General features: G+C 68.6%; 52 protein-coding genes, 1 tRNA gene and 2 pseudogenes (2 of these 55 cut by a window edge). 25 read left to right on the forward strand and 30 right to left on the reverse strand.

All coding sequences use genetic code 11. From position 1 onward, the window contains the following. The 7 genes from DFR50_RS10865 to gatC form a co-directional block, all read right to left on the reverse strand. Positions 1 to 1765, reverse strand: partial view of an adenylate/guanylate cyclase domain-containing protein gene (locus tag DFR50_RS10865; RefSeq protein WP_170153158.1) — the 5' portion only. It extends 1667 nt beyond the left edge of the window; only the first 1765 of its 3432 coding nucleotides appear in the window; the start codon lies at positions 1763 to 1765; its stop codon lies beyond the left edge, outside the window. Positions 1766 to 2240: 475 nt separating this feature from the next. Further along, positions 2241 to 2334 (reverse strand) — tRNA-Ser (locus tag DFR50_RS10870). Positions 2335 to 2595: 261 nt separating this feature from the next. Beyond that, on the reverse strand, positions 2596 to 2970 hold the full coding sequence (locus DFR50_RS10875; RefSeq protein WP_113889222.1) for a histone: 375 nt from the start codon (positions 2968 to 2970) through the stop codon (positions 2596 to 2598). A 459-nt stretch (positions 2971 to 3429) separates the two neighbouring features. Beyond that, positions 3430 to 4917, reverse strand: coding sequence for an Asp-tRNA(Asn)/Glu-tRNA(Gln) amidotransferase subunit GatB (gene gatB, locus DFR50_RS10885; protein ID WP_113889224.1), 1488 nt, complete (start codon positions 4915 to 4917; stop codon positions 3430 to 3432). Between the two features lie 85 nt (positions 4918 to 5002). Further along, entirely contained in the window at positions 5003 to 5455 is a 453-nt protein-coding gene (locus tag DFR50_RS10890) for a hypothetical protein (protein WP_113889225.1), read from the reverse strand. Positions 5456 to 5474: 19 nt separating this feature from the next. Next, a complete protein-coding gene (gatA, locus tag DFR50_RS10895) occupies positions 5475 to 6998 on the reverse strand; it encodes an Asp-tRNA(Asn)/Glu-tRNA(Gln) amidotransferase subunit GatA (protein ID WP_113889226.1) in 1524 nt (507 codons plus the stop codon). A gap of 61 nt (positions 6999 to 7059) precedes the next feature. Continuing rightward, positions 7060 to 7347 carry an Asp-tRNA(Asn)/Glu-tRNA(Gln) amidotransferase subunit GatC gene (gatC, locus tag DFR50_RS10900; protein WP_113889227.1) on the reverse strand — a complete coding sequence of 96 codons (288 nt, stop codon included), beginning with the start codon at positions 7345 to 7347 and terminating at the stop codon, positions 7060 to 7062. Between the two features lie 339 nt (positions 7348 to 7686). Between gatC and dcm the strand changes: the two genes are divergently transcribed. From dcm to DFR50_RS10925, 5 genes are all read left to right on the forward strand, one after another. Further along, positions 7687 to 8790, forward strand: a complete 1104-nt coding sequence (dcm, locus tag DFR50_RS10905) for a DNA (cytosine-5-)-methyltransferase (protein WP_113889228.1) — start codon at positions 7687 to 7689, stop codon at positions 8788 to 8790. Further along, a complete protein-coding gene (locus DFR50_RS10910) occupies positions 8783 to 9238 on the forward strand; it encodes a very short patch repair endonuclease (RefSeq protein WP_113889229.1) in 456 nt (151 codons plus the stop codon). The genes dcm and DFR50_RS10910 overlap by 8 nt, the downstream gene beginning before the upstream one ends. Then, positions 9235 to 10455, forward strand: coding sequence for a type II restriction endonuclease (locus DFR50_RS10915; RefSeq protein WP_210208861.1), 1221 nt, complete (start codon positions 9235 to 9237; stop codon positions 10453 to 10455). Before DFR50_RS10910 ends, DFR50_RS10915 begins: the two co-directional genes overlap by 4 nt. A gap of 121 nt (positions 10456 to 10576) precedes the next feature. After that, positions 10577 to 11068: a Holliday junction resolvase RuvX gene (gene ruvX / locus DFR50_RS10920; RefSeq protein WP_113889230.1), complete on the forward strand. Its 492-nt coding sequence runs from the start codon at positions 10577 to 10579 to the stop codon at positions 11066 to 11068. Between the two features lie 190 nt (positions 11069 to 11258). Next, entirely contained in the window at positions 11259 to 11576 is a 318-nt protein-coding gene (locus DFR50_RS10925; RefSeq protein ID WP_113889231.1) for a hypothetical protein, read from the forward strand. A 16-nt stretch (positions 11577 to 11592) separates the two neighbouring features. On the opposite strand, the gene dprA is transcribed toward DFR50_RS10925, so the two are convergent. The 3 genes from dprA to pyrC are packed head-to-tail and all read right to left on the reverse strand — an operon-like array spanning position 11593 to position 14747. Further along, a complete protein-coding gene (gene dprA / locus DFR50_RS10930) occupies positions 11593 to 12828 on the reverse strand; it encodes a DNA-processing protein DprA (RefSeq protein ID WP_113889232.1) in 1236 nt (411 codons plus the stop codon). Continuing rightward, the gene (plsY, locus tag DFR50_RS10935; protein ID WP_113889233.1) at positions 12828 to 13424 is read right to left on the reverse strand and encodes a glycerol-3-phosphate 1-O-acyltransferase PlsY; all 597 of its coding nucleotides are present in this window, start codon (positions 13422 to 13424) and stop codon (positions 12828 to 12830) included. The genes dprA and plsY overlap by 1 nt, the downstream gene beginning before the upstream one ends. Positions 13425 to 13457: 33 nt before the next feature. Next, the gene (pyrC, locus tag DFR50_RS10940; RefSeq protein WP_113889234.1) at positions 13458 to 14747 is read right to left on the reverse strand and encodes a dihydroorotase; all 1290 of its coding nucleotides are present in this window, start codon (positions 14745 to 14747) and stop codon (positions 13458 to 13460) included. A gap of 235 nt (positions 14748 to 14982) precedes the next feature. Here pyrC and DFR50_RS10945 point away from each other — a divergent pair, with 235 nt between their 5' ends. After that, entirely contained in the window at positions 14983 to 15822 is an 840-nt protein-coding gene (locus DFR50_RS10945; protein ID WP_113889235.1) for a hypothetical protein, read from the forward strand. A 480-nt stretch (positions 15823 to 16302) separates the two neighbouring features. Then, positions 16303 to 16872: a hypothetical protein gene (locus DFR50_RS10950; RefSeq protein WP_113889236.1), complete on the forward strand. Its 570-nt coding sequence runs from the start codon at positions 16303 to 16305 to the stop codon at positions 16870 to 16872. A 175-nt stretch (positions 16873 to 17047) separates the two neighbouring features. On the opposite strand, the gene DFR50_RS10955 is transcribed toward DFR50_RS10950, so the two are convergent. Then, positions 17048 to 17593 carry an Hsp20/alpha crystallin family protein gene (locus DFR50_RS10955; RefSeq protein WP_113889237.1) on the reverse strand — a complete coding sequence of 182 codons (546 nt, stop codon included), beginning with the start codon at positions 17591 to 17593 and terminating at the stop codon, positions 17048 to 17050. 395 nt (positions 17594 to 17988) lie between these two features. Between DFR50_RS10955 and DFR50_RS10960 the strand changes: the two genes are divergently transcribed. Continuing rightward, positions 17989 to 18411, forward strand: a complete 423-nt coding sequence (locus DFR50_RS10960) for an Hsp20/alpha crystallin family protein (protein ID WP_113889238.1) — start codon at positions 17989 to 17991, stop codon at positions 18409 to 18411. A gap of 38 nt (positions 18412 to 18449) precedes the next feature. Beyond that, positions 18450 to 18848, forward strand: coding sequence for an Hsp20/alpha crystallin family protein (locus tag DFR50_RS10965; RefSeq protein WP_170153159.1), 399 nt, complete (start codon positions 18450 to 18452; stop codon positions 18846 to 18848). A 42-nt stretch (positions 18849 to 18890) separates the two neighbouring features. On the opposite strand, the gene sohB is transcribed toward DFR50_RS10965, so the two are convergent. The 4 genes from sohB to DFR50_RS10985 form a co-directional block, all read right to left on the reverse strand. Further along, complete coding sequence (gene sohB, locus DFR50_RS10970; protein ID WP_113889240.1) at positions 18891 to 19910, reverse strand: protease SohB; 1020 nt, start codon at positions 19908 to 19910, stop codon at positions 18891 to 18893. A gap of 84 nt (positions 19911 to 19994) precedes the next feature. Beyond that, entirely contained in the window at positions 19995 to 20474 is a 480-nt protein-coding gene (locus tag DFR50_RS10975) for an NUDIX hydrolase (RefSeq protein WP_113889241.1), read from the reverse strand. An 80-nt stretch (positions 20475 to 20554) separates the two neighbouring features. Next, complete coding sequence (locus tag DFR50_RS10980; protein ID WP_113889242.1) at positions 20555 to 21073, reverse strand: RES family NAD+ phosphorylase; 519 nt, start codon at positions 21071 to 21073, stop codon at positions 20555 to 20557. Further along, positions 21070 to 21411, reverse strand: a complete 342-nt coding sequence (locus tag DFR50_RS10985; protein WP_113889243.1) for an MbcA/ParS/Xre antitoxin family protein — start codon at positions 21409 to 21411, stop codon at positions 21070 to 21072. The genes DFR50_RS10980 and DFR50_RS10985 overlap by 4 nt, the downstream gene beginning before the upstream one ends. 142 nt (positions 21412 to 21553) lie before the next feature. Here DFR50_RS10985 and DFR50_RS10990 point away from each other — a divergent pair, with 142 nt between their 5' ends. Next, positions 21554 to 22105 (forward strand): CBS domain-containing protein, encoded by a 552-nt coding sequence (locus tag DFR50_RS10990; RefSeq protein WP_113889244.1) that lies wholly within the window; start codon positions 21554 to 21556, stop codon positions 22103 to 22105. 215 nt (positions 22106 to 22320) lie between these two features. On the opposite strand, the gene DFR50_RS10995 is transcribed toward DFR50_RS10990, so the two are convergent. The 4 genes from DFR50_RS10995 to DFR50_RS11010 all read right to left on the reverse strand — a co-directional run bounded on the left by DFR50_RS10995 (position 22321) and on the right by DFR50_RS11010 (position 27407). After that, positions 22321 to 23253: an ABC transporter substrate-binding protein gene (locus tag DFR50_RS10995; RefSeq protein ID WP_170153160.1), complete on the reverse strand. Its 933-nt coding sequence runs from the start codon at positions 23251 to 23253 to the stop codon at positions 22321 to 22323. A 47-nt stretch (positions 23254 to 23300) separates the two neighbouring features. Further along, a complete protein-coding gene (locus DFR50_RS11000) occupies positions 23301 to 25403 on the reverse strand; it encodes an alkaline phosphatase family protein (RefSeq protein ID WP_113889246.1) in 2103 nt (700 codons plus the stop codon). Between the two features lie 443 nt (positions 25404 to 25846). Then, positions 25847 to 26110 (reverse strand): hypothetical protein, encoded by a 264-nt coding sequence (locus tag DFR50_RS11005; RefSeq protein ID WP_147262728.1) that lies wholly within the window; start codon positions 26108 to 26110, stop codon positions 25847 to 25849. A gap of 166 nt (positions 26111 to 26276) precedes the next feature. After that, on the reverse strand, positions 26277 to 27407 hold the full coding sequence (locus tag DFR50_RS11010) for a type III PLP-dependent enzyme (protein WP_113889299.1): 1131 nt from the start codon (positions 27405 to 27407) through the stop codon (positions 26277 to 26279). Between the two features lie 960 nt (positions 27408 to 28367). On the opposite strand from DFR50_RS11010, the gene DFR50_RS11015 reads away from it, so the two are divergent. Further along, the gene (locus tag DFR50_RS11015; protein WP_113889248.1) at positions 28368 to 28616 is read left to right on the forward strand and encodes a hypothetical protein; all 249 of its coding nucleotides are present in this window, start codon (positions 28368 to 28370) and stop codon (positions 28614 to 28616) included. A gap of 497 nt (positions 28617 to 29113) precedes the next feature. After that, positions 29114 to 30028, forward strand: coding sequence for a DUF2189 domain-containing protein (locus DFR50_RS11020; protein ID WP_113889249.1), 915 nt, complete (start codon positions 29114 to 29116; stop codon positions 30026 to 30028). Positions 30029 to 30176: 148 nt separating this feature from the next. Here DFR50_RS11020 and DFR50_RS31345 read toward each other — a convergent pair whose 3' ends face one another. The 7 genes and pseudogenes from DFR50_RS31345 to DFR50_RS11050 form a co-directional block, all read right to left on the reverse strand. Beyond that, positions 30177 to 30674: a hypothetical protein gene (locus tag DFR50_RS31345; RefSeq protein ID WP_147262729.1), complete on the reverse strand. Its 498-nt coding sequence runs from the start codon at positions 30672 to 30674 to the stop codon at positions 30177 to 30179. Between the two features lie 326 nt (positions 30675 to 31000). Then, positions 31001 to 31289 (reverse strand): annotated as a pseudogene (locus DFR50_RS33560) (IS1 family transposase); the annotation flags it as partial. A 9-nt stretch (positions 31290 to 31298) separates the two neighbouring features. Continuing rightward, positions 31299 to 32003 (reverse strand): SDR family NAD(P)-dependent oxidoreductase, encoded by a 705-nt coding sequence (locus DFR50_RS11030; RefSeq protein WP_113889250.1) that lies wholly within the window; start codon positions 32001 to 32003, stop codon positions 31299 to 31301. Positions 32004 to 32090: 87 nt separating this feature from the next. Next, positions 32091 to 32789 carry an SDR family NAD(P)-dependent oxidoreductase gene (locus DFR50_RS11035; RefSeq protein WP_113889251.1) on the reverse strand — a complete coding sequence of 233 codons (699 nt, stop codon included), beginning with the start codon at positions 32787 to 32789 and terminating at the stop codon, positions 32091 to 32093. Between the two features lie 208 nt (positions 32790 to 32997). After that, positions 32998 to 33468, reverse strand: coding sequence for a nuclear transport factor 2 family protein (locus DFR50_RS11040; protein WP_147262730.1), 471 nt, complete (start codon positions 33466 to 33468; stop codon positions 32998 to 33000). Positions 33469 to 33533: 65 nt separating this feature from the next. Continuing rightward, positions 33534 to 33770, reverse strand: a complete 237-nt coding sequence (locus tag DFR50_RS11045; protein ID WP_113889253.1) for an FmdB family zinc ribbon protein — start codon at positions 33768 to 33770, stop codon at positions 33534 to 33536. A gap of 74 nt (positions 33771 to 33844) precedes the next feature. Then, the gene (locus tag DFR50_RS11050; RefSeq protein ID WP_113889254.1) at positions 33845 to 35344 is read right to left on the reverse strand and encodes a phosphomannomutase/phosphoglucomutase; all 1500 of its coding nucleotides are present in this window, start codon (positions 35342 to 35344) and stop codon (positions 33845 to 33847) included. Between the two features lie 321 nt (positions 35345 to 35665). Here DFR50_RS11050 and DFR50_RS11055 point away from each other — a divergent pair, with 321 nt between their 5' ends. Continuing rightward, the gene (locus DFR50_RS11055) at positions 35666 to 38083 is read left to right on the forward strand and encodes a hybrid sensor histidine kinase/response regulator (protein ID WP_170153161.1); all 2418 of its coding nucleotides are present in this window, start codon (positions 35666 to 35668) and stop codon (positions 38081 to 38083) included. Here DFR50_RS11055 and dorR read toward each other — a convergent pair. Beyond that, the gene (gene dorR, locus DFR50_RS11060) at positions 38065 to 38766 is read right to left on the reverse strand and encodes a two-component system response regulator DorR (RefSeq protein ID WP_113889256.1); all 702 of its coding nucleotides are present in this window, start codon (positions 38764 to 38766) and stop codon (positions 38065 to 38067) included. The two genes, DFR50_RS11055 and dorR, sit on opposite strands and share 19 nt — an antisense overlap. Positions 38767 to 38902: 136 nt before the next feature. Here dorR and DFR50_RS11065 point away from each other — a divergent pair, with 136 nt between their 5' ends. The 5 genes from DFR50_RS11065 (at position 38903) to moaA (ending at position 44871) form a co-directional block, all read left to right on the forward strand. Then, the gene (locus DFR50_RS11065) at positions 38903 to 40096 is read left to right on the forward strand and encodes a NapC/NirT family cytochrome c (protein WP_113889301.1); all 1194 of its coding nucleotides are present in this window, start codon (positions 38903 to 38905) and stop codon (positions 40094 to 40096) included. Beyond that, positions 40093 to 40749: a TorD/DmsD family molecular chaperone gene (locus DFR50_RS11070; RefSeq protein WP_113889257.1), complete on the forward strand. Its 657-nt coding sequence runs from the start codon at positions 40093 to 40095 to the stop codon at positions 40747 to 40749. Before DFR50_RS11065 ends, DFR50_RS11070 begins: the two co-directional genes overlap by 4 nt. Positions 40750 to 40760: 11 nt before the next feature. Further along, a complete protein-coding gene (gene torA, locus DFR50_RS11075) occupies positions 40761 to 43235 on the forward strand; it encodes a trimethylamine-N-oxide reductase TorA (protein ID WP_113889258.1) in 2475 nt (824 codons plus the stop codon). A gap of 90 nt (positions 43236 to 43325) precedes the next feature. Then, complete coding sequence (gene mobB, locus DFR50_RS11080; RefSeq protein ID WP_113889259.1) at positions 43326 to 43838, forward strand: molybdopterin-guanine dinucleotide biosynthesis protein B; 513 nt, start codon at positions 43326 to 43328, stop codon at positions 43836 to 43838. Between the two features lie 43 nt (positions 43839 to 43881). Continuing rightward, entirely contained in the window at positions 43882 to 44871 is a 990-nt protein-coding gene (gene moaA / locus DFR50_RS11085; protein WP_245427619.1) for a GTP 3',8-cyclase MoaA, read from the forward strand. 153 nt (positions 44872 to 45024) lie between these two features. On the opposite strand, the gene DFR50_RS11090 is transcribed toward moaA, so the two are convergent. After that, positions 45025 to 46122 (reverse strand): alpha/beta hydrolase, encoded by a 1098-nt coding sequence (locus tag DFR50_RS11090; protein WP_113889261.1) that lies wholly within the window; start codon positions 46120 to 46122, stop codon positions 45025 to 45027. A 380-nt stretch (positions 46123 to 46502) separates the two neighbouring features. Between DFR50_RS11090 and DFR50_RS11095 the strand changes: the two genes are divergently transcribed. The 5 genes and pseudogenes from DFR50_RS11095 (at position 46503) to DFR50_RS11110 (ending at position 52778) form a co-directional block, all read left to right on the forward strand. Beyond that, positions 46503 to 47471: an ABC transporter substrate-binding protein gene (locus DFR50_RS11095; RefSeq protein ID WP_113889262.1), complete on the forward strand. Its 969-nt coding sequence runs from the start codon at positions 46503 to 46505 to the stop codon at positions 47469 to 47471. Between the two features lie 122 nt (positions 47472 to 47593). Next, positions 47594 to 49174 (forward strand): annotated as a pseudogene (locus tag DFR50_RS33565) (cache domain-containing protein); the annotation flags it as partial. A gap of 132 nt (positions 49175 to 49306) precedes the next feature. Next, entirely contained in the window at positions 49307 to 51139 is a 1833-nt protein-coding gene (locus DFR50_RS33570) for a GAF domain-containing sensor histidine kinase (RefSeq protein WP_425376073.1), read from the forward strand. Next, positions 51136 to 51531 carry a response regulator gene (locus DFR50_RS11105; protein WP_113889264.1) on the forward strand — a complete coding sequence of 132 codons (396 nt, stop codon included), beginning with the start codon at positions 51136 to 51138 and terminating at the stop codon, positions 51529 to 51531. Before DFR50_RS33570 ends, DFR50_RS11105 begins: the two co-directional genes overlap by 4 nt. Beyond that, a complete protein-coding gene (locus DFR50_RS11110) occupies positions 51528 to 52778 on the forward strand; it encodes an adenylate/guanylate cyclase domain-containing protein (RefSeq protein ID WP_113889265.1) in 1251 nt (416 codons plus the stop codon). The genes DFR50_RS11105 and DFR50_RS11110 overlap by 4 nt, the downstream gene beginning before the upstream one ends. 96 nt (positions 52779 to 52874) lie before the next feature. On the opposite strand, the gene DFR50_RS11115 is transcribed toward DFR50_RS11110, so the two are convergent. Continuing rightward, on the reverse strand, positions 52875 to 53873 hold the full coding sequence (locus DFR50_RS11115) for a UDP-glucuronic acid decarboxylase family protein (protein WP_245427624.1): 999 nt from the start codon (positions 53871 to 53873) through the stop codon (positions 52875 to 52877). A 126-nt stretch (positions 53874 to 53999) separates the two neighbouring features. Between DFR50_RS11115 and DFR50_RS11120 the strand changes: the two genes are divergently transcribed. After that, positions 54000 to 54905 carry a hypothetical protein gene (locus DFR50_RS11120; protein ID WP_113889267.1) on the forward strand — a complete coding sequence of 302 codons (906 nt, stop codon included), beginning with the start codon at positions 54000 to 54002 and terminating at the stop codon, positions 54903 to 54905. 163 nt (positions 54906 to 55068) lie between these two features. Then, positions 55069 to 55689: a sugar transferase gene (locus DFR50_RS11125; protein ID WP_113889268.1), complete on the forward strand. Its 621-nt coding sequence runs from the start codon at positions 55069 to 55071 to the stop codon at positions 55687 to 55689. Here the strand turns inward: DFR50_RS11125 and DFR50_RS11130 are convergent. Beyond that, positions 55683 to 55743: the end of a class I SAM-dependent methyltransferase gene (locus DFR50_RS11130; RefSeq protein WP_170153162.1), read on the reverse strand. The gene runs 716 nt beyond the window's last position; 61 of the gene's 777 nt are visible here — the last part of the coding sequence; its start codon lies beyond the right edge, outside the window — the gene reads right to left on this strand; its stop codon occupies positions 55683 to 55685. The two genes, DFR50_RS11125 and DFR50_RS11130, sit on opposite strands and share 7 nt — an antisense overlap.

Genomic DNA, 55743 nt, shown 5'->3' on the forward strand with positions numbered 1-55743 from the left:
CGATCTGCGCGACCTCGCGCGCTTCGCCGAGGCGATCAAGCCGGGCCGCAAGCGACTGCTGGAGGGTCGGCGGGATCGCCTGGGCGCCGCCCCGTGCGCCGCCTTCGAGCAGGAGGCGCGTCACCTCCTCGACGAACAGCGGCACGCCTCCGGTACGGTCGGTCACGCCGTCCATGACCTCGTTCGACAGCGCATGCCGCTCGGCGATCGTCCCGACCATTTTGCGGATCTCGGCGCGGTCGAGCGGCACGAGCGAGACGACGCCGTGATGCGAACGCGTCGCCCAGGGCGCGCGGAACTCCGGACGGGCCGTGGCCACGATGAACAACGGGGCCGCCGCGCCGCGGTCGACCAGTGTCTTCATGAGATCGAGCGTGGTCGGGTCGGCCCAGTGGAGGTCCTCGAAAGCCAGCACGAGGGGTTGCGCGCGGGCGCCGGAGACAATCCAGGCGGCCAGGGCGGCGAGCTGACGGCGGCGCACTTCCTCCGGCGCCCGTCTTGGCGCGCGGGCCTCGGGAACCGGGATGTCGAGCAGAGGCGCGACGAGGGCCGCGGTCTCGCCCGCGTCCAGCTTCGCGCGCCCGAGCGCCTCCTCGAGGTCGGCGAGGCGCTTGTCCGCCGGAACGTCGGCCCCGCCGAAACGCAGCCGGCCCCATTCGGCGAGCGGATGGAGCGGCGTGTTCTGCAGGAGTTGCGACGTGGCCCACTCGACCCAGGTGCAGGGCGTCTCGCCGAGGCGGGCGCGGAACTCTTCGACGAGTCTCGACTTGCCGAGACCGGGCTCGCCGACGACCTGGACGAACTGGCCCTCGCCGCCCCGCGCGCGCTCCCACCGGCGCAGGAGCAAGGCGAGGTCCTCCTCGCGGCCGACGAACGGGGTGAGCGACCTCGCGCCGCCCCGCCGCGCGCCGCTGCTCGCGCGCACGAGGCGATAGAGGATTGGCCGGCCGGAAACGCCCTTGAGGTCGTGCGGTCCCTTGTCCTCGGCGACGAAGCGGCCCGCGATGTGGCGCTGCACAGCGGCGGTGACGAGCGCAGTTCCGGGCGCCGCAGCGGCCTGGGTCCGCGCAGCGACGTTGGGCGCCTCGCCGAACACCTCGCCGGTGGCGTCGACCACGACGGGCCCCATGTCGAGGCCGATGCGCGCCGAGAGTCTCGGCAGGCCCCTGATCTCATTTCGCGCGTTCAGCGCATCGAGCGCGGCGAGGATCGCGAGTGCGGCGAGCGCGGCGCGCTCGGCGTCGTTCTCCTGCGCGCTCGGGTAGCCGAACAGCGCCATGAGGCCGTCGCCCAGTTTCTTCAGCACATGGCCGCCGAAATGGACGACGGCCTCCGAAGCGGCGTCGAGATAGGCGCCGACGAGGTCGCGCCAGTCCTCGGCGTCGAGCTTCGCCGCCAGCGCCGTCGAGCCGACGAGATCGCAGAACATCACCGTCACAGGGCGGCGCTCGGCGGCGATGTCGGCGGACTTCTGGGGCGGCGAGGGGGGAGAGTGAAGCGAACCGGCCGGCGGCGGCTCGGGCGGGAGGGTCGTGTCGGACGCGGTCTTGGGCTCGGTCCGAAGGGCGGCGATTGCGTCGAGCAATTTGCGCCTGTGGCCGACGGCGGCGACGCCGACCTCCTTCAGGTCCTCGGCCGTCAGGCTCGGCAGGACGTCTCCGTCGATCGCGTTGTCCCTGAATCCAACTTCGTACTGACCGAGACCGAGGTTCTTGAGCCAAGCCCCGACGTCCACGATCGTCCCCACCTTGCGCCAACCGATCATCGCTGGCGTTCCCAAGTCTGTAAAGCGAATGAAGCTGGGACCCCACCCCATGTCCGCTGATGGCGCGATCCTGCGGCGCCCGAGCGAAAGGGAAGAGAGGGGCCTCGATTGGTCACGTTCGCCAGGCCGCACCAGGACCCGAGGAGGCCGCGACATTTGCAGCGGTCTGGGCAAATTCGATTTGCGGACCGATCGTAACCGCCAAGCCTAGGGGCGCCTTGGGAATGACGGGCGGTCGTCGACGCCGAGGCGGGCGATGACGCTTCCCGGCCGTCCTCGCGAGGAGCCCGAAGGGCGACGCGGCGATCCAGGGGCCGCCTGCGCCAACGTCGAAGCGCGGCGACGCGGGGCATACGGCAGATCTTGGCCGCGCCCCCTTGGATCGCCGCGTCGCTTCGCTCCTCGCGATGACGGCGGCTTGGGAGTTACGACCGATTCCGACACCCAGCTTAAGTTCTTGATTTTCTGATCGTAATGGCGGAGACGCAGGGATTCGAACCCTGGATAGGGCTTTACAACCCTATAACGGTTTAGCAAACCGCCGCCTTCAGCCTCTCGGCCACGTCTCCACGAGGTGCGGACATATGCCCGACGCGTTCGCTCATTGCAAGCGGGCCGGGCGAAAATCCTCGCCGCGCGTCCGGCCCCCACGGCGACGGCCGGGGCTTCATCCTCCGCCTGATCATCCTCGGCGACACGGGTTACGCTCCGGCCGGACGAGCGGGGACCGCGGTGAACCAGGAACGGGCGGCGGCGCCGGTCGAACCCGCGCGCGAACGCGGGCTCCGGACGCGGCCGACTCGGAAGCAGCCGGTCGAGGTCGGATCCGCTTATTCGCTGGTCGGCGGCGTGTCGCCGGGCGCGGTCGGCGAAACGACCGGCTCCGCCGTCTTGCGCCGCGCCGGGGCGCGCTTTGCGACGTCGGTCTTCTTGGCCCCCGCCTTTTTTGTCGCGGTCTTGGCTGCGGCGGTCTTCGCTGCGGTCGTCTTGGCGGCGGTGTTCGTGGCCGGCGGCTTGCGCGCCGTCGTCTTGGCGGCAGTTGTCGAGGCGTCGGTCTTCTTGGCCGCGGTCTCCTTCACCGCACTCTTGCGCGCGGTCTGCTTGGCGGCGGCCTTGCGCACAGTCTTCTTCGCCGCGGCTTCCTTGGCGGGCTTCTTCGTAGCGGCGGTCTTCTTCGACGGCTTCGTGCCTGCTGCTTTCGCCATGGTTCGCGTTCCTTGTCGATCGTCCCATTTTCCCGCTTTTGAAAGCTCCGCACGAACGCGAGCCTTGTCAAGTCCCTATCGACAGGCGCGCGCGTTCGGAGCGCTGCGGCGAGCGGTCTCGCGACGGATTCGGCGTTCGATTTCGCGCGCCCGACGGCGGCCGCCGCAACGCAGGCTCGGCGCCGCCGTCGAACGGCCGTCGACGTCGTCGATCCGCGCTCAGCCCTTGCTTTCAGCCGGATTCGGGACCCTGCGCCGCGCGAAACGCAGCCGCACGCCGTTCGAACAGGCGCTTCCCTTCAGGACGTCCGCCGGCTTTCCGTCGCGCGGGCGAGCGTCCATCGCCTTGTCTTTGCGCCACCGTCGCAAAACCGCCGCGCCAGCCCGGAGGAGCGGCGCGGCGAGCCAGCGCGTCGACAGCGAAAGCGGCGAATCGCAGCCTGCGATTCGCGGGCGCCGCTAAAGTCCCAGCCGCGTCTTCAGCGCGTCGCTGACCGCCTGCGGATTGGCCTTGCCGCCGGTCGCCTTCATCACCTGGCCGACGAACCAGCCGAGCATGCCGGGCTTGGCTCGCGCCTGCTCGGCCTTGTCGGGATTGGCGGCGATGACCGCGCCGACCGCGGCGTCGATCGCGCCGGTGTCGGTCACCTGGCGCAGGCCGCGCGCCTCCACCAGCGCGCGCGGGTCGGCGCCGCGGTCGGGCCCGAGCAGCATGACCAGCAGGTCCTTGGCGATCTTGCCGGAGATCACGCCCTCGCAGATCAGGTCGACGAGGGTCGCGAGCGACGCGGCGGAGAGGCCCGCGTCGGCGACGCCGACGCCCTGCGCGTTGGCCTGCGCCGAGAGGTCGCCCATCAGCCAGTTCGCCACCGCCTTGGCGTCGCGTTGCGCGCCGCCGTGGTTGACGGCGCTCTCGAAGAAGTCGGCGGTCTCGCGTTCGGCGACGATCACCGCGGCGTCGTAGGCGGAGAGCCCGTAGTCGGCGATCAAGCGCGCCTTCTTGGCGTCCGGCAACTCGGGCAGGAAGGCGGCGAGCGCGTCGATCCATTCGCCGTCGAGTTCGAGCGGCAAGAGATCGGGGTCGGGGAAGTAGCGATAGTCGTGCGCCTCTTCCTTGGAGCGCATCGAGCGCGTCTCGCCGCGCGCGGGATCGAACAGCCTGGTTTCCTGCTGGATCGTTCCGCCGTCCTCGATGATCTCGATCTGGCGGCGCGCCTCGGTGTCGATCGCCTGGCCGATGAAGCGGATCGAGTTGACGTTCTTGATCTCGCAGCGGGTGCCGAGCGGTTCGCCCGGCCGGCGCACCGATACGTTGACGTCGGCGCGCAGGCTGCCCTTCTCCATGTCGCCGTCGCACGAGCCGATGTAGCGCAGGATCGTGCGCAGCTTGCCGACATAGGCCTTGGCCTCGTCGGCCGAGCGCAGGTCGGGCTTGGAGACGATCTCCATCAGCGCCACGCCCGAGCGGTTGAGGTCGACGAAGCTCATGGTCGGCGACTGGTCGTGCAGCGACTTGCCCGCGTCCTGCTCGAGATGCAGGCGCTCGATGCCGACCCGGATCGCGTAGTCCGGCGTCAGGTCGACCTGGATCTCGCCTTCGCCGACGATCGGGCTCTTGTACTGCGAGATCTGATAGCCCTGCGGCAGGTCGGGGTAGAAGTAGTTCTTGCGGTCGAAGGTCGAGCGCTTGTTGATCTGCGCCTTCAGCGCCAGCCCGGTGCGCACCGCCTGCGCCACGCACTCGCGGTTGATCACCGGCAGCATGCCCGGCATCGCCGCGTCGACCAGCGACACATGCGTGTTGGGTTCGCCGCCGAACTCGGTCGAGGCGCCGGAAAAGAGTTTTGCCCGCGACGTCACCTGGGCGTGGACCTCGAGGCCGATCACGGTCTCCCAGTCGCCCGTCGCGCCCTTGAGGAGTTTGGCGTTGCCGGTCTGAACGGTCATGGCGTCCCCGTCTGTCGGTTGTCGATCGCGGCCCTGCGGCCCTGGTGTGTCCGCCCCGGGGGCCCGGCTGGCGACAGCGGCGCCGTCATCGCCCCACCACGTGGTCGCGATAGCGCCGCCAGCCGTCGAAGCCCTCGGTCAGCGCAGCGTAGAGTTCGTCCGCGTCGCCGACATGGATGACCGGCTGACTCTTCCTGAGGTCCTTCGGCAGATCCGTGTCCTTCGTCTCCTCGACGAGGCATGTGATGCCCGGAGCAATCACCGTCGCCTGTCCGGCGACGGCCGCCTCGTACAGGAAACGGGCCGCGACGGGCGTGAAACCGCGAAAGGCGAACATCGGCCCATCGAACGGTTCCGAGCCGTCGAGGGGAGCCGAGTAGATCTCGATTTCGAGGCCGTCCCGCAGCTTGCAGTCGTATCCATGTTCCTTTCGCTGCAGCGTTTCGCAATAGCGCTCGAACACGGCGAGGACGGGTTTGGGATCGACGGGCGGCCAGAGTTCGTTTTCGAAGTGCACGAAATAGACGTCCCAGCTCATCGCGGGCTCCCCGGGCGGCTCACGCCCACCATGCTTCCGGCGGGGAAAACCGCCCGGCCGCCTGTTCGATCGCCTCGCCGAGGGCGAACAGCGTCTCCTCGTCGAACGGCCGGCCGATCAGCTGCAGGCCGAGCGGCAGGCCGTCGGCGGAGAGCCCGGCCGGCGTGACCAGCCCCGGCAGCCCGGCCATGTTGACCGTCACGGTGAAGACGTCGTTGAGGTACATCTCGACCGGATCGGCCGACGCCATGGCGCCGATGGCGAAGGCGGGCGAGGGCGTCGCCGGCGTCAGGATGGCGTCGACGCCATTGCCGAACGCGATCTCGAAGTCGCGCTTGATCAGGGTGCGGATTTTTTGCGCCCGCAGGTAGTAGGCGTCGTAATAGCCGGCCGACAGCACGTAGGTGCCGATCATCAGGCGGCGCCTGACCTCCGGGCCGAAGCCGCTGGCGCGCGTCTTCTGGTAGAGGTCGACGATCTCGGAGGCGGGCTCGCGCAGGCCGTAGCGGACGCCGTCGTAGCGCGCCAGATTGCTCGACGCCTCGGCCGGCGCGACGATGTAATAGGCCGGCAGGGCGTGGCGGGTGTTGGGCAGGCTGACGTCGACGATCGTAGCGCCGGCCGCGCGCAGCCACTCGGCGCCCTTGGCCCACAGGGCCTCGATCTCCGGGTTCATGCCCTCGAGGCGGTATTCCTTCGGCACGCCGATCGTCAGGCCCTTGACCGAGCGTCCGACGGAGGCTTCGTAATCGGGCACGGGCGAGGGCGAGCAGGTCGAGTCCTTCGGGTCGGGCCCGGCCATCGAGCGCAGCATGATCGCGGCGTCGCGCACGGTGCGCGCGAGCGGCCCGGCCTGATCGAGCGACGAGGCGAAGGCGACCATGCCCCAGCGCGAGCAGCGCCCGTAGGTCGGCTTGATGCCGACGATGCCGGTGAGGGCTGCGGGCTGGCGGATCGAGCCGCCGGTGTCGCTGGCGGTTGCGGCGAGGCAGAGATGGGCGGCGACCGCCGAGGACGAGCCGCCCGAGGAGCCGCCGGGCGCCATCAGGCCGCGCTTGCCCTTGTCGGCGAGCGCGGCGCGCGCCTGGGTCGGGCTGAAATTCGGCGGCAGCCAGGGCGACGCGACCGGACCGTAGTACGAGGTCTCGTTCGACGAGCCCATGGCGAACTCGTCCATGTTGAGCTTGCCGAGCATCACCGCGCCGTCGCGCCACAAATTGGCGGTGACGGTCGACTCGTAGGCCGGCTTGAAGCCGTCGAGAATGTGGCTGCAGGCCTGGGTGTGGACGCCTTCGGTGGCGTACAGGTCCTTGACGCCGATCGGCAGCCCTTCGAGCGGGCCGCCCTCGCCGCGGGCGAGGCGGGCGTCGCTGGCGTCCGCCATCGCGAGCGCCTTCTCGGCCGTCACCGCGACGAAGGCGTTGAGCCCCTTGGCCCGATCGATCGCCGCGAGATGCGCCGCGGTCAGGTCGCGGCTGGAGATCGCCCGGGATGCGAGCCGATCGCGCGCCTCGGCGAGCGTCAGGGAGGTGAGGTCGGTCACGGGCTTGTCCTTGGGCGTGTCCGGAAACGGGACTTTGTGCGCGGCGAGACGGCGGCGGCGGTCATTCGATCACTTTGGGAACCAGAAAGAAGCCGTCTTCGGTCAGGGGCGCGTTGGCCAGCACCTTGGCGGCGATCTCGCCGTCGGTCACGACGTCGTCGCGCATCGGCAGCCGCATCGGCGTCACCGAGGTCATCGGCTCGACGCCCTCGACGTCGACTTCGCCGAGCGCCTCGACGAAGGCGAGGATGGCGTTGATCTCGTGCTGCAGATGCGGGATCTCCGCTTCGCTCACGCCGATGCGCGCGAGATGCGCGATGCGGCGAACGGCGGCGAGATCGACGGACATCGAAGGCTCCTCGGGACCAGTCTTGCGGGAAAGAGGCCCCTATACATCGCGGAGATTGCGCTGGCAAACCGGGGGCGCGGTGGGCGGTCGCGTTCCGGTCTGGACATCATATTGCCGGTTGCCAGCCGCGGCGGGCGGCGCTCCGTGATGTCGACGCGAAAGCGGAACCAGCAACGGCAAAGCGGTGACACGTGATCGGCGGTCGAAGGGATCGGTCGATCCGCTTCGGCGCGGTGGCACCTTCACGCGGACCAGACCGCGAGAGAAGGCCGTTGACAACTCGGGTTTCCAATGTGAGAACATACAGGGAACTAATTGTTCGTTCGTCGGGGATATGGGATGACCGATTGTGCCCTTCCTGCCAACAGTCGAATCGTCGTGTCCATGTTGCGTGCTGAAAAGAGTTTTACCTTTATCGACCTGTTCGCGGGCATTGGCGGACTGCGTCGCGGATTCGAGAGCATCGGCGGGCGCTGTGTCTTCACGAGCGAATGGGACCGCTTCTCGAGAGAAACCTATGAGGCGAACTTCCACGACAACCGCGAGGTCGAGGGTGACATCCGCCCGTTCGCCGAGACTCCTGAGTTGATCCCCGAGCACGACGTTCTACTTGCTGGGTTTCCTTGTCAGCCATTCAGCATCGCAGGCGTATCGAAGAAGAATGCTTTGGGGCGCCCGCACGGATTTTTGTGTGACACGCAGGGCACGCTCTTTTTTGACACAGCACAAATCATTGCTCATCACCGTCCGACGGCATTTCTGCTTGAGAACGTCAAAAACCTTGAGAGCCATGATGGTGGTAAGACTTTCGCTACTATCATGCACGTCTTGACGCAGGAACTCGGTTACCATGTGTCGACGAGGGTGATCTCGTCCGAGCACTGGGTGCCGCAGCGCCGCAAGCGCATTTTCATCGTGGGATTCCGCGACAAGAGTTCATTCGACATTAACAAACTCAAGCTGCCAGAGGACGAAGGCCCGACCCTTGGCTCGATCCTGGAACACGATGTCGACTCGAAATACACGTTAACGCCGCATCTATGGAAGTATCTCCAAGACTATGCAGCTAAGCACGCCAGAGCAGGCAATGGGTTCGGATGCAGTGTCTTCGGCCCGGACGATGTAACGAGGACCTTGTCGGCACGCTATTACAAAGACGGAAGCGAGATCCTCGTCAGCCAGGGTGAGGGAAAGATTCCGCGCCGCCTCACGCCGCGAGAGTGCGCTCGGCTGATGGGCTATCCCGATAGCCACAAGATCCCGGTCTCCGACACGCAGGCTTATCGCCAATTCGGTAATTCCGTAGTCGTTCCCGCTGTGAAGTTCATCGCCCGGAACATGAAAAGGCATATCTATGCCGCAGTGGACGCGGAACGGCCAGAAGCCGCGCCGATCCGCAAGGTGACGCGTCCCGACCGCCAGGCGGCTGAGGCCCATGGCTGACAGCGTTCCGCCGTCCGTCCGCAGTCGAATGATGTCTGGGATCAAAGCCAAGAACACGCGCCCCGAGATGGTGCTGCGCCGCGGCCTGCACGCGGCTGGATTTCGATATCGCCTACACGTCGAAGATCTTCCCGGAAAACCAGATCTGGTCTTCCCAAGTCGGCGCGCGGTGATATTCGCGCATGGTTGCTTTTGGCATGGCCACAACTGCCCGCTATTCGTCTGGCCTAAGACCCGCCCGGACTGGTGGCGCGCAAAGATCGCCCGCAACCGCGAGGTCGACGCCAGCGCTGTTCGTGTCCTGACGTCCGCTGGGTGGCGCATCGGCGTGGTTTGGGAGTGCAGCTTCAAAGGACCTCGGCGTCTCCCCATCGAATCCGTTATCGAATCCTGCGCCGATTGGCTCAGGTCGGGTGCAAATTCTCTTGAGATCAGAGGTCTTGAATGACGATTCGTCGCGGGCTTTTGAGCGATCTGTTCGTGGGGGTTGTTGCGAAGCGGCTCACCCTCGTCGAGGTCGTAACCGACCGGTCGAACCAGCACGAATTCCAAGGGACGCGCGCGCTACGAAAGCTGTTCGGCGACGAGGACCAGCGCCAGATCGAGACCCGCTTCGTCTGGCTGGGGGCCGAGCAGGAAGGGTTTTCCGAAGATGGCTTCGTGTCGTGGAGCAACGTCCGCAAGGGTAAGCCCCGCGCCCCTGAGTACCACCTCTATTACAGCAGCAATGCTGTGACGACTGCAATGCAACCGGGTGACACGATGTTCCTCGCCCGGCGTCCCGATGGTTCCGTCCTCGTTGTCATCACGCCTGGTTCCAGCACGGTAAACTCGCAGCTCATGTGGCTCTTCGGCATCGACGAGCAGATAGAACTATTGGAAGAATACAAAGACATTAAGCATGAGCGGCAGGCAGAGTTAGACTTCGCCGCGCGATACGTCCTCGACGAGCTCGGCATCGAGATCGAGGAGTCCGAGAGCGACTTCCTAGATAACCTTCTCGTGCCTTTCGGCAAGGCCTTTCCGACAACGGCGGCGTTCTCGGCGCTTGCGCGGTCGTCGCTGCCGGAGATTGACCCGCTCGACGGTGCCGACGCGGCCCTCATGGCGTGGCTTGAGCGCGAGGAGGCGCTGTTCCGGCGGTTGGAACGGGCCATCGTTTCAGAGCGGCTCAAGTCAGGTTTCATCGCGGGCGAGGATGCCGACGTCGACGGCTTCATCTCGTTCAGTCTGTCGGTCCAAAACAGGCGCAAGAGCAGGGCTGGGCAGAGCCTCGAAAACCACCTTGAGACGATTTTCAAGGCGCGCAAGCTCAAGTTCGACCGGGGCGCGACGACTGAGGGTAAGAAAAAGCCTGACTTCCTGTTCCCCGGCGGTGATGCCTACCGTGACGAAACGTTCCCGGCGGAAAAGTTGACGCTGCTCGGATCGAAATCGACCTGCAAGGACCGATGGCGGCAGGTCGTATCGGAGGGCGCGCGGGTGAAGGGCAAACACCTGATCACTTTGGAGCCGTCGATCTCCGAAACGCAGACGGACGAAATGAAGTCTTTCGAATTGCAACTCATATTGCCTAAGGCACTTCATTCAACGTACAGACCTGCGCAGCAGGCGTGGTTGATGGACCTTGCGGGATTCCTTGCACTTGTTGAAAGCCGCCGTTAGGGCTCATTTCATTCGACAATTTGGAAGGCCATTAGTGCCGCGGTGTCCTGGCTCGCGGAGCCCGCCCGTCGCGCCGGGCGCCGTTCGACAGGCGCCCGCCGCCGTGCTAGCGGCTCGGGCGATGAATCGCCCGCTTCTCCTCGAAGACCTGGCCGCGCGCCTGCCCGCCAAGGCGCGCCTGATCGGCATCGACTTGGGCACGAAGACGATCGGGCTGGCGCTGTCCGACGTCGAGCGGCGGCTGGCTTCGCCGCTGAGGACATTGCCCCGAACCGTGTTCCAGAAGGACGCCGACGCGCTGCTCGCGATCTTCGCCGAATTCGAGATCGCCGCCCTGGTGCTCGGCCTGCCGCTCGATCTCGAGGGGCGCGACGGGCCGCGGGCGCAATCGACCCGCGCCTTCGCGCGCAACCTCGCGACCCGAACCGATCTGCCGATCGCCTTCTGGGACGAGCGGTTCTCCACCGCCGTCGTGCTCCGGTCGCTGATCGAGAACGACGTATCGAGGGCGAGGCGGGCGGAAGTGATCGACAAGATGGCCGCGGCCTACATTCTCCAGGGCGCCCTCGACCGGCTGGCGGCGCTCGCCGCCGGGCGGGGAACGCCCGGCTGAGCCCGCGCGAAAGGCTGCCGCAAGGCTTGCGCACAACGGGAAAAAAGGCGTCTAATCGCGGCAGGGCGGGCAAAAGGTCGAATCGGCCGCGCGGACAGCGCGTGGCGTCCTCCTGCGTGCGCCACGGAATCGGCGTCGGTTCCGTCAACGCGTTCGGGTGACGGATGGCATGGTTGGCCGGAGCGGGGATTTGAAGCGCAAGGCCGCGGCCCGCGCGCTTCCGAAGCGCGACGACGCGGCGGGGGAGCGCGAAGCGGACGGGCCGGGCAGGGGCGTCGCCAGTCGCGAGGCGCTCGACGTCGCCAGCTACATATCCGACATGACCGCGCAACTCGAGGCGATGGCGCTCGCCGCCGGCCTCGATCTGCTCGGCTATTTCCTCGGCATGGCGCGCTCGGAGGCGGACATGTTCGTGCGCACCAACGAGAGCGACGAGGACGACCACGGGCTCGACGGCCTTGCCGACGAGGGCCAGGCGGCGTTCGGCGGTCCGGAAGACGAGGACTGAAGCCGGCGCTGGGCGGTCACGCGGTCTCGTCGCCGGACGGCCGCAGCGCGACCCGGTCGCCGCCCGAGAACTCGACCCGTCCCGCGAGTTCGAGCTCCATCAGCGCGATGCGCACGTCCCGCGCCGGGAGATTGGCCGCGCGGGCGAGGTCGTCGAGCGTGATCGGCGCCGGGCCGAGCAGGTCGACGACGCTGTCGCGCGCCGCGTCCGCGCCGTCGCGGGCGAGATAGGCGGCGCCGGCCGCTTCGTCGAGTTCGTCGCCCGGCGTGACGCGCGGGATTCCTTCCGGGTCGACGCCGAGGAGCGGCTGCTCCCCCCAGAGCGGCTCGCCTGCGCCGCCCGCTTCGTCGAGCGCGGCGAACAGGTCGGCCGAATGCGCCGGGGCGAGCGCCGCCACCACGTCCTCGGCCGAGGTGCACATGAGCGCGCCCTGCTTGAGAAGGTCGTTGGTCCCTTCGGCGCGGGGATCGAGCGGCGAACCGGGGGTGGCGAACACCTGGCGGTTCTGCTCGAGGGCGAAGCGGGCGGTGATGAGCGAGCCCGAGCCGCGCGCCGCCTCGACCACCACCGTCCCGACCGCGAGCCCCGAGACGATGCGGTTGCGGCGCGGGAAGTCGCGCCCGCGCGGCTCCCACCCGATCGGCATTTCCGACACCACCGCGCCGTGCTCGACCATCCGCTCGATCAGCGGGATGGCGTCGTCGGGGTAGGGGCGGGCGTGGCCGCCGGCGAGCACCCCGACCGTCCCGGTTTCCAGGCTCGCGACATGGGCGCGGTGGTCGATGCCGCGCGCCAGCCCCGACACGATGACGTAGCCCGCCTGCCCGACGCCGCGCGCCAGCCGCTCGGCGAAGGTCAGCCCCGCAGCCGACGCGTTGCGCGATCCGACGATCGCCACCGCCGGCTGCTGCAGCGCCTCCTCGCGCCCGCGAAACGCGAGCACCGGCGGGGCGGAGTCGATGCGGCGCAGGGCGGGGGGATAGTCGGACTCGCCGAGGGCGACGAAACGCACCCCGAGCGTGCGCGCGAGCGAAAGCTCGCGCTCGACCTCCTCGGCGGTGGCGACCCGGATCGTCCGCCGCGCCCCGCCGCGGCGGGCGAGGTCCGGCAGCGCCTCGAGCGCGGCCCGCGCCCCGCCGCAGGAATTCACCAAAGCGCGAAAGGTGCGCGGCCCGACGTTTTCGGAGCGGATCAGGCGCAGCCAGTCGAACAGCTGGTCGTCGGACAAGCGCGCGGGCGGCTTGGTCGCCATCACGCCTTACCGATCTTCGATTCCGTCCCGGCGACGAGCCGCCCGATGTTGGCGCTGTGCTTGAACCAGACGAGGGCGGCGAGCAGCGCGAACACGAGTCCCGCGTCCGGCGGGCCAACCGCCCAGGCCACGATCGGCGAGACGACGGTGGCGGAGAGCGCAGCGGCCGAGGAATAGCGGGTCGCGGCGGCGACGGCGAGCCAGGTGACGGCGAAGGCGATCGCGGCCGGCCAGGCGACGCCGATCAGCCCGCCGAGGAAGGTCGCGACCCCCTTGCCGCCGCGAAACCTCAGCCAGACCGGATAGAGGTGGCCGATGATCGCCCCGGCGGCGGCGGGAAGCGCGGCCGCCGGGCCGAAAGCCCAGGCGCCGAGCAGGACGGCGGCGGTCGCCTTGAGGGCGTCGAGGACGAGCGTGGCGGCGGCGAGGTCCTTGCGGCCGGTGCGCAGGACGTTGGTGGCGCCGATGTTGCCCGAGCCGATGGCGCGCAGGTCGCCCGCCCCGGCGAGCCGGGTCAGGACGAGGCCGAACGGGATCGAGCCGAGCAGGTAGCCGAGCGCCAGCGCCAGCGCCGCTCCGTAGGAAACCCCGACCATGCCCGCTCCATTTCGCTTCTGTTGGAAGCGAGACTATTCGTTGGCCACGAGGCCGGCAACCAGCGTCAGCTTCACCCGGCCCTCGAGCCGCGCCGCGTCGAACGGAGTGTTGCGGCAGCGCGAATGCAGGTCTGCGGGGTCGAGCACGTAGGGCGCGTCCGGATCGAAGCGGATCAGGTCGGCGGGCGCGCCGACGCAGAGGCGGCCGACCGGCAGGCGCAGGATTTGCGCCGGCCGCAGCGTCATCGCGCGGATCAGCCGCGGCAGGCTGAGGTGTCCGGCGGTCACCAGGCGCAGGCTCGCCGACAGCATGGTCTCGACGCCGATCGCGCCGGTCGCGGCCTCGGCGAACGGCAGGCGCTTGGTCTCGACGTCCTGCGGATCGTGGTCGGAGCAGATCACGTCGATCACGCCGTCGGCCAGCGCTTCCACCAGCGCCATGCGTTCGTCCTCGCCGCGCAGCGGCGGGCTGAGCTTCAGGAACGTGCGGTAGTCGCCGACGTCGAGCTCGTTGAGGCTGACGCTGTTGATCGAGACGCCGCAGGTCGCGCCGCATCCCGCGTCCCGGGCGCGGCGCATCGCCTCGATCGACAGGCGGTTGGAGATCATCTGCGCGTGGTAGCGCGGGCCGGTGAGCGCGACGAGGCGCAGGTCGCGCTCGAGCGCGACCGTTTCGGCTTCGCGCGGCACGCCGGGCAGGCCGAGCCAGCTCGCCCTGAGGCCCTCGGCGACCACGCCCTCGCCCTTGAGCGAAGCGTCCTCGCACACCGGCGCGACGAGGGCGTCGAAGTCGCGCGCATAGGTCATTGCGCGGCGCATGGTCTGGGCGTCGGCGACCGAGCGCGATCCGTCGGAGAACAGAATCGCGCCGGCCTCCGCGAGCAGCCCGATCTCGGCGATTTCCCGGCCCGCGAGGCCCTTGGTCAGGGCGGCCGAGGGAAAGATGCGGACCTTCGAATCGTCGCCGGCGCGGCGCAGGATGAAGTCGACCATCGCCGGATCGTCGACCGGCGGACTGGCGTCGGGCCGGACGACGACGCTCGTCACCCCGCCCGCCGCGGCCGCCGCGCTGAGGCTGGCGATCGTCTCGCGATGCTCGGCGCCCGGCTCGCCGACGAAGGCGCGCATGTCGACGAGGCCCGGGGCCACGACGTCGCCGGCGCAGTCGACGACGCGCGCGCCTTCGGGGATCTGGTCCCGGTTCACCGCCGGTCCGACGGCCGCGATGACGCCGTCGCGGACCAGCAATCCGCCGCGGACCTCGGTCTCGCGCTCCGGGTCGACGAGGCGGGCGTTGAGAAGAGCGACGGGCGGCGCTGACATGGGCGGCGCTTAGCGAGCGCGCGGCGCGATTGCAAGCGCTCCCGAAAGGCGCGCCCCGTTGGCGCGGCCCCTGCGCTGCCGCCGAGTGTCAAGAAAACATGACACGTCATGGTGACAAGCGATCTCGACACATTTGCGGCGTCGCCGTACAAGACGACGGCGGTCGCGGGCAGGCGGCGACGCAGAGGGGAATGAACGAACCGCCGCGGAACGACCTGAAGAAAGCGGTGCGACAATGGCGATCGAACAGCGAACATATGCCAATTCCGAGACGGCCAGGGCGGCGATGGACGAGCTGTCTTCGCAAGGCTTCTCCGACGTGGAGGCCTCTTTCGGGCCGGATCGGGTGCGGGTCGCCGTGAACGCGCCCTTCGGCGAGGGCCAGCGCGCGGCGCAGATTCTCGACCGCCACGGGCCGATGGCGTCGGGCGAGGCGGACGCGGGCGCCGGGTCGCCGACGGCCGCGCCGGCGTTCGATTGCGCGAAGATCAAGGACTCGGCCGCCCCGCTGTCGGAGTTCTTCGGCTGGAGCGTCCTGAACGACGCCCGCTCGCCCTTCTGGCCCGAGGCGCTGGTCGACGATCCGACTCCGCTGTCGACCCGGATGGGCTGGTCGGTGCTCGAGCTGGTGAAAGAGGGGGCCGATTCGAAGATCAAGGACCCGGCCACCCCGCTCTCGGACCTCTTGGGCTGGCGGGTCCTGAGCGACTACAAGTCCCCGTTCTGGCCGGAGGCGTTGATCGACGATCCGACTCCGCTGTCGAAAAGGTTCGGCTGGCCGGTCCTGCTCGGCCCGTCCAGCGGCGCAGGGCGCAGCCAACCCGTCGCGGCCGCGCCGCAGGACGCGCGACCGGTCGAAGCCCCCGGGGTCGAGGCCGTCCAGGCGCCGGCAGCCGAGGAGCCGAGCCGGGAGGAGGCGGTCGAGGCGCCGGCCGGCGAGGAGCCGATCCGGGAGGAGGCCGTCGCGGCGCCCGCCCCCGGGGCGCCGAGCCGGGAAGAGGAAGAACCGCCTCGCGCCGGCCAGACGAAAGAGCGCAAGCGCGGTCGCCGGCCCGCGCGCCCGAACAAGTCCTGACTCCCGGACGGAAGTGCGAAGGCCGCAAGGACGTCAGCGGGGGGCGGCGGCGCCGAAACCGGCTGGCGCGCGGTGCGGAATGCGCGCCGTTTCCGCGACGCGTCGCGAATCGGGTGAGCCGCGCTGGCGGCGACTGGACAGCGTCCCGCCCGAATGCTGCGGCGCCGTGTCGCAGGGAGATCGGGTCCGCGGCGACGCGCGCGCTCGGGCGAGCGGAGATCGGGGCCCTCGGCAGGCGCCGCCGGACCGGCCGGGAGGTTCGGCAACGCGCGGCGGTCGAACCTTCGCGCCGCGACAGGGGCCTGCAAGGGGCGCCCGAATGACAAGAAGAGATGACAAACTGAAGTGACAACTAAACTTGACAAACAATTCTCGACACCCGTGCTCCGCGGCCGTACAATACCCGACGGCGGTCGCGTTACGGCGGCGGCGCGATGGGGAAGGATGCCGCCACAGCGTTGAAAAGAAAGCGGTGCCACGATGGCGATCGAAAAGCGAACATTTACCAGCTCTGAAAAGGCCAAGGCGGCGATCGACGAACTGGGAGCGAAGGGCTTCAAGGAGGTAAAGGCCTCGTTCAAGCCGGACAAGGTCCTGGTCGCCGTCACCGCGCCCTTCGGCGACGGCGCGGCCGTGGCGAAGATTCTCGACAGTCACGGCGGCGTGGCGACCTCCGAGGAGATCGCGGACGAGGGCGGCAAGACTGTTGCGGCCGTGCGGCCGTTCGACTTCGCGAAGTGGAAGGACTCGCCCACTCCGCTGTCGGATTTCTTCGGCTGGAGCGTCCTGAAGAACGACTACAAGTCCCCCTTCTGGCCGGAAGCCCTTTCGGACGATCCGACACCCCTGTCGACCAAGATGGGCTGGTCGGTCCTCAGCGTCGTGAAAGAGGGCTCGAAGATCAAGAATCCGGCGACCCCGCTTTCCGACCTGTTCGGCTGGAGCGTCCTGAAGAACGACTACAAGTCGCCCTTCTGGCCGGAAGCGTTGATGGATGATCCGACCCCGCTGTCGAACAAGTTCGGCTGGACGGTCCTGAAGGACAAGTGACCTTCGCCCTGCGGTCGCTGTCCGCGTCCGATCTCCAAGGCCCCGCCGCAAGCGGACGCCTTCGGGAACGGCGTCTCCTGCAGGAGACCGCGGGACCCGGCGCCTGAAACGAGCCGGGGCTTCCTCGCGGAAGCCCCGGCTGCGGGCCGGCGAGCGGGCCGACGGCCGCGCGCGCCTACTCGGCCTTGACCGCGATCGTCTTGACCGGCTTCTGCGCCTCCGCGGACTTCGGCAGCACGACCGTCAGGACGCCTTTCTTGAAACTCGCCTCGATCCTGTCGGCGTCGACGCCGGCCGGGACCCGGAAAGCGCGCTCGAACGAGCCGAAGCGGCGCTCCCGCAGATGGAAGTCGGGTTTCTTCTCCTCCGTCTCCTCGTGTTTCTGGCCCTTGATGGTGAGCACGCCGCCGGCGACGCTCACCTCGACGTCCTTCTCGTCGAGGCCGGGCAGATCCGCATGAACCTCGTAACCGGTGTCGCGTTCGACGAAATCGACCGCAGGCACGGCCACCCAGGCCTCAGGCGACCAGAACGGCTCGATGTCGAAGGCCGGGCGGCGGAACGGCAGCCGGAACGGACTCGCGGTGAAGTCCTCGAACAGGCGGTCGACCTCGCGGCGCAGGGACTCGAACGGCCGCCATATCTGCATCTGCACGGTGGACGGCGCCGATTCGGGTTTCGCCGCGGTGGCGACGGGAACCTTGGTTTCAACTTTTGTCATCGAAGCCTCCTCGATCGGGTTGGTTCTCAGCCCGATGACGCAAGTCTAGGCGTTCCGGCGGGCCGCGCATTGACCCGTCTCAACACGCTCGCCCGAACGGCCGTGATTTTTGACAACTCCGCCGAACCTCCGCCGGAGGCCTCGAGGTCTGATCGCGCAAGCGCGGGGCGCGAACGCCGACGGCTCGACGAACGGCGTTACTTGAGGCTTTCCCTTTGGCGCGAAACGCCCAGGCTCGCGCCGCCGCCGGCTCTTGACGGCGCGCCGCCGCCTCCCCACCTCGATGGCGATCGTGGCGGGAGGCGTTCGCACGCCCCGAGCGTCAAGAAGAAGACCCATCGTCTCGGGCATGCGCTCGCGCCCCTTCCGCCGAACGAGAGGGAAGGAGGCAAACCATGGCGATAGTTTCGGATCCTTTCGACGCGCTCGTGAGCTTTCAGCAGGCGCTCGACATGTTCCGCGAGAGCGACTGGCTCGGGTCGGGGCCGAGCGGCGGCGGCGCCTATCCGCCGATGAACGTTTTTCGCAAGGGCGACGACGTCGTTGTCATCGCCGAGATCCCCGGCGTGACCAAATCCGACCTCGAGCTGCAGTTGAAGGGGCGCACCCTCAGGCTCTCCGGCCGGAAGACGGTGGCGTTTCCCGAGACTGCGGCGGTGCATCGGCGCGAGCGGCTCGCCGGGCGGTTCGATCGCGCCGTGACCCTGCCGGTCGAGATCGACCCCGAGGGGGTCAAGGCCGAGCTTCGCGACGGCGTGCTGGCGCTGTTCCTGCCGCGCTCGGAGCGCGACAGGCCGAGGACGATCGCGATCGGCTGAGGCGCGGCGCGATGAACGGAAATGCGAGGGAGAGGACCATGGCGGACAACAAGGAAATGGCGGTGCGCGAGAAGAAGGAACTTCTCGCCAGGGAAGAGCGGACGGTTCCGGGCCGCAGCTTCGTCCCCAGCGCCGACATCTACGAGACCGAGGAGGCGCTCGCGGTGGTGATGGAGATGCCCGGCGTCGAGAAGAAGGACCTCGAGGTCGGCCTCGAGAACGACGTGCTGCGGGTCGAAGGCCGCATCGACTTCGCCCGATACAAGGACATGGAGCCGGTCTACGCCGAGTACAACGTCGGCCCCTACGCCCGCTCGTTCGCCCTCTCGAACGCGATCGACCGGGACGCCATCAGCGCCAGCCTGGAGGACGGGGTGCTGACGCTGACCTTGCCCAAGGCGAAGCACGCCCAGCCGCGCAAGATCGCGATCGGCTGAGGGCGGGGGGGGTCCGGCGGCGGAAGGCCGCCGCCGGGGCCTTCATCCGGCGGGGCCGCTCAACCGGGCGAGGGCGAAGTCCGCAACCCTTCGCGCCGCGGCGCCGAGGCCGCCTGTGAGCTGCTGGAGCGGAGTCTTCTTCGCCTCCCAGCGGATCTCGTAGAGCCGGGCGCTGTCGCGGGCGCGAAACAGCAGTTCGTCGCCGGCGACGATCTCGTCGACGAGACCGAGGCCGAGCGCGTCGCCGGCGAGCCAGGTGTCGCCGGTGGCGACCCGGGCGACGTCGATCCCTGGCCGGCGGGCGGCGACGAGCGACTTGAAGGCCTCGTGGATCGCGTCGAGCTTGTCCTGGAAATGCTCCCGCCCCGCCGGCGTGATCTCGCCGAGCACGGACACGGTGCGCTTGAACTCGCCGGCGGTGATGTCCTCGTACTCGATCGCGTTCTTCTTGAGCAGCTTGTGCACGTTTGGAACCGACGCGACGACGCCGATCGAGCCGACCACGGCGAAGGGCGCGGCGACGATGCGGTCGGCGGCGCACGCCATCATGTAGCCGCCGCTCGCCGCGACCTGATCGACCGAGGCGGTGACCGGAATCTTTCGCTCGCGCAGCCGCTGCAACTCGGCGGCGGCGAGGCCGTAGCCGGTCACCGTGCCGCCGCCGCTGTCGATCCGCACCACGACTTCGTCGGTCCCCGGCCGCGCCGTCATCAGCACCGCGTCGATCTCGCGCCCGAGCGCCTTGACCGCGGTCGCGCGCAGGTCGCCCTTGAAGGTCAGGACGAAGATGCGCCGTCCGGGCGGCGCGTTGCGCCGCGCCTTGGCCTCTTTCCGGCGCGCCTTGATCAGCGCCTTCCTCTGCTTCTTGTCGACCAGTTCCGCCTCGATCGCGTCGCGCATGGCGTCGTAGCGGTCGTTGATCGACTTGATCCGGATCTCGTGGTCCTTCGGAGCTTCGCCCGACCGGGCGAGCCGGACGATCAGGATCGCGAGGCCGCCGATCGCCGCCACGATGACGAGCGCCTTGACGAGGAAGGCGAGAATGTCGAGCCAGAAAGGCATGAAGGGCTCCGCGCGGCGAAAGGCCCATATAGGGCCGCGCCCGCGCCTTTCCACGCCTCGCGCGGATTTGGCAAGGGGCGAGGTTCAGCTTTCCCGCGATCGTCGGCCTTCCAGGCGCCGGGCGAGCGCCGCGAGGATCGGCCGTTGACCGACGAGGATCTTCCGCTCCGCCGCGGCGAGGTCGAACCATTCGGCCCGGTCGACCTCCGGGAACTCGGCCGTCTTGCCGGAGCGGGGCGGCCATTCCATGGTGAAGGGCCCGCTCGACAGCGAGGCGGGATCGAAATCGCCCTCCAGCGCCCAGGCGGCGACGACCTTGCCGCCCGGCTGGCGGTGCGCGCCGAGGTCCATGAAGGCGCCCTCGACGCGGGCTCCGGTCTCCTCGAAGAATTCGCGCCGCGCGGCGTCGAGCAGGTCCTCGCCCGGATTGGCTTCGCCCTTCGGGATCGACCACGCGCCGTCGTCCTTGCGCGCCCAGTACGGCCCGCCTGGATGGACGAGCAGGACCTCGGCGCCGTACGGGCGGCTGCGGAAGAGGAGGATGCCGGCGCTGGTCTTTGGCATGGCGCGGTTCCCAATTCACCACCAAGGACACGAAGGGACACGAAGCTTCGTGCGACTTCGTGTCCTTGGTGGTGAAACCCTCACGTCCACGACAGCTGGCTCTTCGGCAGACGGCCGCTCGGGTCGTGAACGCGCGCCCGGCAGGGCAGGCGGTCGCTCCAGCGCCACAGAACGAGATTGACGTCGTTGGGCGCGACGCCATGGACGAAACTCGGCGCGATCAGTCCCGCCGCGCCGGCGGCGATCAGGCGCAGCGCCAGCCGCCACGAGGCCGGCTCCCGCCCGGACGCCGCCTCGGCGAACCAGGGGCACGCCATGTCCTCCCAGGCGACGCCCGCGGCGAGGGCGTCCTCCCCGGACCGGCAATCGACGACGTCCTCGCAGTCGATTTCGTAGGTGCAAAGGACGAGCGGCTCGAACTTGCGGGCAAAGCCCTGCGCCGCTTCCTTGATCGCCGTCATCGGATCGAGGGCGAGAGAAAGCGCCGCCAGGCCTTTCGGGTTGAAGCGCCCGCCGTGGATGGCGGCGCCCTCGCCGGAGAGCGGCCTGAACGACCAGCGGGGATCGTGGGCGCGGTAGGCCAGACCGCAAAATCTCAAGCAAATCCGCCGAGCGCGATCGAGTCGAGATAGTCGCGCAACGCGGCGGCCTGACCCGACTTCACCAGCGACTCCGCTGTGCGTCCGCCGAAAGCGGGGATCGGCTCGGCGCGATACCAGGCCACCGCCTGCGCCGGCCCGCCCGCCCAGGCGGAAACGCGCCGCACGATCTCGTTCATCTCCCTGAGGCGCGACTGCGTCCGGGGCGCATCGAGGCGGCTCGCCTTGTACAACGCCTCGGGCGCGATCCCGAGGGTTTCAGCGAGCTGCTTCTTGGAGAGTCCGTAGCTTTCGAAGGCGCCGCTCGCGCGGCCTGATTTCCCTCCTGCGGAAGACATGCCCGCTTTCCTGCCATGAAAATCGGGCAAAATATATGACGGAGCCGGACTCATTGCAACCGGCTCGACAAGAAGGACACGAGGGGACACGAAGCTTCGTGTATCTTTCGTGTCCTTGGCGGTGAACGAAGGTCCAGGATTCATGTTCGGATCGCTGCGCAACAAGAGGCGAGACAGGCCGGGCGTGCTCGCGGCGCGTCTCGCCACCGCCGAGGCGCGCCACCCGCGCGCGCCGGAACCAACCGTGGCGACGGCGCTGGCGGCGTTGCGTCCGCTGGCTCTCGCGGCCGTCGCCGAGGACGCGACCGTCGGCGAAGCGCTGCGGGTCATGGCGGAATGCGACGCGGCCGCAGTCGCGGTGACGTCGGCGGCGGGCGTTGCGGGCGTCTTCTCCGAGCGCGACTACGCGCGAAACGGCGCGACCGGCGCGCGGGCGGCCAAGGATGCGCCGGTCGCCGAGGCGATGAGCCGGACGGTCGCCGAGGCGGCGCCGTCGGACACCGTGCGCCGCTGTCTCGACCTCATCGCCGAGCGCGGCGTCACGCACGCCGTGGCGCTCGATCGCGGCCGCCTCGTCGGCCTTTTGTCCCGGGCCGACCTGCTCGCGGCGCAGGTCGCCTGGCACGAGCGCGTCTTCCACGAGATCGAGGTCGACCAGAAGTTGCTGTTCCTGCGCGGAACCTACAGCTGTTGACCGAGCGCGCCGGCGGAGGCGCCGGTCGCCTGCGCCGCGCCAGGGGGCCGCCGCGCCCGAGCCGGGAGTGGCCTCCGACGGATCCGTTCCGGCCCCCGCCGCAGCCGGGACCGAGCCGGCTTTCGCGGTCGACCTCGGTGAGGCTCGCGGTCATGGCGGGGACGCGGCCTCGGGCGAACTGATGACGAACCCGGGGGGCGACGCCGCCGGCGCGGTCACTCCCGGAACGGCGTGACGAACAGCCCGCCCGCCTCCGCCGGAGCGTTGGGACCGCGGGGAAGCCGCAGGGGCGAACGGTCGCCGAGATTGCGGTCGTAAATGTCGGCGTAGCTCCCGGCGGCGGCGAGGACCCGCTTCGCCCAGTCGTCGGACAGGCCGAGATCGCCCGCCTCCGGCGCCGACGCCTCGGCGCGGGCCGTCCACGGCCCCGCCGGCAGCCCGGCGCGCTGCACCGTGACGATCGCCCAGGCGACGATCGCAGCCCATTGCGGGTCGCTCGCCGGCGTGGCGGCGAAGACGGGGAAACTCGCCAGCGGCTCGGGCAGGATGCGGCTCGGGCGCTTGCCTGAAAGGCTCGCGATCGCGAGATCGCCGGTCTCGCCGGCTTCGGCGTCGCACTTCGCCGCAGCGAAGGCGTCGTCCATCTCGCCGTATTCGGTGTAGGGCATGCGGGTGAAGTCGAGTTTGCGCGCCGCCATCCACGCCTCGAGCGTCCGGTGCGCGCCAGACCCCTGGTAGAAGCAGACCGATCTGCCGGCGAGGTCGGCGAGGGTCCTCACCGGGGAATCGACCGAAACCCTGACGCCGGTCGAGACGAACGCCACCGCCGGCCCCAACAGCGTCCGGCCCGCGAGGCGCTCATCGAGGATCTCCGAGCCGTCGAGAAAGGCGAGGTCGTCGCGACCGTCGCGGACGAGGTCGAAGGCGGCGTCGAAATCGTACGGGTGGAACGCGATGCGGCCCTCGGGCCCGAGCAGAGCCGCGCCGATCGCCCGGCAGAGGTCGAGATAAAGGCCGGAAGCCTCGCGCCCGCCGGGCCGCTGGCCGACGAGCCCCGGCCGCGAGACGCCGCCGCAGCGGATCGCCCCCTCCGCCCTGATCCGGTCGACGACCGGGCCGGCGTGGGCGTTCGGCGCGAGCGCGGCCACCGCGCAGATCGCGCAAGCGGCGACGAGCCGAGCCCGGCCTCCCCGATTCAATTGTAGTCCGGCAGGGTCGCGGGCAGGGAATTGAATCCCTCCGGCATGACGTTGGGAATGGCCTGGCGCACGTTCTCCGGCGTCACGCCGATCGCTGCGCAGCCCTTGCCGCCGTAGTGGGGGAAGGTCTCGACGACGTCGCGCGGGATCAGCGCGAGCGAGGCGGGGAGAGGCGGAAGGGCGCCCGTCACCCGCGCCTTGTCGAAGCCCGAGAGCAGGCTGTCCGTCTCAGCCGTGGGCGTGTCGCGCGGCCCGAGGTATTTCTGCTCGAAGCCCTTGGGCGCGAAGGCGTTGAACCGCGGCGAATCGCCCTCCGCCAGCGCCTCCTTCTCGTCCGGCAGGCTCGAAAGGGCCGGCAGGCCGAAGAGCGCGTTGACCGTCTCGATGATCGCGTTGTGGTCGCCCTCGGCGTGGGAGACCGCGTGCGCCCGGGCGTAGGGCGAGATCAGGAGAAGGGGGATGCGGACGCCGCGGGCGAGCGGCAGGCCGTCGGGGCCGTAGCTCAGGATTCGCGGAGGGACGTGATCGTAGAGGCCGTCCGACTCGTCGTAGGCGATGATGATGGCGCTCTGCTTCCACAGGCTGTCGTTGCTGGCGATGGCGTTGATGACGCGCGCCGCCATCGCCTCGGTGAGCATGCTGTCGGAATAGCCGGGGTGGTCGTCGTCGCCGGATTTGGCCTTGGCGATCTTGGCGCGCTCGTCCGGCGTCAGGCCCTTGGGGTCGGGATAGTTCGGATTCTGGATGACGGCGGTCTGTTTCGGATAGTCGAGATTGTAGTAGCCGCCGCGGACATAGAAGACGCCGCCCTCCGCCGGCAGGTCGCCTCTCGCGAGATCCGCGAAGAAGTCGCCTTCGCCGCGCAGGTTGATCGCCTCGACCGGGTTGTTGGCGATGTAGCCGAAATATTGCGCGCCGTTGTGGTGGCTGACATAGCCCATGTGCGAGACGACGAGTCCCGTGTCCGTGGGTTCGAGGTCGTAGCCGTTCTGATACCAGCGCCAGCCGACCGGCGTCTTTCCGAGCGCTGCGACGGCGGGAATGTCCTTCTGGACGTCGGGAAGGTCGAAGGCCGGGTTGCGGTCCCACTGGGTGAACAGGTTGATCCACCCGCCCATCATCGTCAGCGGAAGCGAGGCGAAGGTGAGGTTCGAGGCGGTGTTGCCCGGGTCCCAGTCCTCGCGCGGCGCGGTCGGCTGCCGGCCGATCGGGGTGGCGTCGAACGCCGAGCCCCACCAGGGCTGCGGATCGTTGACCAGCGGCGGCCCCTGCGTCGTCGCCTCGCCGCTGTAGGTCTTGCCGTTGATCGTGCCGCCGATCGCGCCCGTGAAGCCGGTGTCGGCCGGGGCGTTGGTCAGGCTCGGGTGCTTCACCCATTGCGTCTCGCCGGCCTGGCCCGAAAGGATCGCGACGGCGTTCGGAGTCGAAGGCGTGTCCTCGGTGGCGAAATTGTTGTCGAAGATGGTGAAGCGGGTGGCCCAGCGCCAGAAGAACGGGATCGTGTCGCAATCGATGTGCGCCATGGCGAGGCGGGCGAACTGGGTCCCCATCTTCTCGCCCTTATCGCTGCCGGAGCGCGCGTACTTGCGCCACTCGACCTCGGCGAACTTGTCCATCTTCGCCACGCCGTCCTGGACGTCGAGCTTGGCCGCGAGCCCTTTGTGCGAATGGTCGGTCGAGTCCTTGAACGACGCATTCTGCTCCGGGCCGACGAGGAACGGCTGCACCGTCACCGTCTGGCCGGTCACGGTGTCGCGGTAGGTCTGGGTGAAGCCGGGGGTGTCGGCGGCGGAGCGCGGCGCCTTGCCGTCGGAATAGAGGCCGTCGACGCCGGGCAATGTCCCGTACTCGTGGTCGAACGAGCGGTTCTCGTTGTAGATCACGAAGACGTATTTGATCGCCTTGCGCAGCGCCGCGATGTCGTCGGCCGACCAATCCGGGTTCGACCAGCGCGGGTCGCTGTCCGGCACGAAATAAGGCGCGACGTCGGCCTGCGGATCGGGCTGGGTCGTGACCAGCGGACGGCCAGCGCCGAGGGCCGGCGCGACGAGGCTCGCGAGTCCGACGCCTGCGCTTGCGAACAGAAGGATGCTCTTCATCGGACTCTCGTCAAGAATGGGCCGCGCCCCTGTTTGGGTACGGATTGTTTCAGGTTCAAGACATTCGCCGCGCCACGGCGACGCAGGCTCTCGCCTGGCCGACCGTTCTCGCGTCGTCCCGACCGCGGCGCCCACGGGCTTCCTTCCCAGAGGGGGCGACGGATGGGCAGGCTGTCCCGCGGATTGACAGCAGGGCTTGCGCGCCACGCGTTCGCACGCGCCGGGCGCGGCGACCGGCGCGCTTTTCGACCCGCCCTCGGCGCGCCGCTCGTTTTCGCGCTGCTACCGGGCGGCGCGCTCGCGTGGTCGGATTTGTGCGCAGGCTCCGTCGCCTATGCGCTCGGGTTCGCCATCGCCGCGATCGGCCGCCTGCGGCTGCCCCATGCCAACCTGCAAGGCGCGCGGGCGACCGTGCGGGAGTCGCAGCGGGGTCGGCGCCGCCTTCACTCGCACACGACGATCCGCCGCCACGCGCCCCTCAGGTCCTGGCTGAAGGCGTAGCAGCCGAGCCGCGGCGCCGGCAGGGACGTCGTCCACGGCGGCGCCGGCCAGGGGGCGCCGCTGTAACCGGAGTCGCCCGGGGCGACGACCCAGGCGGCCACAGCCGGCGGACCCGCGACCGGCTCGGTTCCGGCGGCGAAGCCGGCCTGACCGAGAGACGCGAGCGCGAGCAGGGCCGCCGCGAGCCGGGTTGCTGAAGTCCTCATGTCGAAACGTCCCATCGAGCGAGGGCGGCCTTCGCGGCCCCGCCGCGCGCCGCCTCTCCGATTGCGATAACGCGCCGGCCGGGTCGGCGGCAAGACGTTCCGGCCCGGCGCAGCCGAAGGCGTTCGGACGGGCCGGCGGCTCGGCCGAGGAGCCGCCGGCGACGGCTCAGATCACGTACGACTTCAGCGGCGCAAAACCGTTGAAACCGACCGTGGAATAGGTCGTCGTGTACGCGCCGGTCCCCTCGATCAGCACCTTGGCGCCGATCTCGAGCGTGACCGGCAGAAGGTAGGGGTCCTTCTCGTACAGCACGTCGACCGAGTCGCAACTCGGGCCGGCGAGCACGCACGGGCCGAGCGCCTCCGCGTCGCAATCGGTGCGGATCGGATAGCGGATCATCTCGTCCATCGTCTCGGCGAGGCCGTTGAACTTGCCGATGTCGAGATAGACCCAGCGCACGTGGTCCTGCTGAGACTTCTTCGAGATCAGCACGACCTCCGCCTCGATGATCCCGGCGTCGCCGACCATGCCGCGGCCGGGCTCGATGATCGTCTCCGGGATGCGGTTGCCGAAGTGGCGGCGCAGCGCCCGAAAAATCGACTGCCCATAGGTCTGAACCGGCGCCACCCGCTTGAGGTAGCGCGTCGGGAAGCCGCCGCCGAGGTTGAGCATCGCGAGCTGAATGCCGCGCTCGGCGAGGTCGCGGAAGATCCCGGCCGAGACCTGCAGCGCGCGGTTCCACATGCGCGGGTTGCGTTGCTGCGAACCGACGTGGAACGACAGCCCGTGCGCGACCAGGCCCAGCGCGTGGGCGCGCTCGAGCACGTCGGCCGCCATGTCCGGCGCGCACCCGAACTTGCGCGAAAGCGGCCATTCGGCGCCGGCGCCGTCGCACAGGATCCGGCAGAACACCTTCGAGCCCGGCGCCGCGCGCGCGACCTTCTCGACCTCCGCCCCGCAATCGACCGCATAGAGCCGGACCCCGAGCGCGAAGGCGCGCGCGATGTCCTTCTCCTTCTTGATCGTGTTGCCGAAGCTGACGCGGTCTGGTGACGCGCCGGCGGCGAGCGCGAGCTCGATCTCGGCGACCGAGGCCGTGTCGAAGCACGAGCCGAGGCCGGCGAGCAGGCTCAGGATCTCGGGCGCCGGATTGGCCTTGACGGCGTAGAACACGCGCGTGTCGGGCAGGGCGTCGGCGAAGCTCCGATAGTTGTCGCGCACGACGTCGAGATCGACGACGAGGCGCGGTCCGTCCTCGCGGTTGTCGGCGAGGAATTGCTTGATGCGGTCCGTCATGAGCGGCATCCCCTGACGGCGCGGCAGGCGGTTCCCGCGCCGGAACAGTGAAGGATTCGCCGGCGATGCGACCGTCGCGCCCGCGCGTTGGAAACGCGGACGCTGTCGTTGACCCGCCGACGCGATCGCCCGCGCGCCGTCGCCTCGAAGAGGCCGCGACGATGGAGCGATCAGCTGCTGCGCCGTAGCCCAATGCATGGGGACCGAGCGGCAAAAGGCCGCGCGGGGATCACACATCAGGCCATCGTTTGGACGGAGAGTCCCGTCCGCACGCCCGGCAAAGATAGACAAGCCTCTTTGATCGCCGGCCTTTGGAGGGCAGGCAGAGACCAAAAAAGCCCGGTCCGTCGTTGCTTCAAGTCGCGTCCCCCGTGGGGCGGGGTTCGCCGGTTCGCCTCCGGCTGCCGGTCTTCCAAAGGGCGGTTGACTGGCCTCTTGTCCAGATCCCCGCCGACCGGCACGCGACCACAGGCACGTGCGTATTGGGCGACTGCATATGTGTTCGAATCGAGCGGCGATGCAAGAGGGTTTTTGCCGCGCGGGCGAACAATATTCCGGGCCGGCGCGAGCGCCGCCGCAGGGCGCTCGTCGGACCGCCCGGCCGGGCTCCGGCGGGCGTCCGGGGGACGCCTTGTCGTCGACGGGCCGGAGCGCCGACCTCGTGAGACCGCCGCTCGATCGGCGTCTCCCGAGGGCGGGCGGCGCTCGGGAATCCCGGCGAGCCACGTCGGCCGGCGCCCGCGGCGAAAAAAGCGACACGCAGGCGTTGCAATCTGCAATCGTAAGGTAGTAATCTATCCACGATCGGGATGGTGTCCCGGTCCGGGCGGACGGAGAGGCTGCTTCAGGCTGTGACCGTCGCGACGGGCGTTTTTGCGCGCGCACAGTGCGCGCGTGTTGAACACGAGAGACCAGCGCGACGCCGACAGACGTCGAGACAACAGACACGGAGGTTTTCCGATGATCGACCGACAACCGGAACCCGCTTGCCGCGAAGACGCCGGCCATGCCGAACCTCCGGCCGCCGGCCGGCCGGATTGCGCCGCGCCGTTCGAGACGTGCGTCCGACCCGCGGTCGCCGTCGCGTCCGCCAACGACAATCCGCCGCCGATCCGGATTGACCCGGCGGCGCCGCTGGACCGGCTTCGCGGCGCGCCGGACGGGATGGAAGAGCTGGACGCCTGGTTCGGTCCGGGTAGCCTCGGCTGAGGCCGGGTGGGCGACGGCGAGCCCGCCGCCGCGGCTCGGCATGACCGCGTCGCGAAGCCGTCGGCGACGGCTCGGAACTGTCCAGCGGTCATCCGGTCCTGACCGCACCCCTGCCCGGTGAGCCGAAGCCGAGCCGGGAAGGGGACGCGGCGGCTGCGGCGGATGGCGAGCGTCGTCGCAGACGTGGCCGCTGGCCGCGCGCCGCGCTCGCCGAGCGCGGCTGCCAGGTCGGGCGACGGACGCGGCCCCGGCGACCGGACGCGCGGGCTCGACGGGCGAAAGCCGCCGAGATGGGGCGCTCGCATGGGAGCGCCCGCGCGCCGACGCTCGCGAAGCGGCGCAATTCCGCCCGTCGACGCCATGAAAAGGGCGCCAAAAGACCGCACGGCGCCCAAGAGTTCCGCCTAGCCTCGATCGTGGCGGCGCGCCGGTCGAGGGGCCGCGGCGCGAGCGTCGCGACGTCCCGCCTGTGTCCCGCAAAGATGCGGAGGACGCCCATGACGTCGACATTCCACGTCTACTTCGGACCCCATGCCGATGACGCGCCGATCGAGGTCCGCAAGCTCGGGACGCGGGACGCTTTCGCCGCCCTGCGCGAAGGCGTCGAGGACTTTTTCGCCACGCCGACCCATCCCGTCTTCGTCGGCGTCTTCTACGCGCTCGCCGGGATCGCGCTCGCGGCGCTGTCCTCGTTCGGCAGCGCGCTCCAGCTCGTGTTTCCGCTCGCCGCGGGCTTCGCGCTGCTCGGCCCGTTCTTCGCCGTCGGGCTTTACGAGTTGAGCCGCCGGCGCGAAGCGGGCCTCGCGCCGAGCTGGCTCGACGCTTTCGCCGTATTTCGCTCCCCCGCGCTGCCCTCGGTGTTCGCTCTCGGCGGTTTTCTCCTGGCGCTGTTCGCGCTCTGGCTCGCGACGGCGGAATACCTCTATGTGGCGCTGTACGGGCCCGATGCGCCGTCGGCCGCGGGGCTCTTCGTCCGCGACGTTTTCACGACCAGCCGCGGATGGACGATGATTGCCGTCGGCTGCCTCGTCGGATTCGGCTTCGCCGCGGTCGCGCTCGCAATCAGCGTCGTCTCGTTCCCGCTGATGATCGATCGCGACGTCGGGCTCGCCCCGGCGATCGTCGCCTCGGTGCGGTTGGCGCGCGAGAATCCCGCGCCGGTGGCCGTGTGGGGCGCGATCGTGGCCGCCGCGCTCGCCGTCGGGTCGGCGCCGCTGTTCATCGGCCTCGCCGTCGTCATGCCGATCCTCGGCCACGCGACGTGGCGCTTCTATCGCCGCGCGATCGTGCGCGACCCGGCGCACGAGGTCCCGATCGAGGATCCGACCGGCGAGGCGCTGGTCGAGTCGCCGGGACTGAAGCAATTGTGGACCTTCCTCGACGTGCTCGAAACCTTCCGCAAGCGGCGGTAGCGTCTCAGTTCGTAATTTGAATTTTCGCAGCCCATTCGTCGCCAAGCAACGAATGGGCGGTTGCGCCCCGGCCAAGCTGGGCTAGGACAGCATGTCCGGGACAAACTGAGCGGCAGATTTTCCGTACGGCGAGAGTTGCGGGCCATTGCTACGCTGCGCGCATATGCTCGCTTCGCTTTAGACGCTTGACGTTTTCGTATCTCACAACGCGGGCGTGCACGACCTGAGTCAGAGACAGCCTCCCCCGTCGGAAAAACCATCGCGCAACATCTACCCAATCCCAAAGGGGCGTGTCAGTCGTAACTCTGACGACAGGAATAGGGAAGTCCCCGCTATCGCGCTTTCCTATTGCATAGTTTGAAACAGCGGCCCTGGTAATGCCAATTCGTGACGCAATATCCGACAGGCTGACGAGGTGTTCAGGGGCAATGTATAAGACCATCGCGCCGGTCGATTCAACGTCCCTCAGCGCTGATTTAAGCGCGTGATAAAAGCTTCGCGATTCACGATCAAATTCAATGATTGCAGCACCCTTTTGCAACGACACAGTTGCGTCATCGCAGCCGGCTTCAAACAACCGTTCTGATAGATCGGCAATATCGCTGCCAGGGGAGCTGGCGACAATTGTGAACTCAAACGTCTTCATCACCGCCCTCCTCTAGTCTATGGTTGCAACGTTCGACCGCGCGCAGAATGGCTCTTGCATGGTTCTGACAATTGCGCGGCGTAGACCAAACAGCCACCATGCACCCCTCGCGGGAATGGTGGGGACACAAGAGATGCCCCCAAGCGTGCCCATTTGATAACTCCACCGTCCAGGCCAAGCTTTCCGCGTGGGAGATCGCATTTTCGATCTCTTTGTTAGGGTGGCGCGGCCTAGCCATCCACTCGCCCAAGAATGGGGTAACTGTTTGCTTTTGTCAACAGATATTCCCCGGCCCAAATTCCAAATCAGCATTACGTAATTGATATTTAAGGTGTAATTCCAGTAGATTTCAGATGGGGGCCGCGCGATCCCGGCTTCGGTGCATCGGTATCCATCGCACCCACATTATCCTCCCAAGTCAGGAGCGCCTCGGAAAGGCCAGCGGCCATAGCGAACGCATTCGTAAGGCGCGTGAAGCGGCGGTTGTGCATCCGCATCGTAAGACTGGAGCGCTCGCTGTCGCTCGTTGAAATGTGCTTTCGGGTCGGGCGTTCCTTCAATCGGCGTCTTCATGGCGCCAGTGCAATCGGCGGGGCTGTCGCGGCCCTTGGCGCGCCCCCTCGCTCACCACGGCACGGTGCGGCCGAGATAGTCGAGATAGTGCAGGCCCGGCCGGCCCTGCACGGCGAGCAGCGTGCGCACCAGGCTCGGCACGCTGTCCTCGATCGTCAGCCGCGCGTCCGGGCCGCCGAGGTCCGTCTTCACCCAGCCGGGCGCCATCAGCACCAGCGTCCGCGGATCGCCGGCGTGGCGGGCGGCGAAGCTGCGCATGAACTGGTTCAGCGCCGCCTTGCTGCCGCGGTAGACCTCGCGCATTCCGACCGTGTTGTTGGCGACGCTGCCCTGGCCCGACGACATGATTCCGATCAGGCCGGTCGGCGGCGCGAGGTCCTCGAGCGCCTCCACGACCCGCATCGGGCTCAGGCTGTTGGTGATCATGACCCGCACAAATTCGTCCGTGGTCACGTCGGCGATCGTTTCCTGCGGGTTGTTGCTGACGCCGGCGTTGACGAACACGATGTCGAACGTCCGCCCGGCGAGGCGGGCGCGCAAAGCCGCGACCTGATCGGGCGCGTTGATGTCGACCGTCTCGACTTCCAGCCGTCCCGCCGAAGCCTCGGCCAGATCGTGAAGCTTCGTTCCGCCGCCGGACCGCGCCGTGCCGACGACGCGCCAGCCGAGCTTCAGGAACTCGTCGGCCATCGCGAGCCCGAGCCCGCGCGACGCGCCGACGATGAGGATCTGCTTGTCTGTTTCGGTTGGCGTCACGAGTTCACGTCCTTGTCTGCAATCCGCCGGACTTGCGCGCGCCTGCGCTTCCTGTCGTCGCGCTCGACGCGCGCGGCGATTCGCTCGTCACCAGGCCACCGGGCGCCCGTCGCGGAAGAAGCCGCCGGTCGGGCCGTCGGCGGGCAGGTCGACCGCCCAGAGCACGCTGCCGGCGCCGTCCGCGACCGGACGCCCGCCCGAGCCGCCCATGTCGGTCGCGACCCAGCCCGGGCAGACCGCGTTGACCAGCACGCCGCTGCCGGCCAGTTCCCCGGCCAGAACGCGGGTCAGCGCGTTCAGCGCCGCCTTCGAGGTGGCGTAGGCCGGCGTCCCGGCGCCCATGGACGCGAGCGACCCCGCCCCGGAAGAAACATTGACGATCCGCCCCCAGCCCCGCGCCCGCATTTCCGGCGCAAAAGCCTGCGCCATCCGCCAGGCGCCGAACAGATTGGTCTCGAACGCCTCGCGCACGATCCGCCAGTCCGCTTTCAGCGCGGTCTCCCAGGTGTCGTAGTGGATCCCGGCGTTGTTGATCAGAATGTCGACCGGGCCGATTCCCGCGGCGAGCCGCGCGGGCGCGTCCGGATCGTTCACGTCGAGCGCGACCGGGCTGACGTCGCCAGCGAGACGGCGCGCCGCCTCGGCGCCCTTCTCGTAATCGCGCGCGCCGAGAAAGACGCGCACGCCGCGCGCGGCGAGCTGGCGGCACACTTCGAGCCCGATGCCGCGGTTGGCGCCGGTGACGAGCGCGACGCGCGCCGGCGCGCCATGGGGTTCGAGGGTCATGAGCCTGATCTCCGGGAGGAAAGCGTCGCGGGGCGGACGCCGCCGATTGCGAGGCGGCGGGCTCCTGTGTGCCCATGTGGGGCGAGACGCGCCGACGCTCAAGGGGCCCATCCGACCCGTGCTGGGCGCTCCTTCCGGGCAGGTCCGGCAGTCGACCGTCAGGGGCGCGACGAATGGCGCGGCGACGAGCCTGCGAAAGGCCGAGGGGTCAGCCGCGCCCGGCGCGCTCGGCCGCGATCGCGACAAGGGCGCGGTCGCCGATCTCCCGCGTCAGGGCGAAGGTCATCGCCGTGACCTCCCAGCGCCCGTCGCGGCGCGCGAGCGTCCAATGGTAGGTTCCGATCGGCCGCCAGAGCGCGTCGCCGATCCAGTGACGGCCGTCGACCCCTGCCGTCGCCGTCGCCGTGTCGCCGTCAATCCGCGCCTCGAGGTCGAAAAGCTCGTGGCGCGTCGCGTCGAAACCCGGCACGAGGCCGCGCCACGCCTCCATCAGCGCCGCCGGCGTCGTGCGCTGCGGCTCGCCGCCCCAGAGGCTGGTGTAGTCGATGACGATCTCGGGCGCGAAGGCCGCTTGCGCGAGGTCGTAGCGGCCGAGGTCGACCGCGAGCGGGATCGACGCGACGATCGCCAGGATTTTGGCGCTCTCGAGGTCTCCGGCCGGCGACACCGCGTCCGTCATGGCGCGCTCCAAAGCTTCTCGCCGCCATAGATGGCGGCGATGCGGTCGGCGCGCAAGCGGCGCGTTCAGGCGTCGGCGAAGGCCGGGCAGGCGCCGGCGCAGCCGCACCCGCCCATCATGTCGCAGGCCCCCGCAGCCGTCGCCGGCGCAGACTCGCCGCCCTTGCTCGGCGCGGCGATCAGCGACAGCTGCTGGTCGAGATCGGCGCTCTCGCACCGCTCGCACACCGGCGTCTCGCCCGACATGACCAGCGTCGAGAATTCCTTGCCGCAGTCGCGGCAGCGATAGGCGAAGATCGGCATGGGATGCGCCCCTGGCGGATGTGTCGCATCGTCTTTGTACGAACCGGGCCGCCTGCGCAAGACGGCCGCCGTCGTCAGATGGTCTGGTTGTAGGCGCCGACTTCCGGGTTCTCGCGCAACACGCGGTCGACCGCCGCGAACATGGCGCGCATGTTGGCTTCCGACGCCGGGCTCTCCACGACGACGACTAGCTCGGGCTTGTTGGAGGAGGCGCGGACCAGCCCCCAGGTGCCGTCCTCGACCGTCACGCGGACGCCGTTGACGGTGACGATGTCGCGGATTTTTTGACCGATCAGCCGCTCGCCGCGCATCAGCATGGCCTGAAACCGGGCGGTGACCGCCTCGGCGACGCCGTATTTCACTTCGTCCGGGCAGTGCGGCGACATGGTCGGCGAGCCGAAGGTCTTGGGCAGGTCGCGATAGAGGTCGGCCATCGACTTCGCCGGATTGCGCTCGAGCATGTCGAGCACGGCGATCGCGGTGACGAAGCCGTCGTCGTAGCCGCGGCCGACCGGCGCGTTGAAGAAGAAATGGCCCGACTTCTCGAAGCCGGCGAGCGCCTTCAGATCCCGCACCCGGCGCTTGATGTGCGAATGGCCGGTCTTCCAGAAATCGACCTTGACGCCGTTGGCCGCGAGCGCCGGGTCGGTCGCGAACAGGCCGGTCGACTTGACGTCGACGACGAAGGTCGCGCCCTGGTGGAGCTTCGACAGGTCGCGCGCCAGCATGACGCCGATCTTGTCGGCGAAGATTTCGGCGCCCTCGTTGTCGACCACCCCGCAGCGGTCGCCGTCGCCGTCGAAGCCGAGCGCGACGTCGGCGCCGCTCGCCGTCACCGCCTCCGCCATCGCGTGCAGCATGTGCAGGTCTTCGGGGTTGGCGTTGTAGCGCGGGAACGTCCAGTCGAGGTCGCAGTCGAGCGGCACGACCTCGACGCCGAGTTTCTCCAGCAGTTCCGGCGCGAACGCTCCCGCCGTGCCGTTTCCGCACGCGGCGACCACCTTCATTTTGCGCCCGTACCGGGGTCGGCTGGTCAGGTCGGCGATGTAGCGGGCGGGAAAGTCGGGCACGAACTCGTAGGCGCCGCCGGGCTCGGGCGCGTAGTTTCCGCCGATCACGATGTCGCGCAGGCGGCCCATCTCCTCCGGGCCAAAGGTGACGGGTCGCGCCGCGCCCATCTTGACGCCGGTCCAGCCGTTGTCGTTGTGCGAGGCCGTCACCATCGCCACCGCCGGGCAATCGAGGGCGAACTGGGCGAAATAGGCCATCGGCGTGATGCAGAGGCCGATGTCGCGCACTTTCGCCCCGCCCGCCATCAGCCCCGCCGTCAGCGCGAGCTTGATCGAGGCCGAATAGCTGCGGAAGTCGTGGCCGACCACGACCTCGCGCGGGACGCTGAGCTCCTTCAGGAGCTGCGCCAGCCCGAGGCCGAGCGCCTGCACGCCCATCAGATTGATCTCTTTCTCGAACAGCCAGCGCGCGTCGTATTCACGGAAGCCGGTCGGCTTCACCATCGGCTGCGATTCGTAGGCGTAGGTGTTCGGAACGAGTTCCGGCGACGGTTTCGGGAACAAGGGGGACGCCTCTCATCGCGAGGTTCGGGACAGGGAACCGATTAGTGGACCCCCGCCCGGGAGACAAGCGCCGCCCGGGCCCAGGCGTCCGCCGCTCGCAGCGACGGACGCGCCGACGCCGGTCGTTCCTCGTTCCGTCATCGGACGGCTGGGGCCTTCTCCCCACGGCTAGGAGCGTCCGCCCGGAGGGACCGACGCTGGTAGGCGTCGCCTGTCAGGGCGCGCGCCGATGGCGGGCGAAGGTCGAATGGCGAATCCTTGCCGACGCGCTCAAACCCTGAAAGGCTGTCGGCGCCGGACAGCCCCGTCCAAGACATGACAATGCCGACAACCCAGCAACTGCGCGACCTGATTGCGGCCAGCGATCATTGGCTCACCGCGCGGATCATTCACTACGCCAAGGAGCGCGGCTACACCCCGTTCACGTCCACCCTCGAACAGGCCTGGCTCGCTTCGATCCGCGGGCTCTCGACGGCTCTGCTCGCCGCCCTCGATCTCGGGCGCCTGTCCTCGCCCGTCGAGGCGTCGTCCGACTATACGCATGATCCGATCGCGCTTTTCGGCATCGAAGCCGCACGCCGGCACCGAACGCGGGGCGTGACTCTCGGGCTTTTTCTCGGCCTGATGAAGAGCTATCGCGAGACCTATCAGGACCTCGTCTCGGACCCCGAGGCCTCGCCGCAGGAGCGCGAGGCGAACCGCCGATCGATCGACAGGTTTTTCGACCGGATGGAGGTCGGCTTCTGCGACGAGTGGTCGGGAAGGCCCGCCGACGAGCAGTTCGAGCAGCTGAGAACGCAGAACCGCCTGATCACCAACGAGAAGAACAAGTATCTCACGATCTTCGAGAGCCTGAACGATCCGGTCATCCTGGTCGACGAGAAAGGGAACGTCGACAACGCCAACCACGCCGCGCTGACGCGTTTCGCCGGCGAAGCGGCGCCGGGCGCGAGCTATTACAGCGGCGCGCACCTGCCGATCGAAGATATTCTCGGCGCCGAGGCGCTGGCCGAAACAGAAATCGCCTTCGAAAGACTGCTGCCGACGAACCTCGGCCCGCGCTGGTTCGAGGTCAGAGTCCAAAGAATGCTCGACGTCAGCGAGAAGTATCAGGGCGCGGTCGTCATCCTCAACGACGTCACTGAATATCGCCGCGCGCGCGAAGAAGCCGAGCGGGCGGATCGGGCGAAATCGGCCTTTCTGGCCACGATCAGCCACGAGATCCGTACGCCGATTCACGGCATCCTGGGCCTGGCCGAACTGCTCGGCCAGGGCGCGCTCTCCTCCGACAGCCGTCGCTACGTCGAGGCGATCGCCCGATCGGGTCAAATGCTGTCGTCGGTGGTCTCCGATATCCTCGATTATTCCAAGATCGAGGCCGGGGCGCTCGAACTGGACGAGACCGAGTTTTCGGTGTCCTCCGTCATCGAGGACGTCTTCGGACTGCTGCTGCCGCTGGCGGCGCGCAAGCTCGATCTCCAACTCGTCCTCGATGCGCCGGCGCTTCCCGGCGTCGTTGGCGATTCCGGAAAACTCCGCCAGATCCTGCTCAACCTCGTCGGCAACGCGGTGAAATTCACCGAACGCGGCGAAGTCCGGCTGATCGTCAGCGCGCGCGACGACGGCGCCGATCGCGTCTGGCTCAGCTTCGAGGTTCTCGATACCGGCATCGGCGTCGCGCCCGACCGGCTGGAGGCGATCTTCGACCCTTTCATGCAGTCCGACGCCTCGGTCGCGCGCCGCTTCGGCGGCAGCGGGCTCGGACTGGCGATCTGCCGTCGGCTGGTCGACCGGTTGGGCGGCGAGATCTGGGCCCGCAGCCGCCTCGGCGAGGGCAGCCGGTTCGGATTTGCGGCGCCGTTCGCGCGAACCGCGACCAATCGTCCGGCGCGACGCGCCGAAATGTCGGCGGATCTCGTCGGAATGCCGCTGTCGCTCGACGTTCTGGTGGTCGAAGACAACGAGGTCAACGCAATGGTCGCCTGCGGGCTGCTCGAGCGCGCCGGCCACCGCGCCACCCTGGCGTCGACGGGCGAAGCGGCGGTCGAGCAGGTGCGGTCGCGGGACTTCGACGTCGTCCTGATGGACTTGAGGCTCCCCGACATCGACGGCGCCGAGGCGACGCGGCGGATTCGGTCGCTCGACTCCGGGAAAAAGAGTCGCGTGCCCGTCGTGGCGGTGTCGGCTCAGGTTGTCGCGAGCGACATCGACGCCTGCACGCGCGCCGGCGTCAACGCCTTCCTCGGCAAACCCTTCCGCATGGACCGTCTGGAAGCGACGCTGAGGCGCGTCGTCATCCGGCATGCGCGCCGCTATGGCGCAAAGCCGCGAAAGTTCCGCAAGCGGGACGACGCACCCGCTCCCGATCCGCAAAAAGGCCTGATCGACGAGACCGCGCTCGCCGAACACGTGAAACTGCTCGGTCTCGAGCAGACGCGGCGCATCGTTTCCGCATTTGAAGCCAGCGTCGCCAACGCGCCGGAGGACATCGAACGGCTGACGACGGCGGGGGAGCACGACAAGCTCGCCGGCATCGCCCATCGCCTCAGGAGTTCGTCCCTGCACGTCGGGTTGCTTCAGCTCTCGGACCGTGCGGCGACGGTCGAGCGGTTGGCGAAGACCGAAGACGACGACCTCGCGCCCGTCGCCAACGAACTGGCTGCCGATTGCCGGCGGGGACTCGCAGCGCTCAGGCAGGTCTTCGCCAGGATCTCGGCGGCTCAGCCGGCGAACACATAGCCGACCCCGTGCACCGTGATGATGCGCCGCGGGTTCGCGGGGTCCTTTTCGATCTTGCGGCGGAGCCGGCCGACGAGCACGTCGATGGTCCGGTCGAGCGGGTCCCGGTCGCGATGGCTGACGTGATCGATCAGTCCGTCGCGGGTCAGAACGCGCCCCCGGTTGGTGACGAACGTGGCGAGGAGTTCGAATTCGGCGCGCGTCAGACGCACCTCCTCGCCTTCGGGCGACGTCAGCGTCCAGTGCGGGATGTCGAGCGTCCAGCCGTCGAATGTCTTCGTCGGTTGGTCGGGTGACAGCATGCGCGCCGCGGCGACGCGCCGGGCGAGGTTCTTCGTCCGCGGCAGCAACTCGCGCATGGTGTAGGGCTTCGTCACATAGTCGTCCGCGCCGAGTTCCAGAGCCACGATCCGGTCGACGACGTCCTGCCGGCCAGTCACCATGATGACCCCCACCTCCGACTGACGCCTCAGCTCCCTGAGCAGCGAGAGGCCGTCCTCGTTGGGCAGGTTGATGTCGAGCATCACCACGTCGACGTCCCCGCGCTGGAAGACGCGCCGCATCTCCTCTCCGTTCACGGCCACGGAAACACGGTGGTTTTCACGGCGCAGATAGGCCGCGAGCGTCTCCCGCCCCACGGGATCGTCCTCGACGACCAGAATGTGATGGGCCGTTTCGTTCACGTGCGCGAGCTTCCCGTCGTCGAATCCCGTCGTTCATACCTGTTTACAATTTTCTACGCCACGTTCACCGTCGGCGCGAAGCCCGTTTACGCCGGCGCCGCACACTCCGTCCCGCTCGAGAAGCGGGAGCGTGGCGGTGTGGAATCCCTTGGCCTGGCGGAAAACAACCTGGACGCTGGTCGGCGTCGGCGCGCTCGGCGCGATCGCCGGGGTTGTCGCCTGGGGCGGGTTCAACACCGCGATGGAGGCGACCAACAGCATCGCGTTCTGCGTCTCCTGTCACGAGATGCGCGACACCGTCTACAAGGAGTACCAGACCTCGATCCACTACAAGAACCCGGCCGGCGTGCGGGCCACCTGCCCGGACTGCCACGTGCCGAAGGACTGGATCCCCAAGGTCGCCCGCAAGGTCCAGGCTACCAACGAGCTCTGGCACAAGCTCGCCGGCACCATCGACACTCCGGAGAAATTCCAGGCGGCGCGCGCCTCCCTCGCCAAGGAGGTCTGGAAGACGATGAAGGACACCGACAGCCGCGAATGCCGCAACTGTCACTCCTTCGAGGCGATGGATTTCGCCCATCAGCGGCCGAAAGCCGCCGAGCGGATGCAGAAGGCCTACAACGAGGGCGGCCAGACCTGCATCGATTGCCACAAGGGGATCGCCCACAAGCTTCCCGACATGACCGCCGGATTCAAGGCGGTCCACGATGACCTCGCGAGCGGCTCGAAGTCGCTCACGCCCGTCGTCGGGTCGACCCTCTACACGCTCTCGACCAAGCCCTTCTGGCTCGACCGCCCGAAAAGCGAGGGGGACGCAAGCGCCGGCAAGCTGCTGCCGTTGACCCCGCTCGAGGTGCTCGAGCGCGACGGCCCGTGGGTCAAGGTGAAGTTCGGCGGCTGGCAGCAGGAGGGCGCCGAGCGAATGGTCTATGCCCTGCAAGGCAAGCGCATCTTCGCCGCCGCCCTCGGCCCCGACGCCATCGACAAGGTCGCGCACGGCCAGACGATGAAGGACGCCGACACCGACCAGCAGTGGACCGAAGCCAGCCTCGTCGGCTGGACGACGACCGCCGACCTCGTCGCGGACCGCTCCAAACTCTTCGGCTACGGCGCCGAGATGTACAATGCGAGCTGCGGACTCTGCCACTCGCTGACGCCGACGACCAACTATCTGGCCAATCAGTGGATCGGCAACCTGAACGCGATGAAGCGGAACATCTCGCTCGACGACGAACAATACCGGTTCCTCCAGAAGTACGTGCAGTTGAACGCCCAGGACACGGGCGGCGCGAAAGAGGCCGGGACGAACGAGACGGGAGCAAAGAAATGAAAGACGCCGTTCCAGGCCCGGCTGCCGATCGGTCCCGATCGCGCCGCCCGGCGGAGATGCTGGACTGGCTGGCCGCCCTGTTCGCCGCGCCGCCGACCGTCGAGTTCGTCGCTTCGCACCGTCGCGGGCCGGGCGCCGACCTGCTGCGCGACCTCGCCCGGGACCCCGACCTCGCCCATGGCGCGGCGCTGCTGCGCGAAGCGCTCGCCGGCGCCGACGACGACCGCGCCCTCGCCGCCCGGCTGGGGCGGAGTTTCGGCCTGTTGTTCGAGGGCGTCGGCGGTCCCGACACCGTGCCGCCCTACGAATCGGCATTCCGGCAAGGCTCGGCCTGGCGCCTGTTTCAGGCGCCGACCGGCGAGATGGAGGCCCTGCTCGCCGAGCGCGACCTGTCGGTCTCGCCGGCCGCCGCGATGCCGGCCGATCACCTGGCGGTCGAACTCGCGTTGACGGCGCACCTCGTGGCCACCGGCGACGACGAATCGGCCGAGGCGATGATCCGACGCCTGGCCGGATGGACCCCGGCCTTCGCCGACGCCTGCGGCGTTGCCGACGGAGAGGGGTTCTGGGCGGGCGCCGCGATCCTTCTCGCCGCCGTCACGGCGAGCGGAAACTTCACGTCCAACCCCTCCCAATCCACAGCCAGCGCTTGAAGGAGCGTTCCATGACCAGTCTATCCAAAGGCGAATTGCGCGCGGAACTCAGCCGGCGCGCGTTCCTGCACTACGGCGCCGCGCTCGGCGCGCTCGGCTTTGCCGCCCCGTCGCTGCTGGTGAGCGGCGCGCGGGCGGCGACCGCCCCCGACGGCGAAGTCCTGACCGGCTCCCACTGGGGCGCCTTCCGCGCCAAGGTCGAAGGCGGCCGCATGGTGTCGATCGCGCCCTGGGAAAAGGACCCCGCGCCGAGCCATCAATTGTCGGGCGTGCTGGATTCCGTCTATTCGCCGACCCGCATCAAGTTCCCGATGGTGCGGCGGGCCTACCTCGAAAAGGGCCCCGGCGCCGATCCCGAGAGCCGCGGAACGGGTGACTTCGTTCGCGTGTCCTGGGACCAGGCGATCGAGTTGGTCGCCAAGGAACTGACCCGCGTGGAAAAGACCTACGGTCCGGCGGCGACCTTCGCCGGCTCGTACGGCTGGAAGAGCCCGGGCCGGCTGCACAACTGCCAGAGCCTGCTCAGGCGGATGATGAACCTGAAAGGCAGCTTCGTGAACGCCTCGGGCGACTATTCGACCGGCGCCGCGCAGATCATCCTCCCCCACGTCCTCGGCACGCTCGAAGTGTACGAGCAGCAGACCGTCTGGCCGGTGGTCGTCGACAAGACCGAATTGATGGTGTTCTGGGGCGCCGATCCGGTGCTGACCAACCAGATCAGCTGGGTCGTCGCCGACCACGGCGCCTATCCCGGCATGAAGGCGCTCAAGGACAAGGGCACGAAGGTCATCTGCATCGATCCGGTCAGGACCGGCACGGCCGAATTCTTCGGCGCCGAGTGGATCGCGCCGCGCCCGCAGACCGACGTCGCGCTCATGCTCGGGATCGCGCACACCCTCGTCGCCGAGAAACTCTACGACGAGAAATTCCTCAAGACCTATACCACCGGCTTCGACAAGTTCCTGCCTTATCTGATGGGCGAGACCGACAAGACGCCCAAGACCGCCGAATGGGCGGCCGCCATCACCGACGTTCCGGCCGACACGATCAAGGATCTCGCCCATCGCTTCGCCAAGAACCGCACGATGCTGGCCGCGGGCTGGTCGCTGCAGCGGCAGCAATACGGCGAGCAGCGCCACTGGATGCTGGTGACGCTCGCCGCGATGCTCGGCCAGATCGGCCTGCCGGGCGGCGGCTTCGGCTTCTCGTATCACTACGCCAGCGGCGGCGCGCCGTCGGCCGACGCCCCGGTGCTGACCGGCATCACCGACGGCGGCAAGGCCAAGGAAGGCGCGGCGTGGCTGACGGAGAGCGGCGCGGCGTCGATCCCGGTGGCGCGGGTCGTCGACATGCTTCTGAACCCCGGCAAGGAGTTCGATTTCAACGGCGCGAAAGCCAAGTACCCCGACGTCAAGATGGCCTACTGGGTCGGCGGCAATCCGTTCGTCCATCATCAGGACCGCAACCGCATGGTGGCCGCCTGGAAGAAGCTCGACACCTTCGTCGTCCAGGACTTCCAGTGGACGCCGACCGCGCGTTTCGCCGACATCGTGCTGCCGGCGACGACGTCCTATGAGCGCAACGACATCGAGAGCGTCGGCGACTACGCCGGCTCGGCGATCATCGCGATGAAGAAAGTGGTCGATCCGGTGTTCGAGAGTCGCAACGACTACGACATCTTCGCCGCCATCGCCGGGAAGCTCGGCAAGGACAAGGCGTTCACCGAAGGCAAGTCGGAGATGGACTGGATCCAGTCGTTCTACGACGCGGCCCTCGTCCAGGCCAAGGCCAAGAATATCCCGATGCCGGAGTTCGACGCCTTCTGGAGTGGGACCGGCGTCGTCGAATTCCCCGTCACCTCGGGCAAGGACTTCGTGCGCTACGCCAAGTTCCGCGAAGACCCGCTGCTCGAGCCGCTCGGAACGCCCTCGGGCAGGATCGAGATCTACTCGAAGAACATCGAGAAGATGGGCTACGACGACTGCGGCCCGCATCCGAAGTGGTACGAACCGGCGGAACGCCTCGGCGGTCCGACCACCAAGTACAAGCTGCACATCGCCGCCAGCCATCCCAAGTCCCGCCTCCATTCGCAGCTTTGCGGCACCAAACTGCGCGAGACCTACGCCATCGCCGGTCACGAACCGTGCTGGATCAATCCCAAGGACGCGGCCGCGCGCGGCATCGGCGACGGCGACGTCGTGCGCGTGTTCAACGACCGCGGCCAGATTCTCGCCGGGGCCAAGGTGACGGACGCGATGCGTCCGGGCGTCATCCGGGTCAACGAGGGCGGCTGGTACGATCCGCAGGAGCCCGGCAAGCCCGGAACCCTGTGCAAGTACGGCGACGTCAACAATCTGAGCATGGACGTCGGCACCTCCCGGCTCGGCCAGGGCAATTGCGGCCATTCGATCGTCGGCGAGGTGGAGAAATACGCCGGCCCGGCCGTCACGGTCGACGTCTTCACGGCGCCGAAGCCGGCGGTCTGACCGAAACCCGTCCCAGAGCCCGGGCGCAGCGTCCGGCGCTCCGGCCGGGAGGGAGTTCTCCCTCCCGGCGCCCTCACAGGGAGCCTCGCCATGCGAATGATCGGACTCGTTGGGCGCAGCGGATCGGGCAAGACCACCCTGATCGCGGCGCTGCTGCCGGCCTTGCGGGCGCGCGGACTGACGGTCTCGACAATCAAGCACGCCCACCACGGCTTCGACCTCGATCGGCCCGGCAAGGACTCGTTCGTCCACCGCGAGGCGGGCGCGCAGGAGGTGATGCTCGTGTCCGATTCGCGCTGGGCGCTCATGCACGAGCTCGGCGCCGCCGCGCCGCCGCCGCTCGAGGCGCTCGTCGCGCGGCTCGCGCCCGTCGATCTCGTTCTGATCGAGGGGTTCCACACCCATCGTCACGCGGCGATCGAGGTCCACCGTCCGAGCGAGGGCCACGCCCTGATGTGGCGGGAAGGGTCCGACATCGTCGCCGTGGCCAGCGACGGGGCGCTCCCGCCCCTGGCCGTTCCCGTCCTCGACCTGAACCACACGCAGGCGATCGCCGACTTCGTGCTGGCGGAGGCTGAAACCTATGTTCCTCCCAGGACTTGACGCCCCGCGCGGAAGCGCCGGAGCGGCGCCCGTCGCGCAGCGGATGGTCGATTCCTTCGGCCGCGCGATCTCGTACCTTCGGCTCTCGGTGACCGACCGGTGCGACTGCCGCTGCGTCTATTGCATGCCCGAGCGCATGAGCTTCCTGCCCAGGCGCGACCTCTTGTCGCTGGAGGAGCTCGACCGGCTGTGCTCCGCCTTCGTGGAGCTCGGCGTGCGCAAGATCCGGCTGACCGGCGGCGAGCCGCTCGTGCGGCGCGACGTCATGACGCTCGTCCGGTCGCTGTCGCGCCATCTCGCGCGCGGCGCGCTCGACGAACTGACGCTGACCACCAACGGCTCCCAGCTCTCCCGCTTCGCAGCCGATCTCGCGGCGAGCGGCGTCAAGCGGATCAATGTTTCGCTCGATACGCTGGATCCGGAGACATTCCGGACGATCTCGCGCCGGGGCGACCTCGCCAAAGTGCTGGCCGGGCTGGACGCGGCGGACCGGGCGGGGCTCAGGATCAAGATCAATACGGTCGCCCTCAGGGGCGTCAACGAAGGCGAGGCGCCGGCGCTGGTGGAATGGGCGCACGGGCGCGGCTACGACCTGACCTTCATCGAGGTCATGCCGCTCGGCGGGGCGCAACGGGAGCGGCAGGATCAGCACATTCCCCTGACGCAGCTGCGCGCATCGCTCGCCGAGCGGTTCACGCTCACGCCCTCGACCCACCGGAGCGGCGGTCCGGCGCGCTATTGCGACGTCGAGGAGACCGGCGGACGCGTCGGGTTCATCACGCCGCTCACCCATAGTTTCTGCGACGCGTGCAATCGCGTCCGCGTCACCTGCTCGGGCAAACTCTACCTGTGCCTCGGACGCGAGGACGGCGTCGACCTTCGCGAGCCGCTGCGCAGGTCGCCGCGCCAGGACCTGCTGACCGACACGCTGCAGGCGGCGATCGCGCGCAAGCCCGCGGGACACGACTTCGTCGCCGTTCGGCGCGGCGGCCTCTCGTCGACCGAGCGCGGGATGAGCGTCACCGGCGGGTGAGCGCGCCCGCTCGTGGACAGGGCGTCGCGGCTCGCGACGGTCGCTTGCGGCGGCCTCGCTGCCGGCGAGCGGCTGGGAGGAGGCGTCGTTCAGGCGGACTGTGCGCCCTCGGGCCGGGCTCGTCCCGCCCGCCGCCGACGAGCGGCCAAACCCTCACCTGCCAAGATGCGCGTCGAAAAACGCCGCGATGTCGGCAAAAGCTTCGCGCGATTCCGGGACCGAGGGGCCGGCGAGAAACTGGGCGTGGCTCTCGCCTTCGTAGACCTCGAGGTCGGCGACGGCGCCCGCGCGCTTGAGCGCGCGATGGGCCCGCACGGTGTTGGACAGGAACAGGTCGCGCGTGCCGGTCGTCAGGATGGTCGGCGGGAATTTCGAAAAGTCGCCGTAGATCGGCGAGAGATAGGGATTGCGGAAACTCTCGCCGCCGGCGTAGAGGCGCGCCATGCCCTCGAGCATGCCGCCGTAGGCGACGAGGACGTTGTCGAGCCAGGCGTTGGCGGCGTAGCTGTCGCCGGCGCTGGACAGATCCGACCACGGCGTGCCGGCGGCGAGCGCGCCCGGCAGCGGCAGGCCCTCGTCCTTCAGGCGCAAGATCGTCGCGAGCGCGAGCCCGCCGCCGGCCGACGATCCGATCAGCGCGACGTTTTCCGGCTTCGTCGTCTTCACCACCTCCTTCCACACCGCGACCGCGTCGTCGAGGGCGGCGGGGAAGGGGAAGTCGGGCGGCATGCGGTAATCGACCGCCAGCACCCGGAAGCCGCCGAAGCCGGCCATCATCACCCCCTCGCCGGTCCCCGCTTCGCCGGGATAGAAGACGTAGCCGCCGCCGTGCAGGGCGACGACCAGCCGGTTGCGGTTCTTCTCGGGGATCGTCATCGGCGTCACGAGATAGGCCTTCACCCCGGCGACGACGGTCGGCTCGACCGTCACGCCGAGTTCCCGCTTCAGCCTGTCGAGGTTGACCATCGCCGTCCTGTTCGCCGCTGCCACCGCCGCCTTCCATTCGTCCCCGGTCTTCGGCGCGTCGGCGACATTGCCGAAAGGCGCGGCGATGAGGCGCTGGAGCTGCGGGCTGACGTCGTCGGGGACCGGAATTGTCTGTCCCGGCGTCGTTCGCGGGCCATAGGTCGCATTGGCCGCGGCTTCCGCCGCGGCGGTCTCGGAGAAAGTCGGCTGATCGGCGCGCGCGGGCGCGGGCGCGAGCGCCGCGAGCGCGAGGCAGGCGAGGATGAGCGCGTTCGTCGGACGCATGCCTTGTCTCCCGAGGCTTCGTGACCCTTGCGGCGCGACTCTAGCCCCGCTTTCCACGCGCCGGCCAGGGGTCGAAGACGCCCTGTCTGCGGTCTTGCGACGCCCGGCCGTCGGCGAAGCTCCGTTCCCCGACGTCGTGAGGCGGCTCGGCTGGGGCGGACGAATACGCTGTTCCGCTCGACCGCCGTTTCCTGGATAATGGTCGCGGGCGGCGGCTGGTCTTCGCGGTCATCGCCCGGAGGAAGGACGCCGATGCGCATCGTTGGCAAACCGCTGTCCCGCAGCGCTTGCGGCCCCCCCGCCATGCCCGTCCGGCGCGCTGCGTCGGCGCAGGGCCTCGACCTTGCGCCGACCCCGCGCGCCGCCCACGAGCGGATCGCATGAGACGAAGGACCTTCATCGCCGCGCTCGCCGCCGCCGCCTGGCCCCTCGCCGCGCGCGCCGGGCAGCGCATGCCGCGCATCGGTTATCTCGCTCCGCCGTCGGCGGAGGCCGACAGGAAGGGGCTCGAAGCGTTCATGGCCGGGCTCGCCGAGCTCGGCTATGTCCCCGGCAAGACGGTCGTTCTCGAGGCTCGCTTCGCCGATGGCGACGAAGCCCGGCTCGCGGCGGCGGCGAGGGAACTCGTCGAGATCGACGTCGACGTCATCGTGACCGGCGGCCAGGGAGTCCTCGCGGCTTACACGGCGACCAAGACCATTCCCATCGTCTCGGCGGTGACGCTCGACCTCGTCGCGCAGGGCATCGCGGCCAGTCTCGGCCATCCCGGCGGCAACGTCACCGGGGAGACCTTCTTTGCTCCGGAGCTCAGCGTGAAGCAGGTCGAGCTCCTCAAGCAGGTGAAGCCCGTGATCACGCGCGTGGGCCTGCTCGTCCCCGAGCACAATCCTTTCGACGCCTTCACCGCGGCGGCGGTCGCTCGGGTCAAGACGCTCGGCGTCGCGCTCGAGCCGATCGAACTCGGCGACCCACGCGATTGCGATCGGGCGCTTTCCGCCGCGCCCGGCGCATCGATCGACGGCCTCGTCGTCGTCGATTCGCCCCAGTTCGTCGTCGGGGACGGGCCGGCGCTGATTGCCGCCGCCGCCATGCGTCGCCGCCTCCCCGCCGTGGGCGGGCCGACCCTCGCGGCGAGCGGCGGGCTCCTCGGCTACGGCGTCGACTTCGCGCCCATGTTCCGGCGCGCCGCCGCCTTCGTCGACAAGATCCTGAAGGGAACGAAGCCCGGCGACATCCCGATCGAGCAGGCGACGACGTTCGTCACGATCGTCAATATGAAGACCGCCCGGACGCTCGGTCTCGACTTCCCTCCGGCCGTGCTCGCCGCCGCCGACGCGGTGATCGAGTGACGCGGCGCACCCTCGAAGCGGCCCATGACCCTCCGGACGTGCGACTCGGGCGGCGCGCGTCGCTCGCGCGTCTGTCGCTCGCGGTCAAGCTCGCGCTCGCCCTGATCGGGCTCGTGGCGCTCGTGCTTGTCGTCAACGGCGCGATCGAAGCCTGGCTCGGCTACGAACAGACGAAGCGCGCCGCGCTCGAAGTGCAGAGCGAAAAGGCGCAGGCGGCCGCGGCCCGAGTCGAGGAGTTCCTCGGCGACATCGAGGCCCAGCTCGGCTGGACGACCGGCGCCGAGTGGGGATACGGCAAGGCGGAGCAGCAGCGCTACGACTTGATCCGCCTTCTGCGCGAGGAGCCGGCGATTGCTTCGCTCGCCTACATCGACGGACACGGCAAGGAACAGCTCGCCGTCTCGCGCCTCGACCTCGACTCGATCGCGAGCGGCAAGGACTATTCCAGCGACCCGCGCTTCGTCCGCGCCGTCGCCGACAAGGTCTGGTTCGGCCCGGTCGAGTTCCGCGGCGGCTCGGAACCCCACATGGCGATCGCGATCGCCCATGTCGGCAAGACCCCGGGCGTGACCGTCGCCGACGTCAATCTCGAGGTGATCTGGGACGTCATTTCCGCGATTCGGGTCGGCGACAGGGGCTTCGCCTATGTCGTCGACGACAAGGGGCGTCTGATCGCCGACCCGGACCTGAGCCTCGTCCTGCGCGAAACCGATCTGTCCGGGCTGCCGCAGGTCCGGGCGGCGCTCGCCGCGCTCGGGTCGGGAAGGGTCGCCAACGACGCTGCGCCGCCCGGGGGCTCGGCTGAGATCGCCAGGGGACGCGACGGCGGCGACGTCCTCACCGCCTACGCGATCGCGTGGAAGCCGCGCTGGGTCGTGTTCGCGCAGCAGCCGCTCGGCGAAGCCTTCGCTCACGTCACGCAATCCCTTCTGCGGACGGCGGCGCTGCTGGGCCTCGGGCTTCTGCTCGCGCTCGTGAGCGGCGCCGCGCTCGCGCGGCGGATGACGGCGCCGATCCGCGCGCTGCAGAAGGGCGCCGAGCGACTCGGCGGGGGCGAGCTGGGGCAGCGCATCGACGTGCGCACCGGCGACGAGATCGAGGCGCTCGCCGGCAGCTTCAACCGCATGGCTGGCCGCCTCAGGGAAAGCTACGAAACGCTCGAGGCCAGGGTCGAGGCGCGGACCCGCGACCTGAACGAAGCGCTCAGACGGCAGACCGCGACGAGCGACATTTTGCGGGCGATCGCTGCCTCGCCGAGCGACATGGGCCCCGCGCTCGCCATGCTCGCCGAAACGGTCTGCCGGCTCTGCCAGGCGCATGACTCCGTGATCATGCTGCGAGAGGGGGAGCGCCTGCGCATCCTGGCCCATCACGGTCCCGTTCCCCTGCCTCCGAACGCCGGCGGTCCGGTGAGCCGCGATTGGCCGCCGGGCCGCGCGGTCGTGGACGGAAACGCGCTCCAGGTCGTGGACCTCCTGGCCGAGGAGGCGGAATATCCGCGCGCCTTCGCCATGGCGGTCGAGGCGCAGCGCGCGGAAGGGGACGCAGCCGCGACGGGCCTCGCCTGGCGCTCCGTGCTCGTCATGCCCCTCATGCGCGACGGGAGCGCACTCGGCGTCATCGCACTCCGCCGCAAGGAGGTCTCCCGCTTTTCGGACGCACAAGCCGCGATGCTCGCGACCTTCGCCGATCAGGCGGCGATCGCCATCGAGAACGCGCGCCTGTTCGACGAAGTGCAGGCCAAGACCCTGGATCTCGAGGAGTCGCTGGCCCAGCAGACGGCGACCGCCGAGGTCCTCCAGTCGATCAGCCGCTCGGTCTTCGACCTCGACACGGTGCTCAGGACCCTGATCGACACGGCGGTCGGGCTCTGCCGCGGCAGCCGCGGCACGATCTTCATCCGAAACGGCGACAGGATCGAGGCGCGCGCGTTCCACTCGAATGTTCCGCACGGTCTGCGCGACTATATTCTCGCCCATCCGGTCCCGCTCGACGGCGGCGAGGCCATCGCCGCGACGATCCGCGATGGCAGGATCGTCCACTACCCCGACCTCGTCAGCGACCCGTCGCTCGTGCCCGCCGGCGCGCGCGAGCAGGCCGCCTTCGGCGCGCTTCTGTGCGTCCCGCTGCTGCGCGAGGGCGAGGCGATCGGCTGCTTTGCCGTGCCGCGCAACGATCCGGTCGCCTTCACCGAGCGCGAGATCGATCTCGTCAGGACCTTCGCCGACCAGGCGGTGATCGCGATCGAGAACGCGCGGCTGTTCGCCGAGGTGCAGGCCAAGACGCAAGACCTCGCCGAGGCGCTGCAAATGCAGACCGCGACCTCCGACGCGCTGAAGGTCATCAGCCGCTCGGCGTTCGATCTGCAGGCGGTGTTCAGCACGCTGGTTTCCTCCGCCGTCGCGCTCGGCGGCGCCCGGACGGGCGCCATCTGCGTCCGCGACGGCGACGTCTTCCGCTACCGCGACGCGATCGGCGCCGGGCAGGCCAGCGCGCTCGCCGGCTATCTGAAAGACCACCCCGCGACGCCGGGGCGCTCGACCATCGCCGGCCGCGTGCTGCTGTCGGGCAAGGTCGAGCGCATTCCCGATTGTCTCGCCGACCCCGACTATGTCGTGCCGATGGGCGCGCTTGCGAGCAACGTGCGCTCGCTGCTTGGGGCGCCGCTGGTCGCCAAGGACCGGGTGGAGGGCGCCATCATCCTGACGCGCGACACGCCGGGACATTTCAGCGACCGCCAGGTCGAGATCGTCCAGACCTTCGCCGATCAGGCGGTCATTGCGCTGGAAAACGTCCGCCTGTTCGACGAAGTGCAGGCGCGGACGAAAGAACTCGCCGCCTCGCTCGACGACTTGCGCAAGGCGCAGGACCGGCTGATCCAGACGGAGAAACTCGCCTCGCTCGGCCAGCTCACCGCCGGGATCGCCCACGAGATCAAGAACCCGCTGAATTTCATCAACAACTTCTCCGCCTTGTCGCGCGAGCTGATGGGCGAGCTGCGCGCTGTTCTCGACAAGGCGCCGCTCGCAGACGCCGACCGGGAGGAGGCGGGCGACCTCATCGGCATGATCGACGGCAACCTCGACAAGGTGGTGAGCCACGGCAGGCGCGCCGATTCGATCGTGAAGAACATGCTCCTGCATTCGCGCGACGGCTCGGGCGAGCGCGGCGCCGTGAACGTGAACGCCATGGTCGAGGAAGCGCTGAACCTCGCCTATCACGGCGCGCGGGCGGAAAAGCCCGGCTTCAACGTCACGATCGAAAAATCGCTCGATCCCGCGGCCGGAGAGGCCGATCTCTATCCGCAGGAGATGACACGCGTGCTGCTCAACCTGATTTCCAACGGTTTCTATGCGACGGAAAAGCGCAAGCAGTCTGAAACGGCGGCCGGCTGGGAGCCGACGATCACCGCCTCGACGCGCGATCTCGGAGCCAGCGTCGAGATCGTCATCCGCGACAACGGCGCCGGCGTTCCCGACGACGTGAAGGCCAAACTGTTCAATCCGTTCTTCACCACCAAGCCCGCCGGCGAGGGCACCGGGCTCGGTCTGTCGCTCTCGCACGACATCGTCGTCAAGCAGCACGGCGGCGCGATCGATGTCGCCACCGAGCCGGGCGCCTGGACCGCCTTCATCCTTACGTTGCCGCGCGGGGGGACCTTGCCGTGAACGCGCTCATTCTCGTCGTCGACGACGAGCCCGACGTCGAAGACCTGTTTCGCCAGCAGTTCCGCAAGGAACTGCGCGCGTCGCGCTTCGTGATGGAGTTCGCGCAGTCCGCGCCGGCGGCGCTGGAACGGGTCGCCTCCGCCGAGGCCGCCGAGCTCATCCTGATCCTCTCCGACATCAACATGCCCGGCATGAGCGGCCTCGACCTTCTGCCGAAGGCGCGCGCGGCGCGACCGCATGTGCCGGTGATCATGATCACCGCCTATGGCGACGACAATACGCGCCGGCGCGCCATCGCCGCCGGCGCCGCCGGCCTGTTCACCAAGCCGATCGATTTTCCCGTGCTTCGCGGCGAGATCGGCCGATTCCTCGACGGCGCGGCTTCGCCATGACTGCAAAGATCCTGGTCGTCGACGACGAGCCCGATCTCGAGGACCTGATCCGGCAAAAATTTCGCCGGCAGATCAAGGAGGGCGGGATCGCGTTCGGCTTCGCCCGCGACGGCGTCGAGGCCTTGAGCGTGCTCGAGCGGCAGCCGGATTTCGACATGGTCGTGTCCGACATCAACATGCCGCGTATGGACGGGCTGTCGCTGCTCGCCAAGTTGCAGACCGGGGAGGCGAGCTATTCGACGGTGATCGTCTCGGCCTACGGCGACATGGCGAACATCCGCACCGCGATGAACCGCGGCGCCTTCGACTTTCTGACCAAGCCGATCGACTTCGCCGACTTCGAAACCACGATGCTCAAGACCATCGCCCACGTCGCCGCGCTCAGGCAAGCGCGCGCGCGGCAGGCGGCGGCCGAGCGCGCCCACGCCTCCCTCTCGCGCTACTTCTCGCCCAATCTCGCCCTCAGCCTGGCGGCGGACGACTATGCGCTGAAGCCCGGCGGCGAGCGGCGCGAGATCGCGACGCTGTTCACCGACATCGCCGGCTTCACCCCGCTGGTCGAGTCGCTCGACCCGGAGCGGCTGGCCGAACTGCTCGGCGGCTATTTCGAAGCGATGACCGAGATCGTGTTCGAGCACGAGGGCACGGTCGCCAAGATCATCGGCGACGCGATCCACGTCCTGTTCGGCGCCCCCGCCGACCAGCCGGACGCTTCGACCCGCGCCGTCCACTGCGCGCTCGCGCTCGACCGGCGCGCCGAAAGCTACCGCACGGAATGGCGGGCGAAGGGCGTGGCGCTCGGCGCGACCCGCATCGGCGTCCATGCCGGGCCGGCGATCGTCGGCAATTTCGGCGGCGGCCGCCTGTTCGACTACACGGCCTACGGCGATACGATCAACGCCGCGGCGCGGCTCGAGGCCGTCAACAAGGACCTCGGCACGCGCATCTGCGTGAGCGCCGCCGCCGCCGGACGCACGGCGGGATTCTCCTGGCGGCCGGTCGGCGACCTCATGCTGCGCGGCCGCAGCCAGTCGATGCGGGCCTTCGAGCCGCTCGACGAAGCGGAAGGGGCGAGCCCGCACACGCTCGCCTATTGCAGGGCCTTCGCCAAGCTCGAAGCCGGCGACGCGACCGCGCTCTCCGCCTTCGCCGCGCTGGTGGGCGAACGCCCGGACGACCCGCTGGCGCAATATCATCTGAAACGCATGCTCAACGGGACCGCGCGGACGCGGATCGAGACGGCCTAGGCCGGTTCACCGGACCGCGCGCCGCAAGACCTCGACTGCGGCGGGCGCGGCTATGGCGACGATCCGCGCCCGGGACGGGCCTCGCGGCTGAATTGTTTAGGATCCGCCGGCTCCCGTCTGTGGCGGCGGGCCCCGTTCCAGCAGGTCCTCGAAATAGACGATCGTCCTCTTCAGCCCTTCGCGAAGCGGCGTCGTCGGGCGCCAGCCGAGGATCTCCGCCGCTCGGCGAACATCGGGCCGCCGTCTTTTCGGATCGTCGGGTCGAGCCGGGCGGTATACGATCTTCGATTTCGAGTTCGTCAGTTCGATCACGACCTCCGCCAGCTCGCGAATGGTCGTCTCGCTCGGGCTCCCGACGTTGATCGGGCCGGTCTCGTCGACGCCGGTCGCCATCATCCGGATCATCGCCTCGACAAGGTCGTCGACGAAGCAAAACGAGCGCGACTGCAGGCCGTCGCCGGTGATCGCGATTGCTTCGCCTCTCAGCGCGTTCACGATGAAGTTCGACACCACGCGCCCGTCGTCCGGGTGCATGCGCGGGCCGTAGGTGTTGAAAATGCGCACGACCTTTGCCGGAAGCCGATGCTGGCGCACAGTGTCGAACACGAGGGATTCGGCGCAACGCTTGCCTTCGTCGTAACAGGCTCTGACGCCGATCGGATTGACGTTGCCCCAATAGGTCTCGGGCTGCGGGTGAACCTCGGGATCGCCGTACACTTCCGAGGTCGATGCGTACAGCGACTTGATTTTCAGCCGCCTGGCGAGTTCCAGTATATTCAGCGTGCCGATCACGATGGTCTTTGTCGTCTGAACCGGATCGAGCTGGTAGTGTATCGGAGAAGCCGGGCAGGCGAGATGGTATACTGCGTCAACTTCGACCGACAACGTAACCGTCACGTCGTGGCGCAGCAATTCGAAGCGCCCGCTCTCCAGCAGGTGAACAATGTTGCTGCCGCTCGAGGAGCAGAAATTGTCCACGCAAAGCACCTCATTGCCTGCGGAGAGCAAGCGCTCACAGAGATGGGAGCCGAGGAAACCGGCGCCGCCGGTGACGAGAATCCGCCCGACGACCGGCATGGCGACACTTTGCTTCATGGGCCAATGCGTATTCTTGACCGGGGGTGTATATCACACGCTCTCGCCCATCGAAGTCGGGTTGCAGCCTGTCGACGCCGAATTCGGTCGCAGGCCGGCGGCAAAGGCGGCGGGGGACAGCGGCGAATGAAGGATTGCGACGATGCGGACCTCTTGCGCGACGGGGCGGCGTTCATCGCCAAAGTCGTCGGTCGCGCCGACTTCGCGGCGAACGGGATCCTCCTTGGGTCTCGTGACGGCCGCCACTGGGCGGTCGTCGATCCGCGCCGCCATCCGCTTCAGGTCTGGAGAAAGAAGCCCGGCGCCTTCTATGCGAACTCGGCTCGCGACCTGAACGCCGCGATTTTCACCAACGGTCCGATGATGGGCAAGCGGGTCGGGATGCTCAAGATAACCCGCGGCGCGGTCGTGACGGTCGTGGCGGGCGCGACCGCGATCGGCGCCCTCGCCGGCCTCGCCGTCGGAAGGAACTGGGTCTCCGGCCTTATCGGCGCCGCGGTCTGCGCCGGCGCGGCCTGGATTCGCGTCTTCGCCGACTGGACGCCGTGCGGAACGGTCTGCGGCCGCGACCAAGGCGTGCTCGATCGACGCAACTTCGACGACGAAGCCGACGCGCATGCCTGGATTGGACGCTTCGGGCAGGATTTCGCGTCCTACCGCATCGGACGGGGCGACCTTCCCCCGGACGCTTGCGAAGGATTGGGCGGGCTGGTCTTGCTGTTGGCCGATTACGCGCCGGCGAGCGGGAGGATCGGCGATCGATCGTATCATCGCGATTTCGCGCAGCTCGGGCGAAAGGAGGGGGTCGTGTCATGGGGATTGGCGCCCGGACACGAGGTGATCGCGGTCATCGGCGGCAAGACCATGAACGCCGCCGACGTCGCCGCCATCCATCGGTCGATCGGCGCCCGCGACGCGGTCGCCATGGACTTGAATGCGTGCAGCATGATGGGCTCGGCCGGGCGATTTTTCATCGGCCCTCCGCCATGGCACCGCCAATCGATGCAAATTTACGGGCTTTGCTGCAAATAGGTCAGGATGAATTGAGGTCCGTCCTTGCGAGCCGAAGGCGAAGCAATCCATGGCGCCGCAGCGTCCCCGGCGTGGATTGCTTCCCCCGGGCTCTTCGACCCTGGGGTCGCTCGCAATGACGGCGGTGTTCCCACTTGATTTCATCATGCTCTAAGGCCCGGCGATGCAGGATCTTCCCGTTCTGTCCCGCTGTCTCAAGCGCAGTTTCGACATCGCCGGCGCGGCTCTGGGACTGCTCCTGCTGGCGCCGGCGTTGATCGCCATTGGGGTGACGATTCGCTCCGACTCCGCCGGGCCGGTCTTCTTCAGGCAAGTGCGCGGAGGCAAGGGCGGGTCGATGTTTCTCATGTTCAAATTCCGGACGATGGTCATCGATGCGGATGACCGTCTTCAGGACGTCATTCATTTGAACGTGCATCATGACAGTCGTCTCTACAAGATTCCGGATGATCCGCGCGTCACGCGCTTCGGCGCGTTCCTGCGGCGCTATGCGCTCGACGAACTGCCGCAATTGCTCAATGTCCTCAGAGGCGAGATGTCGCTCGTCGGCCCGCGGCCGCTCATGCTGTCCGAGGAACGCCATGTGCAGGGCGGCGCGCGTTTGCGGGCCTCGGTCAAGCCGGGCATCACCGGACCCTGGCAGGTATCGGGTCGCAACGACTTGTCCTTCGAACAGATGATGCTGCTCGACTGTCGCTACGTCACGCGATGGTCGTTTTCCGGCGACTTGCTGTTGCTTGCGCGCACCCTGCCTGCGATCGTGCGAAGGCAGAGCGCTTACTGAGGCTTTCTTCCGAAGACCAGCAATTGCTTGCCCAGGTCGGCGAGCAGCGGGTCG

Origin of the sequence: Roseiarcus fermentans (assembly GCF_003315135.1) — a bacterium.
GTDB classification, from domain to species: domain Bacteria; phylum Pseudomonadota; class Alphaproteobacteria; order Rhizobiales; family Beijerinckiaceae; genus Roseiarcus; species Roseiarcus fermentans.

What these genes read in the sequence shown, in the direction of transcription:
- DFR50_RS10960 (WP_113889238.1), top strand. Translation starts at nt 17,989, where the DNA reads ATGGCGATAGTTTCGGATCCTTTCGACGCGCTCGTGAGCTTTCAGCAG.
- DFR50_RS11040 (WP_147262730.1), bottom strand. Translation starts at nt 33,468, where the DNA reads ATGACGGACGCGGTGTCGCCGGCCGGAGACCTCGAGAGCGCCAAAATC.
- plsY (WP_113889233.1), bottom strand. Translation starts at nt 13,424, where the DNA reads ATGGTCGGGGTTTCCTACGGAGCGGCGCTGGCGCTGGCGCTCGGCTAC.
- pyrC (WP_113889234.1), bottom strand. Translation starts at nt 14,747, where the DNA reads ATGTCAGCGCCGCCCGTCGCTCTTCTCAACGCCCGCCTCGTCGACCCG.
- DFR50_RS11095 (WP_113889262.1), top strand. Translation starts at nt 46,503, where the DNA reads ATGAGACGAAGGACCTTCATCGCCGCGCTCGCCGCCGCCGCCTGGCCC.
- torA (WP_113889258.1), top strand. Translation starts at nt 40,761, where the DNA reads ATGACCAGTCTATCCAAAGGCGAATTGCGCGCGGAACTCAGCCGGCGC.
- DFR50_RS11045 (WP_113889253.1), bottom strand. Translation starts at nt 33,770, where the DNA reads ATGCCGATCTTCGCCTATCGCTGCCGCGACTGCGGCAAGGAATTCTCG.
- DFR50_RS11110 (WP_113889265.1), top strand. Translation starts at nt 51,528, where the DNA reads ATGACTGCAAAGATCCTGGTCGTCGACGACGAGCCCGATCTCGAGGAC.
- dcm (WP_113889228.1), top strand. Translation starts at nt 7,687, where the DNA reads ATGACCGATTGTGCCCTTCCTGCCAACAGTCGAATCGTCGTGTCCATG.
- DFR50_RS11035 (WP_113889251.1), bottom strand. Translation starts at nt 32,789, where the DNA reads ATGACCCTCGAACCCCATGGCGCGCCGGCGCGCGTCGCGCTCGTCACC.
- DFR50_RS11090 (WP_113889261.1), bottom strand. Translation starts at nt 46,122, where the DNA reads ATGCGTCCGACGAACGCGCTCATCCTCGCCTGCCTCGCGCTCGCGGCG.
- ruvX (WP_113889230.1), top strand. Translation starts at nt 10,577, where the DNA reads ATGAATCGCCCGCTTCTCCTCGAAGACCTGGCCGCGCGCCTGCCCGCC.
- DFR50_RS11115 (WP_245427624.1), bottom strand. Translation starts at nt 53,873, where the DNA reads ATGAAGCAAAGTGTCGCCATGCCGGTCGTCGGGCGGATTCTCGTCACC.
- DFR50_RS10965 (WP_170153159.1), top strand. Translation starts at nt 18,450, where the DNA reads ATGGCGGACAACAAGGAAATGGCGGTGCGCGAGAAGAAGGAACTTCTC.
- DFR50_RS11020 (WP_113889249.1), top strand. Translation starts at nt 29,114, where the DNA reads ATGACGTCGACATTCCACGTCTACTTCGGACCCCATGCCGATGACGCG.
- DFR50_RS11005 (WP_147262728.1), bottom strand. Translation starts at nt 26,110, where the DNA reads ATGAGGACTTCAGCAACCCGGCTCGCGGCGGCCCTGCTCGCGCTCGCG.
- DFR50_RS10890 (WP_113889225.1), bottom strand. Translation starts at nt 5,455, where the DNA reads ATGAGCTGGGACGTCTATTTCGTGCACTTCGAAAACGAACTCTGGCCG.
- DFR50_RS10915 (WP_210208861.1), top strand. Translation starts at nt 9,235, where the DNA reads ATGACGATTCGTCGCGGGCTTTTGAGCGATCTGTTCGTGGGGGTTGTT.
- DFR50_RS11120 (WP_113889267.1), top strand. Translation starts at nt 54,000, where the DNA reads ATGAAGGATTGCGACGATGCGGACCTCTTGCGCGACGGGGCGGCGTTC.
- DFR50_RS10955 (WP_113889237.1), bottom strand. Translation starts at nt 17,593, where the DNA reads ATGACAAAAGTTGAAACCAAGGTTCCCGTCGCCACCGCGGCGAAACCC.
- moaA (WP_245427619.1), top strand. Translation starts at nt 43,882, where the DNA reads ATGGTCGATTCCTTCGGCCGCGCGATCTCGTACCTTCGGCTCTCGGTG.
- DFR50_RS11010 (WP_113889299.1), bottom strand. Translation starts at nt 27,407, where the DNA reads ATGACGGACCGCATCAAGCAATTCCTCGCCGACAACCGCGAGGACGGA.
- DFR50_RS10975 (WP_113889241.1), bottom strand. Translation starts at nt 20,474, where the DNA reads ATGCCAAAGACCAGCGCCGGCATCCTCCTCTTCCGCAGCCGCCCGTAC.
- DFR50_RS11000 (WP_113889246.1), bottom strand. Translation starts at nt 25,403, where the DNA reads ATGAAGAGCATCCTTCTGTTCGCAAGCGCAGGCGTCGGACTCGCGAGC.
- dprA (WP_113889232.1), bottom strand. Translation starts at nt 12,828, where the DNA reads ATGGCGACCAAGCCGCCCGCGCGCTTGTCCGACGACCAGCTGTTCGAC.
- DFR50_RS11125 (WP_113889268.1), top strand. Translation starts at nt 55,069, where the DNA reads ATGCAGGATCTTCCCGTTCTGTCCCGCTGTCTCAAGCGCAGTTTCGAC.
- DFR50_RS10985 (WP_113889243.1), bottom strand. Translation starts at nt 21,411, where the DNA reads ATGTCTTCCGCAGGAGGGAAATCAGGCCGCGCGAGCGGCGCCTTCGAA.
- DFR50_RS11055 (WP_170153161.1), top strand. Translation starts at nt 35,666, where the DNA reads ATGCCGACAACCCAGCAACTGCGCGACCTGATTGCGGCCAGCGATCAT.
- DFR50_RS10990 (WP_113889244.1), top strand. Translation starts at nt 21,554, where the DNA reads ATGTTCGGATCGCTGCGCAACAAGAGGCGAGACAGGCCGGGCGTGCTC.
- mobB (WP_113889259.1), top strand. Translation starts at nt 43,326, where the DNA reads ATGCGAATGATCGGACTCGTTGGGCGCAGCGGATCGGGCAAGACCACC.
- DFR50_RS10945 (WP_113889235.1), top strand. Translation starts at nt 14,983, where the DNA reads ATGGCGATCGAACAGCGAACATATGCCAATTCCGAGACGGCCAGGGCG.
- DFR50_RS11070 (WP_113889257.1), top strand. Translation starts at nt 40,093, where the DNA reads ATGAAAGACGCCGTTCCAGGCCCGGCTGCCGATCGGTCCCGATCGCGC.
- DFR50_RS10950 (WP_113889236.1), top strand. Translation starts at nt 16,303, where the DNA reads ATGGCGATCGAAAAGCGAACATTTACCAGCTCTGAAAAGGCCAAGGCG.
- DFR50_RS10910 (WP_113889229.1), top strand. Translation starts at nt 8,783, where the DNA reads ATGGCTGACAGCGTTCCGCCGTCCGTCCGCAGTCGAATGATGTCTGGG.
- sohB (WP_113889240.1), bottom strand. Translation starts at nt 19,910, where the DNA reads ATGCCTTTCTGGCTCGACATTCTCGCCTTCCTCGTCAAGGCGCTCGTC.
- DFR50_RS10875 (WP_113889222.1), bottom strand. Translation starts at nt 2,970, where the DNA reads ATGGCGAAAGCAGCAGGCACGAAGCCGTCGAAGAAGACCGCCGCTACG.
- gatB (WP_113889224.1), bottom strand. Translation starts at nt 4,917, where the DNA reads ATGACCGTTCAGACCGGCAACGCCAAACTCCTCAAGGGCGCGACGGGC.
- DFR50_RS11015 (WP_113889248.1), top strand. Translation starts at nt 28,368, where the DNA reads ATGATCGACCGACAACCGGAACCCGCTTGCCGCGAAGACGCCGGCCAT.
- DFR50_RS31345 (WP_147262729.1), bottom strand. Translation starts at nt 30,674, where the DNA reads ATGAAGACGTTTGAGTTCACAATTGTCGCCAGCTCCCCTGGCAGCGAT.
- gatC (WP_113889227.1), bottom strand. Translation starts at nt 7,347, where the DNA reads ATGTCCGTCGATCTCGCCGCCGTTCGCCGCATCGCGCATCTCGCGCGC.